Source organism: Acinetobacter marinus (assembly GCF_900096915.1).
Lineage (GTDB): Bacteria > Pseudomonadota > Gammaproteobacteria > Pseudomonadales > Moraxellaceae > Acinetobacter > Acinetobacter marinus.
The window spans coordinates 115,344-173,014 of record NZ_FMYK01000004.1 but is presented as its reverse complement, the minus strand read 5'-3'; the positions used below and the strand labels follow the sequence as shown (position 1 = coordinate 173,014).

The following is a 57,671-nucleotide window of genomic DNA, read 5'->3' as shown; positions in this document are numbered from 1 at the left end:
TCAGCAACTTATCGTTCTGAAATCGATCATGATGCAAACATTGCGGAAAATATTGCGGTCTTAGATGGACTCACTGCTAATCCTGCCCTTTTAGGCGCACTTGCTGGTGCTCCCCCAGTTATATCTAATAGAGTAGCGCTCGCTTTAGCTGCAAATGGTGAGTCTGGTAAAACAACAATTACCACGCCACAATCTGTGAACTTAGATTTGCAAACAGGAATTATGGCGAATACGGTTGCTTTCGCACAAATTCGCTGGGTGGATTGGTCAAACTTTTCTCTACAACCTGTAAAATTCGGTGCAGTTTCTGAAGCAGTAGGTCCTCTAGTGGGTAAACCAAATGGCTTTAACCTTGTAGAATATTCTGATGATCAGATCTCTGTAAATGCAGGCGTTGGTCGCAAGTTTAATGATCAATGGTCTGGTAGCTTGTCTGTAGGCTGGGACAGTGGTGCAGGTGAATTTGTATCAGTTCTTGGTCCTACCGAGGGTTACTGGAATGTCGGTCTAGGTGCACAATTTAGCCCAGCGCCAAACTATTTTGTTCAAGCTGGTGTGAAATACTTCTGGCTAGGTGATGCCAAAGGTCAAACTGGTTCACAAGCTGGTACTGAAGATTACTGGGGCGAATTTGAAGACAACAATGCCATCGCGTATGGTCTAAAACTCGGCTATCGTTTCTAAGCCTTTGATCTAGAAATAAAGCAAAAAAAATGGGCAATTCAATTGCCCATTTTTTTATTCTTAGATACTCAAATTGCCATATCAACATATTTGAATTGGTTCTAGACGAGCAAGCGATCTACACCCAAAGTTAGTTTGGAATATCACGATCCGATACCGAACGAATCGCTTGTTTTAATGCCTCATAACCACTCAGTGCAGGAAACTGTGGAAATTCTGCAATCACATTATCAGGCGCATCAAACAAGAAACCATGATCCGCTTCACCAAGCATTGTGGTATCGTTATACGAATCCCCTGCTGCGATAATTTTATAATTCAACGTATGCAATGCTTTAACAGATTGACGTTTTGGGTCAGCCTGACGCAGTTTATAATCTGTGATCATGCCTTGCTCATTCACTTCAAGTTTATGACAGAAAATCGTTGGCCAACCGAGTTGTTTCATCAGCGGATGCGCAAACTCATAAAAAGTATCTGACAAAATGATCAATTGAAAATGCGTACGCACCCATTCTACAAACTCTTTCGCCCCTTCGAATGGTCCCATCTCAGCAATCACTTCCTGAATATCATGAATACCGAGATGATGTTCTTTTAAAATATTCAAGCGCTGCGTCATTAACACATCATAGTCAGGAATATCACGTGTGGTTGCTTCTAATTCTTTAATGCCCGTTTTTTTTGCAAAGTTGATCCAAATTTCTGGTACCAAAACACCTTCAAGATCCAAACAAACGATTTCCATGTATGCTCCAAATTTACGTGGTTGAAAATTTGGCATTAGTGTAGCATTAGTCGATAAAAATAAGAGATCATTTCACAAGTTTTCTCGTATCCCCCCTTGAATACGCCTATACTAAACCTCAACAATGATTTATCTATTTTTATCATCTAAAGAGTATACCCATGAGCTTAGATCGTGAACAACTTGATATTGCACAGGTGAATAGTGACCTGAATAATGATGCTGAAAAAATCGTAGAGTGGGCGCTCAGCCTTGATAAAAAGGCGATTATCACCACCAATTTTCGCCCGTTTGAAGCGGTGATTCTGCACATGATCACGCAACGTCAACCTGATATTCAGGTGGTTTGGATGGATAATGGTTACAATACGGAAACCACCTATAAATATGTCGATGAAATCAGTAAACGACTTAATCTCAATCTCACCACCTATTTACCAAAACGCTCTCGTGCACATCGTGAAGCGATTGATGGTGAAGTGCCTGCGCTTGATGATCCAAAACATGAAGCCTTCACTGCTGAAGTAAAATTGGAACCATTTGAACGTGCATTATCAGAGCTTGCACCTCAAGTTTGGTTTACTGCGCTACGTGCGACAGACACCGCTGTGCGTGCAGAAATGGATGCGGTAAGTATCAATACTGATGGCTTGATCAAAGTTGCACCACTCCTCAAATGGACATCAAAAGACCTTTGGGAATATATGCAAAAGCATGATTTGCCTGATAATGAAGATTATTTTGACCCGACCAAAGGTGAAGAGCACCGTGAATGTGGTTTGCATCTCAGCCATTGATATTTACATAAGAGATTTACAAAAGATATTTGTAAAAATGTCTATGATGATCCGCCCTCAGACAACCTGTATTGAGACTATAAATCATCCTTTAATACAGATTTTTACTAAAAAAAGCTGAGCATCCAAAGACAAAATAGAAAAAGGTGCAATCTGCACCTTTTCTCTTTTTCAGCCATTGCTTTTACATCAATACCGTTAACTATAGTGTTGTGGCTTTTGATCGACCACATTGGCATGCCATTTATTCATTTGTTGTTCCATCACACCATAGATTGCAGCCTGTACCATCTGCTGCGCAATCATGCCTGCATTATCACCGAGTAGCTTGCGCACATCTTCATTAAACTCGATACGCACCAATGGCGACTCCTCAGAGCCTGACGCACGTAATGCAAGCGCACCATCATCCAACTGTACCAATTCAAGCACAGTTTCTTGAGTACCTAATAGCTTTTGTAATTCTTCGACTGACATACGCAACCTCCTACAATGCAATCTGATCTGCGCTTTAACAGTTATAGAACGAATTCAGCGGTGATCAACTGCTTGGTTGTAAAATATAACCACCTTCTATTAATGCGACTAAATACAATAAATTTCAAGTGCTTTATGTGAATCAGTTTAAAACTCAACCATTTCATTGCGAAAACCATCAATCAACTGGGTCAGATCACGATGCCATTCACGTAAAATTTTGGTATCAGGCAACCATGCTTGTGGGCTTTGCGTGACTTTGATGATCAGATTCGAAGAAGTTTCATCTTCTGGCTCAGGATCGGCAGGCTCAGGCGCATACTGACACATGCGATAGGCACGATTTAATTCGGCTAAAAAGCCATCTTGGCTTAGTTTTTTTAAGACTTGAATCTCAGGTGAAACCTGCCCACGATCTGCCATGTGCTGTTCGATATTTTGCAGTGTCGGACGCATTTCATTGAGCCGATAATAACGCACCAATTCCTGCAAAAAAGCCAACACTGCACCTTGCAAATGAAATACCGCAGATTCGCGTAGCGCTTGAATTTGCTGTACGTGCTCGAGTTGCTCCGCCTGCTGACATGAAAGACGTGCGAAATACAGCTTTTGATTGGTGCGATCGGCATGGAATCGAGCGACTCGGGACATGGAGATTTCCTTAATAGGTTAAGCAGGATAATTTTAATCTGAAATGTTAAGATTAAAACTTCTATTCAAAATTGCAATGACTGATTTTATGCCAAACAACGCAACGCTATTGATTCGAGCCGAGCAAGACACTGATATAAAAGCGATTGAACAGTTAACCATTGCTGCATTTCAGTCCGCTGAACACACCAGTCATACCGAACATCTGATCGTGAATGCCTTACGCCAAGCAGAACAGCTTACAGTGTCTTTGGTCGCAGAATCAGCACAACGCATCGTCGGGCATGTTGGCATTTCTCCAGTGACGCTTTCCAATAATGAAAACGACTGGTATGGCTTAGCACCTGTGAGTGTATTGCCTCAGATGCAAGGGCAAGGCATCGGCAAAGCCTTAGTCAGCACTGCGCTTGAACAGCTCAAAATGCGTGGTGCAAAAGGTTGCGTGGTATTAGGCGACCCCAATTATTATCAACAATTCGGTTTTATTGCGTACCTTGAGTTGTTACTTGCTGATGTGCCTGCGGAATACTTTCAAGCACTTTCGTTTTCAGGGGAAATTCCAACTGCCAGCGTGCAATATCATGATGCTTTTAATGTCACTGGCGACGCAATTTAAAATGATTACGATTGTTTCGGTGCATCTTCCGCAGACTTGACTCGAATGCCCATGCCTTTGACTTTTAAAGTATTTAGGCTTTTGATTGCTTTGATTGCTTCACGGGCATGTGGCATTTCGACAAAGCCAAAACCTTTGGATTTTTTGCTGTCCGCATCCATCACGATCACCGCAGACTCAATCGTACCAAATGGTGCAAACAGTTCACGTAACTCTGCTTCGGTGATTGAGCGTTCAAGGTTGCGTACTAAGATTTTCATGATGTGTTCCAAAATATAATTCTATCGAGAGCAAGATTTAAAATGCCGATCAGTTGGTAGATAGTTTAAAGGAATTCAGATAAAAAAACTTGAAAGATACTTCGAATCTGTCCCATTTCAATGCGATTAACACGCTATCTCAAGTAAATCGTTTAATCAAAATCAATGCCGATTTTTGGCTTATCCAAGCTGTCTTCTTGCTCAAATGTCCACGTTTTCTGACGTTGGCTACCACGACGATGCAAAGTTTCTCTGCACAGTTTTGGTAGTAAGTCCGAAAAGAAATAGCCAACGATTGGTCGCCCTTCGGCATCTATCGTGTCTTTGGTCCATGTGAATAAATTCTGCCGAGTCACAATCAATTCATTTTGCGCACGTGTGAGCGCCACGTATAGCACCCGACGCTCCTCCTCCACTTCATCAAATTGCCCTTGTGCACGTGCATGTGGAAACTGCCCCACTGAAGCATTCGCCACGTAGCAGACTTCTCTCTCAGTGCCTTTTGCTGAGTGAATGGTGATTAAGGTCACCACATCTTGATCTTTGGCACGTTCAACTTCGCTATGTGAAATCGGCTCAATCACATATTCCTCAATGAACGCCGACACATTCATATGTCGTTCCGCAAGCTGTTTCACCAAGTCAAAATCTCGGCTACGCCGTGACCAGTCTTTATTTTGATAATTTTTTTCCAGTTGCTCTTGCAGTGCATTTAATGCTATTTCAAGACTTTGTTTAACCAGATGCTGTATGTCCAGTAACTGCTGAAAGATCAATGCAATTTGCGCAGGCACTTTACTGAATTTTTTTAGTTTTTCCAGACAGCCTTGCAAATTGTCCTGCTGTAAAAAGTCATGGGCAAGGCGACTAGCACCGACATCACCCACACCATCCCACAGCGTGAGAAAACGCATCCACGCCAATTCATCCTTATGATTCGCCACGATACGAAGCATACTGAGCACATCTTTTACATGTGCAGATTCGAGCAGTTTCACGCCACCGATGAACTGATAAGGAATATCCGTAGCCACCAAAGCACTTTCAATCTGTCGCCCCGCAAAACTTGAACGCACCAAGATCATGTGTTGTTGCCACGCTGCGCCGTGTTGATGGCGTGTTTTTAAATCTTGCGCAATCCAATTAGCTTCTTCGAACTCATTGGCAAAAGTATGTAGCGCAGGCGCAATGCCTTCGCCACGATAAGCGATCAATTGCTTTTGATAATCCAATGGGCTGATTTTCAACATCCAATTGGACAGGTCGAGGATTTCTTGCGTTGAACGATAGTTACGTGCCAAAGTCATGACCTTTGCATCAGGCACACGTTCTTTAAAAGCATGAATATTCTGAAAATCTGCACCACGAAAGCCATAAATCGACTGTGCATCATCGCCAACACAGAACAGATGTGCTTTGCCAATAAACGGCTTGAGCAATAACCATTGCAATGGGTTAGTATCTTGCATTTCATCGACAAGCAAATACTGACAACGATGTAATACTTGATCGACCAACGCTTCGGAGTGGTTTAAGTATTTCGCCACATATTCCAAAATATCATCATAATCGAGATAGCCACGTTCACGTTTTTGCGTTTCATAGGCTTGCATGATGGTGAGAATTTTTTCTTTTTGTTCCACCATTTCAGGTAGTTGCTTGGCGAGTGCTTCACTCAATTTACTTTGCGTATTGCGAGCAAATGAATAGACATCAAGAAGTTGCGCAGCTTTAGGTAATTCATTATTTTTTTCTTTGCCACGTAGCAGACGAAACATCAGCATCTGATCATCACGATCAATCACATTGAACTGTCGAAGCTCAAAGGCTTTGGCATAACGCCGTAAAATCCCTAAACAAAAAGTATGAAAAGTCGAAGCACGCAAACCCTGCGCCTGTGCGCCAAGATATTGCTCGACACGGGTCACGATCTCACTGGCGGCACGACGGGTAAAGGTCATGATTTGAATCTGCTCGGCAGGCACGCCCTGACTAATCAAATAAGCAGCTCTAGCGACAATGGTTTTGGTCTTACCACAGCCTGCACCTGCCAAGATCAGTGCATTCTGCGCTGTGGTGGTTGCCGCTTGATATTGTTCAGGATTGAGTTCATCGAGTAGACGCTGGATCGTCATGGAGTGGTTATTTCTCAAAATGTGTAGATCAATGGCTACAGTTTAGCATTTTTAAACCTTTCGGTATTTTGAGAATTGCGCAAAGCATCGGCTTACTTTTATACGATTTTATTTTGGTAAAATCTTAATGGTATTTGGACCAACAACTTGATATTGCAAATTTGCCCTATGCAAAACTTTCTCGAAAGTTACCAAACCATTATTAAATCCCGTGTCTATGGTGATTTCTTTGTCTTGATCAACTTTTGGATCATAGGTGATATTGATATTTCCAAAATATTTTTCAAACAAACCGAGCAATCGCCCCACAGCAATGCCATTCTCAAAATCAATACTCAGCTTTTTTGATGCCTTCAATCGCTCTTGCATTTGTGCACGATATTCAGGCATGGCAAAGGTATTTGTCGCCATCAAACTGAATAGCAATACACAGGCTAATTTTTTCATCATGTTCCCCTTTTTATGATTCTTTAAAGTCAATTTTATAAACGTAGCTTACACCCGCAACATCCCTCGAAAGCCACGAGCAGCATAATACGACTCTGCACCATTATGATAGGTAAACACTTGATCATAGCGACGATCACAGAATAATGCACCACCGAGCGCACGAATTGCTTTTGGTGTATCTATCCAACTTGAAGTTTTTAAGTCAAATTCACCGAGTTGTTGTAAATCTCGATACTGCTGTTCGGTGAGTAGACTGATCCCCATTTGCTTGGCGAGATTGACCGCACTATCCGCAGATTGATGCTGTTTTCGAGCGGCTAAGGCTTCTGCGTCATAGCACAGACTGCGCCGACCTTTCGGACTTTCCGCACTACAATCAACAAAGAGAAATCCATCATTTTTTGCATCAAAACCGATGACATCAGGCTCGCCCTCTGTATCTTCCATTGATTGTAAGGCTTTGAGCTTTTTCGGGTTGGCAATCAGTTTTTCTTCGATTTTCGTCCAATCAAGGTCTGAGTGACGTTGCATATTTTGTTCGAAACGAGCTTTTAAAATGTCGATCAACTCATTGTCCTGTTTGGTCATTTTCGCTGTGCTCGTTCCTATTGTTTCGCTTTCTATAAATTCGTGCAAATTCGCCTTTTTTATGAATCAACTTTTTTCACTTAGCTTTCATCATTGAGTACAGGCACGCCAAAATCGAATTCATCAAAGTCTTTGATTTTAGATAGATACATTGGCTTGACAGGATATTTTCGAACTGTTTCTTTAAACTTTGGATCGCCCTCCCAGTCTTTATTGGTATTTTTTCGATATATCGTACGACCTGTAAGGAAGTTGATACTGACCTCGCTTTCGATATACGGTCCATGATTGCTCGACGCATCATAGCCAATGAGGCGCATGTCCTGATCTTGCAAGCGGAATAGATAATCCCAGTAGCCGTAGCGCCCATGCCCATAATGAATATTGAGCAATCCTTTTTCGATTTTGACCCAAAGCTCAGGTGGGAAATAAATGCCACCATTTTCATTTTCAGAGCTAAAGCAGTTTAGATTTTGCAAATATTTGGTGTATTGGTTGGGCTTTTGCTTCGTGCTTTGATTCAGCAAGATAATGATGCCACGACGATTGCGATCGAGTTTGCCACGATTTTCATCCGTTACCCATTTTGATGGATCAGTAGCTTTAACGATCAGCGCTGTATCAGCTTTGCCGTCTTTATTCAGATCACCTTCGACTGCTTCAAACAGCACATACGACTTGGGAATAAAGACTTTGTATTTCACTTTATCCTTCGCCAGTTTGATTTGCTCTTTGCTCGGTTGTGGCGTTTTGGCTGATACCATCGGCGACATCAGAACGGTGGCGCTGAGTGTGAGTAATGCGGTGAGTAGTTTGGTTTTCATTGTATTATCCTTTTAAAGATCATCTTATTGTTTAGCTTTGGCGATATTTATCTACGCTCCGTCAATGCAGGAATAATATAAATTTCTCCGTCGTCACCTTGAACGGTTGCCTCTAAATCTCTAGCGATTTCAATGAGTTTAGCAATCGCATTCGGACTAGGATTTTTAGTCGATAAGTTACAAGAATCTTCGCTATACCATAATGGGAATATGTCTTCATCCATCGTATTCACTAAATAATTATACTCGGAATTGAATACGTCACGTTTAACTGATGTGTTGGATTCTACATAATTTTCCCAATCTTGAAGCGTAATACATGCACCACTTTCATCATAGAAAAATTCTTTCTTGGTTATATGCAATTCATAACCTGCTATTGCAGACGCTGACATATAAGCTAGGCTCAGAATTAGAATACACTTTCTCATACCCAATTTTCCACCACCAAGCCATCGACACGTAAAAACTCCTTTTCATTATTCGTCACCATCACCCAATCATTGGCTCGCGCATGAGCAGCAAGCCATAGGTCATTTGCACCAATGATCTGACCTTTTGAAGTCAAATCATTTCGGATCTGTGCATAATGGTCTGCAACCGCTTCATCTAGCTCTACCACTTGAATCATTGCGATTAGCTCATCAATGATGCTGTGTGCTTTTGCTTTATGCACACTTTTTTCTGCACCAAAACGCAACTCTCCCAATGTAATCACGGAAATTAAAATATTTCGATTCGGAAGATGCTTTTCAAAATGCCGACGAACACGTTCAGGTTGATGTTTGATGATGTAGATACAAATGTTGGTGTCCAATAAATATTGCGTTGGCATTAAAATATTTCTCGTTCCTGTGGTGGTTCATCCACTCTTTCTTCTGCATAAAAGTCTTTCGGCATGTCTGCCAATACTTGAAACAGGCGTTCTGCGGTGACAGGTTTTTCCCGCAAAATGACTTCATCGCCACGACGGAAAATTTCCACCTCAGTACCTTCAAAACGAAATTCTTTTGGCAAACGTACCGCTTGGCTACGTCCTGTCATAAATATTTTTGCAATAGACATCTCTCGCCCTCGCTTGTTGGTACATATCTTATGATAGGTATTTTTAGATTATTTTTCAATCAATTTATGCGAATGAGATAAATAGCTATTACACCGACTCCGCTAAATTCTCCCGCTTTTTACGGCGTACCCAACGTACCACCAAAACGAGAATCAAGAAAACTAAAATCACCACCAATACAGGCGTGATCAGCGACAAAATCGACAACACAATCGCCCCGATCCATTCCCCTGTCGCAAGTACAGGATTCGCTACACCACCCGTCGTCGCAGTCGATACACCACGCACCGCCACCGTACTGGCTTGCACCACACCTGCTGTACCACCTCCAACGATGATCGCCGACGCCCAACTGGCAAACTGTGACATCTCGCCGCTACTGACCGCCATCGTCGCCAATGTGCCTGCGATGACCGCAGCAGGTGTCGCAATGGTGTCGAGCAGATTATCCACCCACGGTACATAGTACGCCCCGATTTCGCAGAGTGTGGCAAAGCCTAGCGCTACACAGACCGCAGGCATCGCCAACCACTCAAAGCCTTGAACAGGTTCAAACCAACCTGTGATCGTGGCAATACTCATCACCAACAACGGCACAAAAACTCGAAAGCCACAGGCGGCGCTCAAGCCAATCCCAATACATAAACCTAATATTGTTTCCATATCTATCCAATCGCATATGAAATTGTCTGCTTCATTTATACGCTGTTCTGATCAAAAAGAACACTTGCTCCAGCCAATCTCACCTTTGTTTCTTTTCATCATCCGATGAAAGTTTACTAAAAAAACTTGACGCCGATCTAATCAGATGAACGTCAAAAGCTACTCATCAACCACACAATATGTTAGATTAGTCACACATTCTAATCTAAGCATTTGTTTTTTATCATAGTTAGAATCACCTTATCTATGTTTTTCGGTGTTTTACAATCACGCTATGTCTTAGGAAACAAGTTGGATTAAAACAATCTGAAATCCAAAGTGGAAGGAAAATCATCAATGACCGCTCATGCAAAGCCCCATTTTCAGCCTAAAAAATCTGCCTTAACCTTTGCGTTTTCTTTACTCACTGCTGGTTTATTTCAAATCGCTCCAGCCTATGCCGAAGAAACTGATACAGAAGCAACCGAATCTAGCAAACCAACCTTCAATATTGGCGGTGCTGTTCGGGTCAACTACGGCATCGAAGATTACAACCAAGCCTCAAAAGATCGCCATGGTGATTTGGACTTAGAGCTGCTCCGATTGGATATTGATGGTAGCTATGAAGACTGGTATTTGGATGCCCGTTATAGTTTTTATCGTGGTCAAGACTTTGATACCGTCAATTTTGCCTTCATTGGTTTTAATGTCGATCCGAATAACCAAGTCGAAGTCGGGATCATCCCCGTTCCTTTTGGGGCAGAGCCGTATATTGGTAACTCTTTTTGGTTCTCAGGTGCGTACTATCTCGGCTTTGAGGATGACTCTGACGCAGGGATCAAATGGAAGCATAAAGGCGATGACTATACCTTTGATCTCGCCTATTTCCACCAATCTGAATATGCATCAAGTGATTTCAATCGCTACTCTTTTGATGTTGCCGATGAAACCGTTGGCGAAGAAGGTGGCTACTACACAGTTGGTGATGGGACAAATCTGGCAGCCAACGAAGAAGCTGGTCAGATCAATGCACGTTTTATTAAGAACTTTGATAACTTCAATGTCGGTGTATCAGGTGAATTTGGGCGGATCTACAACAATAACAACGCTGAAACTGCTGATCGATACGCTTTAGCTTTACATTCTGAAGCCAAATTTGGGCTATGGACTGTGAAAGCCGAAGGCATCCAATACGAATATGATGAGACTGAAGATATTGGCACGCAAGACGGTACGATCGCCCTCTCAGGCTTTAAATATGCGGCGGATATTGCCTCTAAAGGTCGAGTCGGTATTCTCAATATTTCTCGTGAAATCCCAATCAATAATCGCTTTATTGACTCTGCGACTTGCTACAACGACTTTACCCACATCAAAGGCACATCCAACAACGATCTTGGCAATGATGAATCCATGCAAAACGTCACAGGCTGTATGCTTGCCAAAGGCGGGATTTACACCTATATCGATGTAATCGCTGGGAAAAATATGTATTTTGTCGGCGGTAGTGGGATTGGTACACAAGGTGCGGACGACTGGGATACCCGCTTTAACCTGAATATTGGTTGGTATTTCTAAAATACAAATTGGAATATACAACGCTAAAAATGCGAAAACCACTGGTGAAAACTGGTGGTTTTTTTAGTCATTAAACCCTTCTTAACCAACTTGACCAACTTGACCAACTTGACCAACAGCGATTAAAATAACAACAACACTTCAAAAATCTCAATTGAGGTCTTCAAAATGATTATTAACCTCGCCGAAGCAAAAGCGCATTTATCTCAAATTATCGAACGTGTTTATCATGGCGAAAAAATCACAATTGCCAAAAATAATTTGCCTTTAGTTGACCTGATTCCACATCAAAAGCCCGTAAAACGTCAGCTTGGCATTGCCAAAGGTCAGATTCATTATGATGACGATTTGTTCAAAAGCACGACTGATGATGAACAAGATGCTTTTTATGATTCGCAGATAGAGCCCTAGATTTCATTTTTCATTGAGTTTCAACGTAGATTTTTGCTATGCGCATATTGATTGATACACATATTTTATTATGGGCGTTGCATGCGCCTGAAAAGCTCTCAGAAAAACAAATCCATGCTTTGGAAAACTCAGCAAATCAAATATTTGTCAGTAGCATCAGTATTGCGGAGTTAATGATTAAGTGTTCAATTGGCAAACTACAGATCGATGGTAATTTGCTTGATTTCGTTCAGCAACTCGGCTTTGAGTATTTAGATTACAACGCACAATCTGCTATGGGTTTAAAAGACTTACCTTTTATACACCGTGATCCTTTCGATCGGATGTTGATTACTCAAGCCAACTATCATCATTGTATATTGATGTCGAATGATGAGGTGATACAGCGGTATGATTGCAAAGTGTTTTAATATACCACTGATTTTAAAGACTTTGGAGTAAAGTTGTTTAATATCATTTTGAAGTTCTTATTTTTCACTCATCTTTCCTAGCACATAATTTATAAAAGCACTGCAAGATACAAGCATATATTTGGCATCACTATAACTGATTTTTGATTCATCTAATAAAGCATGCCTAATACCATCTGCATCACTTGTATACCCATATAGGCTTGATAATGCTTTTTTGAATGCAGGATGCAAAGAATGACTTTTTTCGATGCTATTTAGTGAAGCACCCAAAGTAGCATTTGAATCTCCAGATAAAGTTACACATAATGCTTCGACCGCACTTATAGACTCTTTAACAGAGTTTCGGTAATCAGGCTTTTGTCTATCTGTTAGGAAGTTTAAAGCAGCCTTTAAATGCACTTCAGTTCCTGAAAACCTCTTAGTAGTTTTCATAGCCGATTCGATTGATTCAATTTCTTGTTGATCTGTGATATCAGTTAATTGATCATCAATAAACCGATATGCAGAAAGTTCTTTTTCAAGAATATGGTTAACAAACTCAATAAAGTTTTTTTGAAATTGATCTGGGCAGTTCTGGGCAGTAAACTCTATAAAATCATAAACTTCATTCCACTTATATGCAAAAAATGTTTTTCTAACTCTCTCCATCACCAGCCGAAAATCATGAGGCATATTATCGACAGGAAATTTAAAAAGATTATGCCAATAACTTCTAAATAACCAGAATAGGTTTGAATCTTCAAATCTCCTGTAATATCCACCATCATACTTTTCCCAAATAGTTATATGCAAAGCATTCCATAAACCATGCCTTAGATCATTGTCTATCGTATTTCTTTGAATCTCAACTTTTATAGGACTTAACCCTTTTCTTTTTGAAAATAGCACTTTTCACCCCAAAATATTGTGTCTAAATTACTCATATAACTTTTTAGCATATCTCATAATATAAGAATTCAAACCATCACCACTCCGAGCTAATCGCTTCATATTTTCGACTCGATTCATCCCAGCACTTTGATAACTATATGTATAAATTCTAGTTGTACCGCTAAATTTAACCCGTATATAAGTATCTCCAATTTCGTAGCCCACCACACCTGAATCACCGTTCACATCTAAATATCTTTCCATACTTACTCCAAAAATTAAGCCATATATGAAATATGGCTTTATAGAATTATTTCAAGTATTAAAAGACTTATTTTTAACTACGCCACATTCCCTTCCAAGAAATCCTGCGCAAAGCGTTGTAACACCCCACCCGCTTCATACACAGACACTTCTTCTTCAGTATCCAATCGACAGGTCACAGGCACTTCGAGGATTTGACTTTTACCATCATCAGTCGCTCGCTCGATCACTAACGTCAAGGTCGAACGTGGCGCAATATTCCCAATCACACTATATAGCTCCGTCCCATCGAGCTTTAAGGTTTTGCGATCCGTACCTGCTTTGAACTCAAGCGGTAACACGCCCATACCGACCAAGTTGGTACGGTGAATCCGCTCAAAGCCTTCCGCCACGATCGCCTCAACGCCTGCAAGACGCACGCCTTTCGCCGCCCAGTCACGACTAGAGCCTTGACCATAGTCCGCCCCTGCGACAATTATTAGCGGTTGCTTACGATTCATATAAGTTTCGATCGCTTCCCACATGCGCATCACTTCGCCCTCAGGTTCGACACGAGCCTTAGAGCCTTGCTTGATCGTGCCATCCGAGCGTACCACCATTTCATTAAAGATTTTTGGATTCGCTAAAGTCGCACGTTGTGCCGTCAAGTGATCGCCACGATGCGTCGCATAGGAGTTAAAGTCTTCTTCTGGTACGCCCATTTTCGCCAAATATTCCCCTGCTGCCGAGTCCAGCACGATGGCATTCGATGGGGATAAATGATCGGTGGTAATGTTGTCAGGCAAGATCGCCAGCGGACGCATATTAGTCAATGTACGTGGTGCAGCGAGTGCGCCCTCCCAATATGGCGGACGGCGGATATAGGTACTTTGTGGGCGCCAGTCGTAGAGTGGGCTGTCTGACTTTTCCGATTCGCCGAGATCAAACATTGGGATATAGACTTGACGGAATTGTTCGGGTTTGACCGCTTCTTTGACCAGTGCATCAATTTCATCATCTGACGGCCAAATGTCTTTGAGATAAATCGGATTACCTTCTTTGTCATTGCCGAGCGCATCGGTTTCAATGTCAAAGCGAATCGTCCCTGCAATCGCATAGGCAACAACTAACGGCGGAGATGCGAGGAAGGCTTGTTTAGCATGTGGATGGATTCGTCCATCAAAGTTACGATTGCCCGACAGTACTGCTGTGGCATACAAGTCACGATCGACGATTTCTTGTTGAATCTTCGGATCGAGTGCGCCCGACATGCCGTTACACGTTGTACATGCATATGCCACGATACCAAAGCCTAATTTTTCTAATTCGCCAAGTACACCCGCCTCTTCCAGATACAACGCAGCAGCTTTTGACCCTGGTGCAAATGAAGATTTCACCCACGGCTTACGCGTTAAACCGAGTTCATTGGCTTTACGTGCGAGCAAACCTGCGGCAACGGTATTGCGTGGATTTGAGGTATTTGTACATGAGGTAATTGCCGCAATGATCACCGCACCATCAGGCATTAAGCCGTCTGTGCGATTCTCCACCACACCTGCAATGCCTTTTTCTTTCAGATCGCTTGTGGATACACGTGCATGTGGATTAGACGGCCCTGCGATATTCCGAGTGACTTTAGACAGGTCAAAACTGAGCACACGAGGATATTTCGCCTGCGTCATCTCTGATGCCCAAAGCCCTATTTCTTTGGCGTATTGCTCGACCAATTGCACTTGATCTGCTTCACGACCAGTCAAAGTGAGATAATCAATGGTGTTTTGGTCGATATAGAACATCGCTGCGGTTGCACCGTATTCAGGGGTCATGTTGGAAATCGTGGCACGATCACCGACCGACATGCTGTCTGCACCTTCACCGAAAAATTCAAGATATGCACCGACCACACGTTCTTTACGCAGAAATTCTGTCAGCGCTAAAACGATATCGGTTGCGGTAATGCCCGCTTGACGTTGCCCAACGAACTCCACACCAATAATGTCAGGCAGACGCATCCATGAGGCACGACCGAGCATGACATTTTCCGCTTCTAGACCACCAACACCGATAGAGATCACGCCAAGCGCATCGGTATGTGGCGTATGCGAATCCGTCCCTACACAAGTATCAGGGAATGCCAAACCATCACGATTTTGCACCACTGGCGACATTTTTTCTAAGTTGATTTGGTGCATGATGCCGTTGCCCGCAGGGATCACATCGACATTTTCAAAAGCGGTTTTCGTCCATTCAATGAAGTGAAAACGGTCTTCATTACGACGATCTTCAATGGCACGGTTTTTCTCAAAAGCATCAGGGTCGAATCCGCCATATTCTACAGCCAGCGAGTGATCGACGATCAACTGCGTTGGCACTACAGGATTGACTTTTGAGGGATCGCCACCTTGCTCGGCAATCGCATCACGCAAGCCCGCAAGATCAACCAAAGCGGTTTGTCCCAAAATATCATGACATACCACACGTGCAGGATACCAAGGAAAATCCAAATCCTGACGACCTTCGATGATTTGCGTTAAAAATGCCGTAAGCTGTTCAGGTTCAGCTCGACGAACCAACTGTTCGGCAAGCACTTTTGAAGTAAATGGGAGCGAATCGTAAGCACCTGCTTTGATGTCCTCGACCGCTTGTCGTACATCGTAATAATCAAGTGAAGTGCCTGGCAGAGTTTTGCGGTATGCAGTATTCATAGCTGGGTATCGTTCCAATGATAAAAATCCGTTAATGTGGCTCACATTGTACGCTGTCGAAAGTCCATTTCCCAAATCTTATATATTTCATTAAGTTAGTATCAAAAATAGCATTTTTGAAATATTTGGAAACAAAGATTCAGTAAAATTATTCTAAAGTTTAAAGGGTGAATTTTTTCTCAAAATCAGCGATGAGTTATCAGTTTTATTCCTTTTTATTCATATACTCGATTGCTGCTTCAACGAAAAACTTCAAGCTATCTTCTTCTCCATTTTGCAAATATTTTTCAATTTTCTGCAAAGGAAAAACGACCATGTTGGAGTTTGAATCAATTAAAACTGCCATCGTCCCGTAGCTAATTTGATCCCCTTTAATTTCTTGTGGGTAATCCATTTTTGAAAATTGATCATAACCAATCCAATTTAAATCATGGTTTTGCTCATTTCTACGCAAAACCTCACCAACATATGCACCTGTACGTAAGACTATTCTAAAATAATCCTCGTTCGGCAATTCATCATGCTTTCTAATCTCATCAAGATAAGCATTGATGTATTGCAAACTCGTAATGCTGTAATCCATATTTTTTTCATTGATAAAATCATAATCAAATATTGGAAGTGTTTTGTCCAAAAAAAAGATTTCAGATAACTCACTCATCGCCTGATTTTGATCAATTGGTGTGGCTTCGGATGCTTGACACACTACAGAAAACCAAAGCGAAAACATGAGTAAAAATTTTATTAAATATTTCATATGAGTACCTAAATAATATAGAAAATTTTTTAAACAATTGCTTAAAAACAAACTTTGATTAAATAAAGTTAAGCCTGTTATACATTAACAAATCCTTGTGGATGCAGTATCATAATTTGATTCACATTTTATTATATAAATTTCTTTAGGAATTCTCCATGTCATTGGCTACACTTGAATTTGCTCACTTCGAATACACTGGCGCAGATGCGGAAAAATTCCTGCAAGGTCAGGTTACTGTTGATGTCAGCAAGCTATCGAACGACCATTATCAAACCACAGCGATCTGTGATTTGAAAGGTCGGATTCATTTTGGGCTGTGGTTAAAACGCATCAGTGCTGAGCAGATTTTTATTGTGATTGCACAGGATTTGGCAGAGGAATTTGCCCTGCATGTGAAAAAATTCGGCGCATTTTCCAAAGCGACGTTACAGCTAAGTGATGCGATATACCCTGCGATCATCGACGGTCAAGCGACCTTTAGCACAGATGAAAGTGTAAAAACCGATGCGCAAACGTGGCAAAAAAATGCCATTGAACAGGGTCAAGCATGGATCACAAAAGACACTTCACATCTATTTCAACCGCAAGAATTACGCTTACATCAGCGTGGCGGTGTGGACTATGACAAGGGTTGTTATTTGGGTCAGGAAATCATCGCACGGTTATGGTTTAAAGCAAAACCAAAGCATTGGTTGCACCTCGTTCAAGGGCAAGGTGATACGCCACACGTTGCTGAAAATTTGAATAATGATGTTCAAATCATCAATGTGATTGCTACGGAAAATAATACGTGGCTTGCATTAGTGACAGCAAAACCAACGGCACTAGAAAGCCTCGATGTAAAAATTTTGGACTTGCCTGAAACCTTAAATGGTGATGTGGCAAGACCGCAATGAGTTGACTATTGTTCGCTAAATAAAAATCTTCTAAAATGAAAACTCATGTGTTATTGCGGCTGCTGAACCCGATCAACTCATGAGTTTTATACAATGGAAACTTCTCAACAAGATTTTGATATTTTTAAAAGAAACCGAGCATGGCGTCGAAAACTTAAATTTTCACATCGTGGTCGAGATTGTCGGCATTTATCGACACTATGGAAACCAGAGAAAAACTGGAAGCATTTGTATGGTAGAAGCGTCAAGCAATTAAGATCAAAACAATTAGGCTTTGAATATCCACGGATATCTTCTAGCCAAATGCGCCTCAATGCGCAATATGATTATCGGAATTCAATACATTGAATTTTTTATTTGTTTGTAGTCGCAACCAATGGCGTAGTCCTACTGCTGAACGAGTGATCTCTGAATACGCAGGTATTCACACTCGTTCTGCGGGTACTAGCCGTCATGCCAAGCACACTATCTCAAAGCAAGATGTATTATGGGCTGATGTGATTATGGTGATGGAGTATCATCATAAAAAGCAAATCATGATGAGTTTTCGCAAAGAACTTCACCATAAGAAAGTCATTGTTTTAGATATTCCCGATGATTATCACTATATGGATGTAGCGTTAATTGAACTCATTCATGAATCTGTTGCACCATACTTACCGTAATCATTTGTTGTACGATAAACTAAAATATCGTTGACACATGACAACAATAAATCTTATTATTTACCTCACTTTCAAGGGTTAGAAATGAAAAAACATCCCAATAAACATATTCGAGAAGCGATTGAATATGCCATCGAGCATGGATGGGATGTGGTGGATACAGGTAAATCAGCGCATGCATTTTGTCGGTTAAAATGTATTTTGGGGCATGCAGAACACCAAATGAGCATTTGGAGCACGCCCAAAGACCCTGAAACTCATGCCAAGCAAATCCTACGCAAAGTAAAACAGTGCAATGGAGATGAACAATGAATCATTATCAATTTACCATCGTGGTACGGGATGCACATGCTGAGCTTATAGACCTAGAAGATCAATTTTTCGAAGCGGGCTGTGATGATGCGTTATTGTGTCGTTACAATGATACAGTTTACCTTGAGTTTGACCGAGAAGCAGAAAGTGCCGTCATCGCCATTCGATCGGCATTAAACGATATCAAAAAACTCGGCTTTTCAGATTTAATCGTTGAAGAAAAAGGCTTTTCCACGCTCTCAGAGATGGCAGAGCGAGCCAATTTGAGCCGTCAAGTCTTATCTTTATACGCTTTAAATAAACGTGGTGATGGACATTTTCCAAAACCAATGTACGGACTCACTTCAAAATCTGCCATGTATTCTTGGCCCGAGGTAGCGACTTGGCTATTTCATCAAGGAAAGTTGGATAAAGCGCAGTATGATGTAGCCAATGCACATCTCTAAACTGAAAAATTTTGACCAAAACCCTAACTGGCAACTGACACCGAAAGCCTTTGAATTATGTGAGCGGATTTTTCAGCATATCGAAAAGTGTAACTCATAAAATTAAAACCTATTTTCGTCGTACATAATACACCACGCCCGCCCGATCATCCGAAAGGTAAAACGAATTTTCATCAATGCGATAAATATCGCTCGGGCGACCATACACTGTTTTCCCGACCAAGAAACCATCCATAAATGTTTCTAACTTTTTGCCTTTACGCATAATCACAACTTTGTAGCCATGCCCAATTTTTTCATCCGTTGAACCGTGCAATGCCACTAAAAACGCATTTTTAATGCGATCGTCGGTGTCGGGATGATCAAAATAATCAAAACCTAGCGCAGAAGAATGCGCAGGAAAATAAGCATACGGAGCGGGTACATTTTTACAACCTGACGCACGTTTAAATTTTGGATCAGGCAAAATCCGACCCTTTGATGAATAGCACGCAGCCCAGCCATAGTCTGTATCATGCTTGAGTGCATAGAATGTTTCATCTGGCTTAAATTTACCCAAATGGTCTGCCCCTTGATTGGTGGCAAATAAAAATTTGCCAATCCACCTCAAACCGATTGCATTGCGTAAACCTGTAGCATAAATCTTTTGCGCTGAACCATCAGGATTCATTTCCAAGACTGTCGCCCGAACCGCCTCTTTCTCAACGCACGCATTGCAACTTGAGCCGACAGAAACGTAAATTTTGCCATTACCGCCCACGGCAATGGTGCGTGTCAGATGCCAGCCACCATATTTATAACTCAAGCCATAATCAGGAAAAGTCGCGAGGACTTCAGCTTTGGCTGTAGGTTTTACCTCACCACGGGTAAATTTGCGCCGAGTCAGCTGATGGGTTTCTGCCAAATACAACCAGTCTTGCCCTGACTCATCGGTGTAGAACTGCACAGAATTTGGATTTCTCAAGCCCGTCATATACGGCACAATTTTTCCGAATTTTCCCGTGTCAGCCTGCCAATCATCCAAAATATAGACGATACCTTTTTTATTATCGCTCAAGTTGTGCATGTCGGTGATAAACATTCTGCCATCAGGCGCTTTACTGAAAAACCGTACTCGCTTCAAGCCTTCAGCCGCAGGAATGATCTCGAAATTCGCTGGAAGATTTAAAGCAAAACGCTTGCCATTTTTTAGATTGATTTGATGCGGTACAAGCTGTGGCTGTTGCGCAAAAATAGACATCGAACAAATAAAGCAAATCAATATGATGGAGAGTTTTTTCATCATTTTTAGCGCCCTCTCGACTGATCTTTAAATAACATCCTTGTTGATATAGTATACAATTTTATTGATAAAGACATGCTCAAATTTGAGTGCATCGTCTAACTCATCATGGCACCATCAAAAGCCATGAAATAGCTTATTCATGTCCTTACAAATATATTCTTTGAAGTGGTATGCACGAGCATGTTTTGCATCGAATTTCGCACTTAGTCCATCTTTCTCAAAGATATAGACACGATCCTCTCGACTCACCAAGTATTCACCACCTAATTTCATCAATAGTGCGTCAATCTTATCTTCATCGGCAATGCTTTGATCTTGATTGATTTTGTCATAATTGCGTTTGATGGCTTTAATAAACATGGCTCGGCTCAGGCTGTTGGTCAGATTGAAATTTGAATTTAAGCAAATACACGACTGCAAAGTAAAATCATTCTTCAGCATCGTGTGTCACTTGTGCAACATTTCTACGATAGATGTAAAAATAATTCATATTGCAATATCGAATATTAAGGCTTCACCCAACCAACTTCTTTTGCAGTATCCGTATTAATTACCACCTGACGAAAGCTCTCCGCCATTTTGCTTTTTTGTTCCGATAGTGCAATATGCCCTGCCATCAATTCCGCAATCTTTTGCGGATAGCGTGGCGATTGCTCAGGATCGCCATAGCCTTGCGGATAAATCGGTTGTCCTGTGGATAAATCATATTTATCGGTCGCACCAAAGGCATGCATCATCTCATGCGCAATCACGATTTGGTTTTGTGCATTTTGTTTATCCGAGGCAAACAGATTGACGATGCCCATCCGTCCGTTTTGTAATGCAGTCGAGTGTTTTAGCTCTCGTCGTAGCGCAGGATCATAATATTTCAGGAATAAGGTCAGGTTTGGTTTGATGCCTAAATCTTGCTGTTGTTGCCAAGTGTAGTAGCGGAATTTTAAACTCCACAGCATCACCGAGAAGACTGATTTCCCTTCAGGTAACGCAGGCGGTAACGCTTTGACTTCTTGACCGAGTTTGAAATAAAACTGTACAGGTTGCTGATATTTTTCAGCTTCACTATGTAGATAATCAACAATCGGCAAATAATCTTGTTCTTGCAGTTTAGCGATATAGTTTTGGGTATATGTGGTTTGATCGCCATTGATTGGATAGAGTGCTACAAAGATCGGTTTACGCCAATCTTGATTGTTGTCTTGCCATACGCCTTTTGCCACGACGATCAGCACGAATAAAAGAATGGCGATGCGTAAGGTTTTCCAAATGGAGGTTTGACTACGCATAGTCTAAAATCAATTGTGTCGCCTTTTGAGCCGTACTAGACGAATATAAAGATTGATAAATTTGCGTGGCGACCGCATGAGCCAAACCGACTGGCACAGCATTCCCTATCATCTTATAGGCATCATTCAAAGCATCATAAACAAACTCAAAATCATCAGGAAAACCTTGTATACGTGCACACTCTCGCACAGAAAGTCTGCGATATAAACTTTCCTGTCCGTGAACAAACTCGAATTTATCCACGCCAACCTTGACCATTTTAGGCGCTTGCGGATGCTGAGGCGCTTGTCTACCACTTGCTTGAATGGTAAAGGATGGTTCGTCCCACGTTCTTACCCGATTTCGGCTCATGTAGATCGTTGAATAACTGCCTGTAAAATACTCATGGTTTAGTATTTGACATTCTGCACCATTGGTTTTGTTTTTTTCTTTTGCACTCAGTGCATTATCTTTTAAATCAGATATTGCTTGCGCTAAGGTTAACTTCTCCTCTTTCGGCAAAGCATTTGGAAATTCAAATTGATCAATGTCTAAATCATTACGAAAGCCAACATAGAAAACTCGTTTTCTAGTTTGTGGTACACCATAATCAAAAGCATCTAGCATCTGAATAAACACCGTATAACCAGCGTCTTCAAATAATTCAATAATATTTTTCACAGCTTGGCTATGTCTTTGAGCCAACATGCCTGATACATTTTCCGCAACGAAAAATTTAGGCTGTTTTGCTTTTAGAATACGAATGTACTCAAAAAATAATTGTCCTCGCTCGTCATCAATCCCACGCAAGGAGCCTGCTTCACTCCAACTTTGACAAGGTGGTCCACCAATGATCCCATCACAATTTTGTGGGAAATCCTCATCAGCAAAAGAACGAATATCGCCTTTTAACAAAGGCGCTTTATGATTTTTTTCATAGGTTGCCCAAATACTTTTATCGTATTCATTTGCCAGAATAATCTCAAAGCCAGCCTTCTGAAAGCCTAAATCCATGCCACCAGCACCAGAAAACAAGCTGATAATCGTTGGTTTCATTTTTAGACCTCTAAATGAAAAAGCTAATGAGCTTTGCAGGTTTTAATCTCGCTGGATTATTTGGACACTTAATTTCAATATCAGTAATGCTAGCATTCGCAGTGTTTTTGATCAATGTGACAAGCTGTTCTGTGTTCTCAAATGATGACCATTTTTCTGCATTAATCACAGCCATAAAGTTAAACTTATTCGAGAAATCACGCTGATATACATAGTTGAATACTTTGTAGGGATTTTGAATACCCCACATTCCTCTTACTCGTAAATACGTGATTCCAAGCGGATCAATACGGTTAATTTTTCCCAATTCTTTGGTCGGCGTAAACTCTATACCTTCAATCGTTTCGACACCTTGTTTTATACGTGTTTTCACTGCTTGATACGTCGCTTCGTCAGCAGCGTAATCTTCACCGTATACAAAAACCAAGGACTCCAAGGTATTTTTAGCCACTGTTCCAATTGCATAGAGCATATCTTTCTCATGCCAAGATTCGGCAACTTTACAGCCTGCCGTAAGCATTGGGTGATCAATATTCAACTTCGCTTTTGGATAACTCGAATTGAGCGCAATATCTGCATTTCTACTTTCAGTTTTCTTGATTTCGATCGCATCACCACCTTTGAGCATGGCATCAGGCGGATTGCTATCATTTCCGATATATGAAAAATGTTCTTCGATGCGTTTTAAACGAGTCATTTCATCCAAGTTAAAGCCATTGATGAATAAATCTTGCACATAACGCTCTAAGGCTTCGCCCATACCATTTGCACGATTTTTGGCTACATAATTTGACTGTAAATCGGTAATTGGATGCTCAATCAGATTGAGCATTGCGTTAATTACATTTGCAGACATATTCAGCTTCTCGACCAATCACTTCCCTTCAACCCATTTGCCATCTTGATAGATCAGCGACCATTTAGTTGCTTTACCGTCTGCAGTTTCCGAAGCGATATATTGCGCTTGGTTTTTACGGCTAAATTTAATGATACTGGCATTACCTTCTGGGTCAGTATCAGGTGCTTTCAGCAAATACTTAAATTTTTCATCGAGTTGATCGGCAACCATACGGATTTCGGCGACTTTCGGCGTACGAGTTTCACGGATTTTCGGAAATTTACTTGCCGCCAAAAATAGCCCCGCCGCACCATCACGTAACACAAAGAAATCATCGTGTTTGGTCGAGCGTAAGTTTTCCATCTTGATCGGATCGGCACGTGGCGGTGCAGGTTGCCCATTTTTCAAGACTTTACGGGTATTGTCGCAGTTGGTGCAGGCAAAGTATGGTCCAAAACGCCCTGTTTTAAATTGCATTTCTGCATCGCATTTATCACATGGAATGGTCGGACCATCATAGCCTTTGACTTTGAATTCGCCAGTTTCGACTTCATAGCCTGCACAGTCAGGATTGTTCCCGCAGATATGGAGCTTGCGTCCGCCATCGAGAATATAGCTGTCCATCGCCGTTTCACAGATCGGACAACGTTTTTTGGCACGTAAGTCTTCGGTTTCGGCATTATCATCATCAGACAGTACCGCTAAGGATTCTACTGGCGCTAGATTGACCGTGCCTTTACAACGCTCTTTCGGTGGCAAGTTATAACCCGAACAACCCAAGAACACACCTGTCGTCCCAGTGCGAATCTGCATCGGACGATCACAAGTCGGACAATGCACATCAGGCACTTCCACAGGCTCATTACGACGCATACCTTGCTCACTAGCTGCGGTATTCAGACGCTGTTTAAAATCACCGTAGAAGCTATCTAACAGCTCTTTCCAATTGCGCTCACCCACCGCCACTCGGTCAAGCTGACCTTCTAAGTCTGCGGTAAAGTCATAATTCATCAAATTATTAAAACTTTCATCCAAGCGATCGGTGACGATCTCGCCCATTTTCTCAGCGAACAGACGGCGATTTTCCAGCTTCACATAACCCCGATCTTGAATGGTGGAAATAATCGCTGCATACGTCGATGGGCGACCAATGCCACGTTTTTCCAGCTCTTTGACCAATGACGCTTCGGTAAAGCGTGCAGGCGGTTTAGTAAAGTGCTGTGATGGATCGAGTTTTTGTAAGTCTAAAACTTCACCGACTTTTACCGCAGGCAATAGCACATCATCATCAGATTTATTCTGACCACGGACTTTGGTAAAACCATCAAAAACTAAGGTACGCCCTTTGGCTTTGAGTTCAACACCATTGGCATCGACCAAAAGTGTTGATGATAAATATTCCGCTGGCGTCATCTGACACGCCACGAACTGACGCCAAATCAGGTCATAAAGACGCTGTGCATCACGCTCCATCGCTGTCAAATCTGACCCAACAAACGCCACATTCGATGGACGGATCGCTTCATGGGCTTCTTGTGCGCCTGCTTTGTTGCCATAACGATTTGGCTTGGCAGGTAGATATTTTTCACCGTAACTATGCTCAATATGAGTGCGTACCATATTCACCGCATCATCACTCAAGAACGTCGAGTCGGTACGCATATAGGTGATGAAGCCCGCTTCATAAAGTCGCTGTGCCATCATCATGGTTTTTTTCACGGAAAAACCAAGACGAGTACTCGCCGCTTGTTGTAACGTCGAGGTGATATATGGTGCGCTTGGATTGACTCGAGTCGGCTTATCTTCACGATTGCTGACTTTGAATTCAGCATTTTTTAAAACCTCTAAAACCGCATCGGTTTGCTGTTTATTTTGCAGTTTTAAAGTTTTGCCATTTTGCTTCACCGCTTCGAGGCGAATATCATCTTTCTTGCGTAAGGTATCTGCAAAGATTTGCCAATATTCTTCAGGGACGAAAGCACGAATCTCACGTTCACGCTGTACCACGAGCTTGACCGCCACAGACTGTACACGCCCTGCGGATAAGCCACGCGCGACTTTTTCCCATAGTAATGGTGACACCATAAAACCGACCACACGATCGAGGAAACGACGTGCTTGCTGTGCATTGACCCGGTTGGTATCTAAGCGTGTTGGGACTTTAAAGGCTTCTTGAATCGCATTCTTGGTAATTTCGTTAAATACCACACGATGGTAGCGACTATCATCACCACCGATGACTTCTTTGAGATGCCACGCAATCGCTTCTCCTTCTCTATCCAAATCCGTTGCGAGATAGATCGCATCGGCATCTTTGGCGAGCTTTTTCAGGTCAGCGACGACGTTTTCTTTACCTGGCAACACTTCATATTGCGCAATCCAGTCATGCTCAGGATCAACGCCCATGCGCTTGACCAATGCAGATTGCGCCTTGAGTGCTTTTTCTTCTGGGGTTTGTTTTGCTCGAGTGGTTTTCTTCTCGGCAGTTTTTTTCTCATTAGATTTGCTCGCACCAGTGGGTAGATCACGCACGTGACCGACCGATGACTTGACGATAAAGTTCGAGCCTAAATATTTATTAATGGTTTTGGCTTTAGCAGGAGATTCCACAATGACCAGTGAACGTCCTTTTGCCCCACTTGTTGCAGATTTGCTCGCTGAAGTGGATTTCGCTGTGCTCGCCATAATTCGTCAATGTCCTCAATCTAATAAAGGAGTAATATAAAACTTAAACTGTCTACGCCAAATGTTAAAGCGAAACGTAAAAACTTAAAACCAAATGCAAAAAATCTTAGCTTGCCTGCGCTGCGAGCTGTTGTAGATAGCCCTTCAACGCCTCAAGCTGCTCGCCTGTATAGTCGGCAGATTCATCCCAATATGCCCCAACACAATTCGCCTGCATATCGATGGCATAAATCCCTTTTAAATCGATCGCTTGCCCATTCAATTTTGGGTCACCTTGCACGACTTCAAGGGTTTGATCCTTTACTTTCATCCGAAGTAGCGGAAATTTGCCCTCTGGCACCAAAATACTGTAGTACGCCACCATACTGGCACGAGTTTCGGAAGCCTTTGGAATCCCCGTCCACTCTGGTGCAGGAATCAGACGTGGATGCAAACTCATCTTGCGCGCACGCTCACGTAATTGTCCTAATGCTTTTTCTCTAGGGCTGACTTTTAGACCAAAAATGGACCCCAATAAAAATAAAATAATTAAGCCTACAACCACGTAAACGGTATAGTCAGTCGTCATGTTTCACCTCATATGCCGCCATAGCGTTGCACAAGCCTATATTAAAACGCAAGTTTTTTTCTACCAATTTGCGATATTCGTTGCATTTCAGCATCAAAACCAGACCGATGATTGCGCCGATAACATCTTTTCATCGTCAAAATCCACCGATCATCCAAAGACATCAGAAAAAATAATGCGCAAAAAAAATGCCCCGAATCATCAGGGCATTTTGTGTATTCTTATTTAGTACCTGTTTTTTGTAAGCTGGTTAGTTCAAGTAAAATCTTGGCTGATTCAGTGACAAAAGCCTCTTCCTCTGGAAGCGGTGGGCGTTTCGACTCTTTCATCTTGGCACGTGCTTCACTGCGTGCATCGATAGCAGCTTGATAGCTTTCCCAGTTTGGATACGGCGCAAGTCCAGTTTCTTGGCGACGACGATTTTCCGCTTGCAGGGTTTTCGCTTCAAGGGTTTGAATTTCCGCTTTACGGGTATCGATGTCTAAGGACAGCACTTTTTCATCTGCAGTGTGCTTCGCCAAGCCGACATAAGTATCGAGATATTGGAACTGTGGATCGGCAGCACGGCGCTGATCAGAGGCTTTTTGCAGTTGTTGAATATACGGCTGAATCACGCCTTCACGTTTAAAGGCTGCGGTTGGGATGGTATCCCACTGCAATGGATTCTTCGACTCTCGCTCACCAAACTGCTCGAAGTAAATATCCAAGAATTTGATGTCAGGAATCACCCCTTTATTTTGCGTACTGCCACCCGTAACACGATAGAACTTACGCTGTGTCAAGGTCGCCTGACCATAAGCAAGGCTATCGAGCTGAATCTGCGCTGTACCTTTACCTGTGGTGGTACTGCCAATAATGATGCCACGACCATAGTCCTGAATCGCCGCAGAATAGATTTCACTGGCAGATGCAGAGGCCAAGTTGACCATCACTGCAAGTGGACCACCATAAAGTTGCTCGCCACCATCGGTATCTTCAAAGATGTTGACATTACCATTGCCATCACGGATTTGCACCACTGGGCCATCTTTGATGACTTGCCCGAGCATTTTCGCCACTTCTTCCAGTGACCCGCCTGGATTATTCCGCAAATCAATGATAATCCCTGCGACCTTTTGCTTCGACAAACTCGTTAAGGCATTGGCAGTATCTTCAGAAACGCTACGATAATTTCCACCCTCACGACGGGCACGGTAGTTTAAGTAAAAAGATGGAATCTCGATGACACCGATTTTTTGCTTTTTACCTTGATAATCCACTTCGACCACACGTGAACGCAGACCAGAATCTTCTTCTTGGATCACATCACGGGTAATGGTGACTAAGCGTGCTTGGCTAGACGGTGCGCCTGCGGCAACCAATTTCAAGGTAACTTTGGTGCCTCGTTTGCCACGAATGATACCGACCAATTCTTGGCTCGACCAACCGACCACATCGACCATTGGTTCGCCTTCTTGTGCTACACCAAGAATACGATCACCTGAACGCACCTGACCTGTTTTACTGGCTGGACCACCTTCGACCAAGGTTTCGATCTTGGTATAGTCTTCATTGCCACGTTCAGGACGAATGGTCACGCCAATCCCTTCAAGCTGGAGCGTAGTCTGACGATTCAGTTCCATCGCATCCACAGGCGGATAATAATTACTATGCGGATCATAGGTCGCCAACATGGCATTCAAGGTACGCTCTAATACATCATCACTTTTCAGACGGGTAATGCGCTCAAGCTGACGCGTATAGCGTTTAGTCAAGGTTTCTACAGGGGTCAAATCCTCTGGTGGCACCAGATTTTCGCCTTGCGCCAGTTCAGGATTCTTTTTCAAAGCCAGTTGTTTTGCAGCTTCTTCTTCTTTGGTAATGGTGAGGTTAATCAGCTGAGAAACAATGACTTTTTTCCAGTAAGCTTGTTGCTCTGCCTTGGTATTAAAAAATGGTGCTTCTTCACGATCCGTATTGATGGTCGCATTTTTTTGTTTTAGATTTTGTGGTTTTTTCAGCTCTGCCAGCATGAAGTCATAATAGGCTTTGACTTTTTCACGGTATAAGGCGTGAATGGTATACGCAGGTTTTAAATTGCCTGTTTTTAAATCCATCCCAAATGTGGCTGCATACTTTGAGCGCAATTGATCGACTTCACTTTGCAGTAATATCGCATGATCTGGATCAAGACTATCGATATACATGTCAAAAATTCGGCGTGAGGTTTTCTCATCCAAACGCATCGGTAGATAATGCTGACGATCCACCAACGTCGCCATCTGACGTGCAACCAGCGCCTGCTCTTGGGTCGGCTGAATCACACCAGAAACTGCCTCAGTTTCGGTTGCCGCCATCGCTTCGGTCACAACATGGGTAAAAAATAAGCCACCAGTGGCAAGGGCTACTGCACAAGCAAGATGTTGTAGTTTCATAATGTAATTCGTATTCCTCTTGGCGAATTGCCGTCGCTGTCTTTTATAATCAGTCTGTTGCACTCAATTTACAATAGCACTGGTCAAGAAAATTGACACTGTGAATCAAAGCCATATTGCGGTTTATCTTGCAATGGATCGTGATGTTTTGCAAATCGAAAGACACACAAACTCAGCGCAACACTGCCAAATTCAATTGCGCAAGAATTCAATCTTGATTTGCAAATTTCAATGACTTAGTTTTAACATACTCACCACGGCACAAATGTAAAAAATCATTGCATTGTTTTTCCTTTTTACATAGTTTTTTTACATTGTTTTCTGATGATTTACAAAGTTTATTTTATCGCACAGCAAGGATTACTCCAGCATGACCATTGGCGCATTGATGCTTGATATTGAAGGCACCGCACTCACACAAGAAGATGTCGAACTCCTCCAAGCCCCGCAAGTGGGTGGCATGATTTTATTTGCCAGAAATATCGAGTCCCCTGCCCAAGTGCGAGCGCTCACCGATCATATGCGCCAAATCCGCCCTGAGATATTGATTGCGGTTGATCAGGAAGGCGGTCGTGTACGTCGCTTAAAAGAAGCACACGGTTTTAGTGCACTCCCTGCGATGGGTAAACTCGGTGATACATATTTAGAGCAACCTGAGCAAGCCATTCGCCTCGCTCAAACATCAGGTTGGCTGATGGCAACTGAAGTGCTGGCTGTGGGCATTGATTTTAGTTTTGCGCCTGTTTTGGATATTAATGATATTAGTGATGTGATCGGTGATCGTGCTTTTGCCCAGAATCCTCGAGCAATTATTCCGCTTGCTGAAGCCTTTATGCAAGGTATGAAATCTGCGGGTATGGCAACTACGGGGAAACATTTCCCTGGACATGGCTCTGTCAAAGCAGATTCACATATTGCTGCGGCAATTGATTCACGCCCGTTTGCCGAGATTGAAGCGCATGATATGACGACCTTTAAAGCCCTGATGCCATCATTGGATGCGATCATGCCTGCACATGTGATCTATGAAAATGTCGACCCAAATCCTGCGGGGTTCTCACCTTTTTGGATTCAAGAAATCTTGCGTGGTCAGCTTGGTTTTGATGGCGTGCTATTTTCTGATGATCTATCCATGCAAGCGGCTTGTGTTGCGGGTGGCGCAGATGCACGTATTCAGGCAGCCCTGCAAGCAGGCTGTGATATGGGACTGGTTTGTAATGACCGTCAGGCAGCGTGCGTTGCCTTAGAAGGGATTCAAAACCTTGCTCTACCAAATCAAGCTCGACTAGAACGTATGCGTGGTCAGTTGCTCGATTTTCACACTACACAAGCGCAGTCAGAACAATGGAAAATGGACAACACGATCACGCTCGGCGAAACGTGGCGCACGGCAAAAAATCAAATTGAACAATTGCTGTAAAAGCATTACATTGGCAAGGACGCCAGCAACATCGTGTATTCATCATATTATATTTATCTGAGTCACTTGGCATAAAACAACAATATTACTTGCAAATCGGATTTGCACACTGAGACAACTATGCACCAACCACCGCTTTCACAACATCGTCACATCTCTTTTACTGCGCATTACACAGGCTACATGTGGTATGACATGGGGATTTCTCATCCTGCATTCGCCACCAAAAAAGGCAAATGGCTCACCACATTGCTTCATCCGCTTGAGCTATGGTCAGAGCGCTTTATCGGTGGCAGTATTCGTAGAACGCTGACCCAGCGCCATATCTTGATCGACCAAGCATTATTAAAACTCATCGAAAGCCAGCCTGAGATACAAGTCATTGAAATCGCAGCAGGACTTTCCCCTCGTGGTTGGAGCTTTCGACGTAAATTCTCTGAACTTCGCTACATCGAAGTGGATTTACCCGATATGGCAAAAGCCAAACAAGATGCGCTCGGCAAAGCAGGACAAGCTGATGCGGAGGTGATGGCAGTCGATTTATTTACCCCTGAAATTAACCAGTTATTTGAAAAATTAGATAGAAATAAACCTGTCGTCGTTATCAGCGAAGGTTTGGTGAATTATTTTAGCAAAACCATGTTGGCACAACTTTGGGGCACGTTGGCAGATCATGGCAAAACCTTTCCAAAGTTTTATTATTTGACTGACCTTTGCCCTGAACCTGTCAATCATCGTTTTGCGCAAGTGGTATGGAAAAGTAGTCAGCTATTACGTTTTCTTTCTCGTAGTGCCTTCAGTTTTCACTTCACTTCACCACAGGAAGTGAAAGATTTCTTTAAAGATTGTGGTTATGACAAAGTTTATATTGGGCAACCAAGTCAACCCGACAAAACTGAAGTTACAGAACACTTAGGTGATTTTGTATGGTTTGTACAGGCGATGATCGATAAATCGAATACCTAGATATGAAAAAAAGCAGAAATTTTCATTTCTGCTTTTTAAATTTTCATCGTAAAAATTAATGCTTGAGCAAGGCTTCTTTTTGCGTTTGCACATAGTGCAACAAGCGATCTGCCACATCAAAGCTACCATGCTTAAACAGAATGCGCAGACGATTCTGCTTCATTTCAAAGATCAAGCACTCAATGGTGAATTCACCTTGCTCATCGTGCAGATGCAATGACATATCCCGTGAATAACGTGCAATTTCTTGGGTTTTATTCGGCTCTTGCACCTCGATCAGCACACCAAAAAAATTGACATTGATGATTTTTACATTCGCCTGAAGCGCAGAATGACGATGCGTCATAATGGTGTGTGGCTGCTGAACAATAATACGCTCCTCACCTCGACGCTCCATCAAATGCATCTGCGCACGACTCATCGGCATAATGCCGTCCAACGCTTGAATCGGCTCGCCACGCATATACGTGCTAAACAGTTGCATGGTTTCTTTGCGACGTTGTAGTTGTGGTACATGGTCTGCATTGGCGATCAAGGCAAATTCCATATTCGGGCATTGCAAGGCAAATTGTGCATTTTCAAAAGGCAGGGTAAAACTGTCATATTGCCCTGCTGCGACTAATACTTTGCAAGTTGGGATGGGTACATTTTTCAAGCGGAGCAAACGATTACAGTTGATCTCGTAGCGCAGTTGTTCTGTTGCGGTAAATTCTGCCATTTGTTGGAAAAACAAACGCTTTGCGGTTGGCGACATTCTCGTTTTATCAAATTTTGCATGATTAACCAAATATAGAATCACCGCCTGACCAAATTCCTGCATCCGCCCTTCTTGCATCAGCTTGAGCGATTCCTCCATGATCATGCGCCAGCTCGGACGGGTCTTTTGCATCACCCCCATCAGGATCATCCGATCAACAAGTTCTGGACGTTGATCAGCAAAATGTGACGCCACCACTGAGCCAAGTGACATGCCCATCACCGAGATTTTCTGAATGCCCATCGCATCCATCCACTGTCCGAGCATACACGACAAATCTGCCAGCTCCAAAGTGGCAGCAGAAGCGCCTGTATTGCGGTTATAAATTTGTTGATTCGAACCCATCGATGGCAGGTCAATCAAAATCACAGGCCCTGCTTGAAAGAGCTGTTCTACACAATATTTATACGAGTTAAAGTTCTGAAATGCCCCGCCAATAATGATGATCGGCGTGTTGTATTTGGTCTTTGGATCGGCAATGGCAAGATATTCAATCTTCCAGCCATCTAGCCAAAATTCGATCGGTGCTTGCTTAAATACATCTCGATGATATTCTTGAAAAAATGCATCGGGTATCATTTCTACTAATTGTGTGCTTGCCGTATCCTTAGCAATACTATTCATTACGCCCTCCTGACTGACGTGCTTCACAGCGCATCATCGTTTCCCTGTAATTGATGCTTTCTCAGCAAAAATTTAGGCTTGTTTTTGTTTGCATTCAACCCACATAATCTATTGATAAATATCCATATTTATTTAAACAAATAGATTGCGGTTTTATATTTCATTTCACTATAACATAGTCTCATCGGGTTTGGATTCGCTTTTCTGACGAGCGTCATGAAGATTTCTTACTTTAGCGCTTTGTATTCTGCGTCACACCTTTGTACAATGTCAGACCAGCCGAAGGAAAAAGGCGTTCTTTTTTTAAATCATTAGGTAAGTTATGAGTGATTCAGTACAGGCATATATGACCCAAGTGGGTCAGCAAGCACGTCAGGCATCACGCCAGTTGGCAAGCCTTGCGACTGATGCCAAAAACAATGCATTATCAGCAATTTATACTGCTTTAGAGGACAATCAGCAAAAGATTCTTGCTGCCAACAAAGTGGATGTCGACAACGGACAGCAAAAGCAACTCGATAGCGCTTTATTGGATCGCCTAGAACTTACCCCCGCACGCTTCAAAGCCATGCTGGTCGGGTTAAAAGACGTAATTAATTTGACCGATCCGATCGGTGTCATTACCGATTTGGCATATCGTCCATCAGGCATTCAATTGGGTAAAATGCGTGTACCGCTTGGCGTTATCGGCATGATCTATGAATCTCGCCCAAACGTCACTTTGGAAGCTGCATCGTTGGCGCTCAAGTCGGGCAATGCGATTATTCTACGTGGTGGCTCAGAAGCACTCGAGTCCAATAAAGCCATTGCCCAAGCCATTCAACATGGTTTGAAAGTTGCGGGACTACCTGAACATGCCATCCAAGTGATCGACACCCCAGATCGTGCTGCGGTTGGGCATTTGATCACCATGGCAGAATATGTCGATGTGATCGTACCTCGTGGTGGCAAAGGCTTGATTGAACGCATTAGCAATGAAGCACGCATTCCTGTGATCAAACATTTGGATGGGAATTGCCATGTGTTTGTAGAACGAGAAGCGGACTTGCACAAAGCCTTGCCGATTGCGCTCAACGCCAAAACCCATCGCTACGGCGTATGTAATGCGATGGAGACTTTGCTGGTCGATGCACCTATCGCTGAAGAATTTTTACCACGTATCGCTGAGCTCTATGCGGAAAAAAATGTCGAGCTTCGTGGCTGTGAAATTACCCGTAAAATCTTGGGTGATCATATCACTGCTGCGACCGAAGAGGATTGGTATACCGAATATCTCGGACCAATCTTGGCGATCAAAGTGATGTCAAATGTTGATGAAGCCATTGAGCATATTAACAAATACAGCTCACATCATACCGAAGCGATTGTCACTGAAAACTACAGTAAAGCCCGTAAGTTTATCGCTGAAGTCGATTCAAGCTCAGTCATGGTTAATGCATCAACACGATTTGCCGATGGTTTTGAATATGGTTTAGGCGCTGAAATTGGTATTTCCACTGACAAAATCCATGCTCGTGGCCCAGTCGGTCTAGAAGGGCTGACATCGCAAAAATGGGTGGTATTTGGTGACGGACAAATTCGTCAATAAGTCCGACTCTCCTGAATAAAACTTCAACAGCCCATTGTTCACAATGGGCTGTTTTTTTATTCTTAGATTGAGCAAAGCAAACATCACCACAAACGACTAAATACAACATCGTGCTAAATGAATATATACAATTTTTTGCAAAATTCACTTTTATTCTCAAAATTTCCTTATATGATCAAAAACATATCCGTTTTTTGTGCAATTTTTTTGCACGGGTAAATAACGATCATCAACAACAATCGATATAACAATTGGCAACAACTCAGGATGTGCTCGTGTCAAATATTCTCGTGATTAACTGCGGTTCCTCTTCTATTAAATATGCGCTGATTTTGCAAGATTATGACTATCGGCTTTATGGTTTGGCTGAAAATCTCGGCACTCCTCAAGCACGCATTTCAGGGATCACCAAAGACAAAGAAAAATTCGTGGTCGAACTGGGTTTGGCTGATCATGAACAAGCGTTATCCGTGGCGATGCAGCGCATTAGCCACTTCAAATTTGATGCGATTGGTCATCGGGTGGTACATGGTGGCACCATGACGCATGCTCGTTTGATTGACGATCAAGTGATTGAAGACATTCAAAATATCTCCAATCTTGCGCCATTACACAATCCTGCCAATCTCATCGGCATCAATGCCACCATGAAGCTGTATCCAGATTTACCACAAGTGACTGTGTTTGATACTGCCTTTCACCAAACTATGCCAAACAAAGCCTACCTATACGCCCTCCCCCGTGAGCTACATCAACAATACGGCATCCGTCGCTATGGCTTTCACGGCACCAGTCACGCTTATGTCAGTGAACGTGCGTCAACACTTGCAGGGCAGAAAAATCAAGGGGGCTGGATCGTGGCGCACTTAGGCAATGGCTGTTCGACTTGCGCCGTGTGGAATGGTCAAAGTCTTGATACCAGCATGGGCTTAACGCCTTTAGAAGGCGTAGTAATGGGCACTCGTAGCGGTGATGTCGATCCAAGTTTGCACTATTTCTTGAATATCAATCTCGGCTGGGATCTCGCTAAAATCGACCAAGTCTTGAATAAAGACAGTGGCTTGCTTGGCTTATCAGGCTTATCCAATGACATGCGCACGCTTGTCGAAGCCGCAGAACATGGCAATGCAGATGCACAAATCGCCATCGATGTATTCGTTTATCGCTTGGCGAAATCCATGGCTGCCATGAGCTGTGCCCTGCCTCAGCTGGATGGTTTGATCTTTACGGGCGGTATTGGTGAAAACTCAGGCTTTATTCGGGAAAAAGTGATCTGGGCTTTACCACATTTTGGTTTAAGTCTGAATGCCGAAAATAATGCCACACGTGCACAAGAGATTCGCATTGATGATGGTACAGGGCCACAGATTTGGGTCATCCCAACCGATGAAGAAGGTCGCATTGCCAATGAAACTCGTCATATTGCTTTGGGTGAAGCTGTAGACTAAGTCCACACATCAAAGCAAGCTACGCACACTGAATATTACACAGAAAATAAAATAGGAAATGAACATGAAAACGTTTTTAATGGTGCCGACTGCCGAAGGGGTTGGACTGACTTCTGCTTGTTTAGGGATGATTCAGGCATTTGACTGCATCGGCGTCAAAGCCAACTTTTTAAAACCGTTTGCGCAAGAAAAAAGTAAAAATGAAAGTCGCACGTCGACCATTATTTCTCGGCTCTACCAGCGCCATCAAGTCCCGCCAATTGATTATAAAAAGACCCAGCACATGGTCAGTATCGGCGAGATGGATGAGCTGTTAGAAGAAGCCGTCAGCCTACATCGTCAAATTGCCAAAGAGCATGAAGTGGTGATCGTTGAAGGTTTAGTCCCAAATCCGAATCAAAGCTACACCTCACAGCTCAATGTTGCGCTGGCACAAGCGCTGGATGCTCAGGTAATCTTGGTCAGTGGCGCAGACTTACACCACCCCGAACAAACTGCAGATAATATCGACAATCATCTCAACCCATTTGGTGGCAATGCCTCGACTCGCACCGCAGGCATTTTATTTATGCGTACCAAAGGCTTAGCACCTGATACCGCACAAATTCCACTGACCACAGATCAAAGCCTACGCTTAACCGATGAAATCAACACGTTCACCACTGAGCTACAAAAATTTTCACCCCTCCTTGGTAGTGCGAAATTACCGATTATTGGCATGATTCCATTTAGCGCAACGCTTAGCGTGCCTCGTACCTTAGATATTGCCAATGCCATCCAAGCCCAGTGGCTCAATGAAGGTGATGCCGCACAGCGCCGAGTGCAAAATACAGCGTTAATTCATCGCCGTATTGATCACGAACTAGAACGCTTTAAAGCAGGTGAATTGATTGTGACTTCTGCCGATCGCACCGATGTGGCACTGGCATGTGGGGTTGCAGCGCTGAGTGATATTCCACTGGCTGGGGTGATTTTTACCGATAGCCAAATGCAAGATGTGACCCTTCCGACCTTGTCACAAAAGGTCATCCGCACAGGTTTACCTGTGATGCGCACCGATATGGATAGCCTACAAACTTTGGCAATGATCGAACATATTGACAATGAAATCCCGATCAGCGATACCGCACGTGCCGAGCAAGTGACTCGTTTTGTCTCAAGCCACATTGATTTTGATTGGCTTAATACCACAACCACGACACAAACTCGCACACGACTTTCACCATCAGCCTTTCGTCATGAATTGGTACAGAAGTCCATCGCTGCCAAAAAGACCATTGTTTTGCCTGAAGGCGATGAGCCTCGTACCGTACAAGCTGCGGTGATCTGTCAAAACCGTGGCATTGCACAGTGTATCCTGCTGGCGAAACCTGAAGATGTCCAAGAGGTCGCAAAAGCTCGAGGATTGACTATTCCTGAAGATTTGAAAATCATTGACCCTGACAGCATCCGTGACAATTATGTCGAGCCGATGGTGGAACGCCGCAAAGGCAAACTCAATGCCCTACAAGCCAAACAACAGCTCGAAGATACTGTGGTGCTCGGCACCATGATGTTGGCACTGGGTGAAGTCGATGGCTTGGTCTCTGGAGCGATTCATACCACCGCCAATACCGTTCGCCCTGCATTCCAACTCATCAAAACTGCACCTGATTATTCGTTGGTGTCGTCGATTTTCTTTATGTTGTTGCCTGATGAAGTCTTTGTTTATGGTGACTGTGCAATTAACCCCGACCCGAATGCAGAGCAATTGGCAGAGATTGCGATCCAGTCTGCTATTTCGGCTCAAGCCTTTGGCATCGAACCACGGATTGCCATGATCAGTTATTCTACGGGTGATTCAGGTACAGGTGCAGACGTGGATAAAGTCCGTGAAGCAACTGAAATCGCCAAGCAACGCCGTCCAGACTTATTAATCGATGGTCCACTTCAATACGATGCGGCATCGGTTGAAAGTGTCGGCAAACAAAAAGCGCCAAACTCCAAAGTGGCAGGTCAAGCCAATGTGTTTATTTTTCCTGATTTGAACACAGGCAATACCACCTACAAAGCAGTACAGCGTGCTGCCAATGTGGTCAGTGTAGGGCCAATGTTGCAAGGCTTGAATAAACCTGTGAATGATCTGTCACGAGGAGCGCTGGTCGATGACATTGTATTTACTATTGCCTTAACAGCGATACAAGCAGCACAAGACGAGATTTAATCTAGGCGCTTGAACACAAATCATTCATCATGTTGATCGCTGGCTTATCAGCATGATGAATAAGTGCTGTTTTTTTGTTCAGAAAAGTTGAATTGATTTTTGCATCTATTGCCCTTATAGTGGACAGTGAATCAATTTCAGGATTTTTTAGCACTTATGAATATCGAACCATCGCCCACACCAAACAATGTTGTTGACGCTGTCTCTTCCAAATCTTCACAAATTCAAAATTGTTTACAAGTGGTGCAAGACGCATTACTTGATGTCAAAGCAAAAAATATTGTTCAATTCGATGTTTCAACCATCAGCAGTGTATCCGATGCCATCGTGATTGCCAGTGGCACATCTACACGTCATGTCAAAGCACTTGCCGACAATGTTGCCGACGAAGCGAGAAAAGCGGGTTTTCGTCCGATCGGGGTTGAGGGTGAACGTGATGCAGAGTGGATTTTGATTGATCTTGGCATTGTCGTGGTACACGTGATGTTACCGACCACACGTAAGTTTTACGATCTTGAAAGCCTATGGCGCACAGACGCTGTCACAGAGCAGTTTAGTTAATCAAACGCACTAAGTCTGGTTTTCTATACAAAAAACACCCCATACAAAAAGCGACGAATTCACCTGAATATCGTCGCTTTTTTTGTTGTGCTGAAATACAGCAAAAAATTGCATGTGCAATTGTGTACAGCCACATGTTTACAATCGCATGTTTGTCATCACAGATACTGCTTGATCATCACCATAGGATATTGCTGATCAATCTGTGCTATCGCTTGCGCCATATAACGATCTGATTTCATCGGACCAAAATAGTCACACAGCACCGCATAAAGCGTATTCAACATTTGGCTCAGTATCTTCTTTTGATAAAACGCTGGGGATAACGCTTCACCACTTTGCACATAATGCAGAAAGTCCAGTTGGTATTGCACATCAATACCTGAGTCTTGCAAATGTTCTTGCATCACTTCAAGCAATTCATTCTGCCCTTTCAAATACTGCAATAACTGTTGAAACAGTCCATTGAGTGCTTGATGATGCGATGCCTCAACGAGGTTTAACGTATCTTGAGTGACTGGCTCAGGTTGTGTTGCCGTGTGTTTGGCTTGCACCGTCTTGACTGCAAGTGTTTGACTGAGATCAATCTCAGAATACTCTAATCCTTGCTGTAAATCCTGCACAATATCATTGCGCAGATTGCGTAGGGTCGAGCTGGTGGCAATCTCAAAGACAAAATAGTTCAGCTCCTGTAGCGGTTTTTTACTGTATTGGAAGCGCCATAATTCGACCGCCTGCTCTAAATCATGTCCGTCTAAATATTTGGCTAAAATTCGTTGCACGATACTACGTGGATCATTACTCAAAGTCATAGTCCAACCCATTTTTCAGTTCCTATTTCGATGTGCTTGTTTCGGCGTACCTATTTCGATGTATCTATTTCGATGTATCTATTTCGATGTATCTATTTCGGTGCGCCGATTTCAATCTGGTGGCAAATGGTGCTCGACCATTCGCCATTTTCACCATTCAAATGTTTTCGCTGTGATCGCGATTTCAGGATTAATGACGCTTGGTGATTTCATCCAAATCCGCCAAGACATCATGCTGAAACTCTGGATAAGACAGCTCGGCATGCTCGGTATAGTCCAAACCACGTTGTTCATGTTGCTTCGATACACGTAAGCCGCCCATGACTTTATCTACCACCCAGAACATCACAAAGGCACAACCAAAGCCCCACACTGCGGCGGCGCACACACCAATCGCCTGCACACCGAGTTGTGACAGGTTAAACAAATCATTTTCCAAGAAAAATCCTGCCGCCAACGTCCCCCAAATCCCGCAACCTGTATGCACGGTGAAGGCATCAACCGCATCATCGATTTTGAATTTTTCTAAAATGGCAGGCAAGAATGTCACTACGACACCAGCAACGAGACCTGTCAAGATCGAAAATAATGGCGACATCGTGGCACAGCCTGCGGTAATCGCCACTAAACCGCCCAATGATGCATTAATGGTCATGGTCAGCAAGATGGCTTTACCTCGAAGCATCGCCAACAGCAAATACGCTACGGCACTGGCACAAGCCGCCAGATGTGTATTCAAGGCAATTTTGCCGATGCTGACATCGGCTGCAACAGTAGAGCCTGCATTAAAGCCGAACCAAGACAACCATAAAATAAAACCACCGAGCGCCACCAAAGACAGATTGTGCCCAGGGATATGATGTGGTTTACCATCACGGGCAAAGCGCCCCAAGCGAGGTCCGAGAATCATCACCCCAGCCAAAGCCACCCAACCACCGATCGAATGCACTACGGTAGAGCCTGCAAAGTCGATAAAGCCCATGGATTTCAGCCAGCCTGCGCCCTCAAACATACTGCCCCAAGCCCAACTGCCGAAAATCGGATAAATCAGCGCACTGACAAATACCGTGCAAATAATATAACCCGAAAAGTGAATGCGCTCTGCCATGGCGCCACTGGCAATGGTGGTTGCGGTTGCTGCAAACATCATTTGGAAAAACAACATCGTCCAGTGCCAGCCATCCATATTGTTCGGGGCAAAATGGCTGAGTCCGATCCAACCTGTAGGATTCACCCCAAACATCAGACCAAAGCCGATGAGCCAAAATACCAACCCACCTACACAGGCATCGATATAATTTTTCATCAACACATTGACGGTATTTTTACTGCGTACCGTGCCACTTTCGATCAAGGCAAATCCTGCCTGCATGAAGAACACCAACACACCACACAGTACCACCCAGATACTATCCAGCATGAGCTTCAAGTCCGCATTCGAAATTTCAGTCGAATTCTCAGCATGTACAAAACCGGGGAGAAATAGCAAAAGCCAAGCAATATATTTCACAATTGAACATTCCATCTTATTTAAATTCGACTTACAAAATGCAAACATAGTGCCAAAACAAGCACAACATACTGATTGTTCAGCATATTTAATTTTTAAAAGTCAAAATGAGCGACATATTTTTTATTTTCATTGTTCTATTTCACACTTTTTAATAGATTTTGAGCAGATTTATTTTCAAAATCTTCAAAGTTATAGTTGTATATTTTTATCATCATTTGAATTTTAGTTACTTTCCAGACACTAAAAAAGCCACCCTGTCGGGTGGCTTGATTTGTAACGAGGTCCTGATGCAAATTTTTAGTGCATCTTGAGATTTAACGCTTAGTGACCTGTACCATTGATTGCTTTGGTCATGTCTTCCACAACTTTCTTAGCATCACCGAAGATCATCATGGTTTTGTCGTTATAGAATAAGTCGTTATCCAAGCCAGCATAACCTGTTGCCATTGAACGCTTGATCACCATAATGGTACGTGCTTTGTGCGCCTCTAAAATCGGCATACCGTAGATCGGTGAGCTTGGATCGTCTTTTGCAGCAGGGTTGACGACGTCATTCGCACCGATCACGAGTACCACATCAGTCGCAGGAAAGTCTGAGTTAATTTCGTCCATTTCCAAGATGTCTTCATACGGTACATCAGCTTCTGCAAGCAAGACGTTCATATGACCTGGCATACGACCTGCAACAGGGTGGATCGCAAAGCGGACTTTCACACCCTCTTCTTTGAGCAAGTTTGCCAACTCTTTGACGGCGTTTTGTGCACGACCTTGCGCCATACCATAACCCGGTACGATCACTACGCTATCCGCATTCGACATCAAAAAGCCTGCATCATCTGCTGAACCTGAACGGTAGTTACGTTGTACTTGTTCGCCTGCACCTGCAACTGGTGCTGCAGCACCGCCCATCGCACCGCCAAACAAGACATTGATGATTGAACGATTCATCGCTTTACACATGATGTAAGACAGAATCGCACCTGATGAACCAACCAATGAACCTGCAACGATCAACATATTGTTTTCTAGTGTGAAACCAATACCTGCTGCTGCCCAACCAGAGAATGAGTTCAATAGTGATACCACCACTGGCATATCACCGCCACCGACTGGTGCAATCCACACCCAACCGAAGATCAATGCCAATGCCGTCATCGCCCAGAATGCAGTCATGTTGCCTGTGCTAAAGAAGTAGAAACCACACGCTAACATCGCAATAAAGATGATCGCTTGAACTGGTTTAACCCATGCACCTGAAATGGTTTTCGCCCATTTCTTTGCAGCCAATTTACCGTAAGCGAAAACTGACGCTGTAAAGGTAATCGCACCGACAAAACAGCCCACGAACAATTCAAACAAATGCACTTTGCTCATGGCATGGAAGTCGATATTGTTGGCAGTCAATGCATCTGCACCGATTTCAAGCAACTTGTTGTTGTGCAAGATCGCCGCCACAGCAATTAATACCGCAGCCAAACCAACCAATGAGTGCATCAATGCCACAGTTTCAGGCATTTGCGTCATTGGCACTGTACGTGCACGAGCAATACCGACTAAACCACCAAGAATCATTGCGCCGATAATCATCCATATCACTGGATTTTCAGCAACGAAGAATGTGGTCAATACCGCAATCGCCATTGCGATCATACCGTAGCGGTTACCTTGAATCGCAGTCTTCGGACCTGACAAACCACGCAAAGTCAAAATAAACAGGACGGCACCAATCAGGTAGAACCAATCCGCATAGTCTCGAATAAATTCCATGGGTTAGCCCTCTTTCTTCTTTTGCTTTGGTTTAAACATTTCCAGCATACGTGCAGTCACTGCGAAGCCACCAAAAATGTTAATGCTGGCAAGAAATACTGCAATCGCACCCAAGATGCTCACCACATTCACACTTTGGAATGCCACATTGCCATCTACACCAAGCGCAGGCAGACCCACGGTCTGAATCATTGCACCAACGATGATGATTGAAGACAAAGCATTGGTCACCGCCATCAACGGGGTATGTAACGCAGGGGTAACGCCCCAAACGACGTAGTAACCTACGAAGATGGCAAGGACGAAAATTGTAATCGTTTCAACCATGAGAGCTCTCCTTAACCACGTTTGAGCAGCACTTCGCCGCCGTGAGTTACCAATAATGCTTTCTGAATTTCATCTTCAAGATTGATCTTGACGTTCTTGTTTTCGTCAAACAAGGTATCAATGAAATTAAAAATATTTCGTGCATACAATGCAGATGCTTCCGTCGCAACAGTCGATGGAATATTTGGAATACCCAAAATCTTCACACCATTTTCGGTCATCACCGTTTCGCCAACCACTGAACCTTCGACATTCCCGCCAGTTTCCACTGCCATATCGAGAATCACCGAACCCGGTTTCATCTTGGCAACCGTTGCACCATGAATCAAACGTGGCGCATTACGCCCTGGTAACAATGCCGTCGTCACCACGATGTCTGCATTCGCCACGGCTTTATCCACAATTGCTGCTTGATCTTGGATGTACTGCTCACCCGGTGTCCAGCCATAGCCGTTCTTTGCCGCTTCATCCGCACGTGCTTGCTCTTCTGGTGACATTGGTACGTCTAACCATTTACCACCCAGCGATTCCACTTGTTCTTTCGCTGTTGGACGCAAATCCGTCGCTTCAACTACTGCACCTAGACGCTTCGCCGTTGCAATCGCTTGCAGACCTGCTACACCCACACCCATGATCACCACACGTGCAGGTTTCACAGTACCTGCTGCTGTCATCAACATTGGAAAGAGGCTTTGATATTCATTCGCCGCCAAAAGCACAGACTTATAACCCGCCAAGTTGGCTTGTGAAGACAATACATCCATGTTTTGCGCACGTGACAATGTCCGTGGCAAAAGCTCAAGCGCAAATGCAGAGATGTTTTGCGTTGCAAAACGATCCAGCTCTGGATTACGGTAAGGGTCAAAAGACGCAACAACGCTGGCGCCAGATTCGATTTGTGCAATCTCGTCACCTTGTGGTGCACGGATTTTCAAAATCAATTGACTGCCTTGATAAGCATTGTCGGTCATGGTTGCGCCTGCTTGTTCATAAGCACTATCAACATAAGCGGCTTTGATGCCTGCACCACGTTGAATCACGACTTGATGACCCGCAGAGGTCAACTTCTTTACTGTTTCTGGTGTCGCTGCCACACGGTATTCATCCGCAATGGTCTCGGTTGGGATTCCGATCTGCATGAGCGTTCCTCAAGCTAGTTTTGCTTAGTCAAAGTATCAACCATACGCACGGCGCACGGGATACTTCCCCCATCATTTCTGTTCGTAGCCGATTCTAATATGATTTATTTAGCCAGCACCACCCATTATTTCGATAAAAAATACCATGTATAAATAAAATAATAAGTATCCAATTTTCAAATACACGTAGAACTTTCATAGCGAAACACCTCAAACTTCAAATTAACTTGATAATTTTCAATGAATTAAAATAATTTTCCATTTCAATCCCAAACCTGATCTACAACTTTAGCCGTAAATGCAACATTTCTTTGCCAAGTGCTCAATTTTCAAAAAATCATGCACAATACCAAATAAACAATTGTTTTATATTGATATTTTTACATGAAATGGATTTTGATTTGCAATAACTTTTCAGTCATTTTTTTACACGTCTTTGTGCAATTTTCTTTTTGAACTATTTTTGATTTTGATATGAATGCCTGATTTTGCACAGTTGTGCATCAAAAAGCGCAAACTATCGGTGATGTTTCTCCAGTCAATATATGTCAAACTGCGCACATCACATTGCTATTGTATTTACTGTATTGTCATGAAAATCCAAGTTGTTGCGCCGAGCGCATGTGTAGATTCCGATCAAATTGCCTTGTCACAGCAACAGATTCAAGCCCTTGATGTCGATGTACAGCTGTCCGAGCATCTCTTTGCCAGCCACCGCTATCTCGCTGGTTCAGTGGCACAGCGTATTGCCGATCTCAAGCACGCCTCACAAGATCACAGTATAGATGCCATCTGGTGTGGGCGTGGTGGCACAGGCGCAGCACAGCTGTTACCTGAGCTGGACACCTGGCTCTTGACTAAGCCGATCATTGGTTATTCCGACAGCACTGTACTGCTCAACTATATCGCCATGCAGGGTGGTCAAGCATTACATGCGCCTGTTTTCCAAGAAATCGCCACAAAAAACTTGAATGAAGTGATGCCGATTTCTAAAGATGGACAAGAGGTGCTGGCATTACTTCATCCGATGTTTGCGCAGATGCCACAGCGTTATGCCGTTACGCCATACAATACGCTGGCTCAGCAACAGCACGCCATCTCAGGCAAGATACTTGGCGGAAATTTGACGACACTATGTAGTGTACAAGGTACGCCGTGGGCACTGACGCTTGAGCAAGACAGCATTTTACTGATTGAGGATGTCGGTGAGCCCTATTACAGCTTGGAACGTCTACTGGTACAACTGCTACAAAGTGTCGACTGCGCAAAGATTAGAGCCATCGTGATGGGCGACTTTTATCTGTGTCCACAGAAGAATGTGCCACACGAATTAATGGCGATTTTTGCCGAGCATTGTGATCGATTACAGATTCCGTTATTTCAGGCAGATTGGTTTGGTCATGGCGAGCAAAACCGTCCATTTTGGCTTGGTACCAAAGGGCAAATTCAATCAACAGAATTGATGATTTGTAAAACTTAATCACATTATTCAGCATTTCTATTTAACTGATTATTCATAAAAAATTTACAATAAAATACTTTTTTATAATTTGTTCTAAAAAATGTATTGACGATTATTTAAACAAGGTCTATGGTTGAATTTAGCTAATAAATAAAGGATGGAACTTTAATTTTTTATTAATAATTTAGGCTAACTTTTTGTCATATTTGCTAGGGATCAGAGGTTCATGAATAATCAATCCATGTACCATAGCATCAAAGAATTGGTACGCACGACACATTTTATCAACTGGAATCCAATCCAGCGTTGTATGCTAATGCTGTTTCTCGCCAGTGTGGTTCATTCGCTGTGGTTATTCTGGAAGATTTTCGTGATTTTCTCACCAGCTGTGCATGAGTTTGTTGATGTCTCCTTCGTGGTGTCGAGCCTCTACCTGAATATCGCCTTTATTTTTATATATTTTATTTTGATTTACATGTGTTTTAAGTTTTCCAAACACAGCCATTTACATACGCCGATGATCTATCTTTGCACCAGTATCTTTGGCGGATTTTTGTTGTGGGATGCGTATATTTGTGGGGTGATGAGCCCAGCCACAGCGATCGTAATGATCAGTGTCATTGCGCTTGGGCTATTGTTATTTGAAGCAAAAATTATTTATCCCATACTCGCCATGACCACTTTGAGCATTATCACTTTGGTCTATCTGACATGGCTGGGTAAAGTGGATTATGCGCCTTTATTTGATTTTCCAGGGATGCACAACTCACCCTATACCAATCACTTTTGGTGTCTGAGCATGTTGTATTTTGCCTTGCCTGTAGTGGTGATCTGCTTTGCGATGTTTAGCATTATTTTGCATCAGTGGCGTAACCGTGAAGCCTCTTTCAAGTCGATGAGTCTGATTGACCCACTCACCAAGCTGTTAAATCGGCGCAGTATCAATCAGCAACTCGCAATTATCGAACAGAAGCTGACTCGCCAAAAACAGCAATGTTACGGCATTATTATTTTAGATTTAGACCATTTTAAGCGCATTAATGATAGCTACGGGCATATGATCGGTGATGAGGTACTGATTGAAGTCGCCGAAGCGTTACAATCGAATGTGCGTCAAGCCGATATGTTGGGGCGTTATGGCGGTGAAGAATTTATTATCGTGGTCAAAAATACTGATAAAAATATCATCATGCAACTGGCACATCGTTGCCAGCGTTCCATCCAAAAACTCCAGATTTGCACAGGTAAAGCGCAACCGCTACGCATTACTGCCAGCTTCGGTGTCACCCTCGTCTGCCAAAACCAAAGTATGAAAAATGCCATCCAACAAGCTGATGATGCCATGTATCAAGCCAAACAAAATGGTCGTAATCTTATTGTGCTGTCTGACCAGATTGAAGATGCTGTAGCAGTTGCTGCCGGTTAAAGCTCCCTGTTAAACGCAATGACCGATCCTCTTGCCCATTCGGTTGGATAAATAATACTGTCGGTGGTCCGAGCATCTGCCATTCTTTGAGTATGGTTTGATGGCTGTCATCATAGTTGCTCAGATCCAGTTTAATTCGTTGCACATTGGCTAGCGCCTTTTGCACTTGTCCATCTGTCCAGACATCCCGCTCAATCGGCTGGCAAGCAATGCACCAATCTGCATAAAGATCGACAATGATCGGCTGTCCAGTGTGTTTTGCCTGCGTCAATGCCTGTTCAAACTCAGTATGATTCTTCACCACGTGCCACGTGATTTGTGTCGTATCGGATAAGCGATATAAATGTTGTGCTTGCAATACACCAAAACCCATCGTCAATACCAACATCAATCCGAGCACCAGTCTCATTTTCATGGCACTTTTGATGATTAAAAAAAGCAGATAAGCACCGAGGAGTAGCGTCAACAGGAGCATCGCAAGACTAAAGAGCTGTGCACTCATCAATGGACGCAAAAAATACAGTGCCAAGCCGAGCATCACCCACGCAAAAATATGACGTATGCGATGCATCCAAGCGCCAGGTTTTGGCAATGCCTTTTGCCCAATCAGACTGAGAATAATCAGCGGAATGCCCATCCCCAAGCCCAGACTGAACAATAGCACCGCACCGATCAGCATATTTTGCGTTTGCGAAATATAAAGCAATGTACCCGCCAATGGCGCTGTCATACACGGCCCAACCAGCAATGCGGACAACATTCCCATCACTGCGGCGCCGATGAGCGTCCCCCCCTTTTGTCGTCCTTGGATTTGGTCAAGTTGTTGCGACCACTTCTGTGGTAGTTTCAGCTCAAATACACCAAAGAGATTTAAGGCGAATAAGACAAACACACCCGCAAAAACGATCAGCACCGCAGGCTGTTGTAACCAACGCTGAAGATTACTCCCCGCACTGGCTGCCAGCACACCAAGCAGTGCATACACCGAAGCCATCGCCAAGACAAAAACCACACTGATCGCACCCGCACGCACACCAGCATGCTGACGAATCAATAAACTCGACAAAATCGGCAACATCGGCAAAGAACATGGGGTAAATGCTAACAAACAGCCCAAGCCCAAAAACAGCAATACACTCCAGACAAAATGTTGCTGATGCAAACGTGCCGACCATTGCTCATCTTCCGCAACGTCACTGGATGTGCGACTCACACCGTCTGTCACTGCTACATTCGGCTGTTTGGCATTGCTCTGTGCTGAGTTTTCTTGATCTGAGCTTGTTTGACCTAACGCTTCTGGATTGGCAGCTTGACCTGCCCCCTGACCAAGCAAACCACCTTGTTGCGAATTTTCACCAAATAACGAAGGTTGATGCGCTGTTCCCTGACCTTGCTCTAGACTAACCAGCCCTGATGCATCGGTTTGAAATGTTTGTTGGCTGATCGGATAACACAATCCTTTTTCGGCACAGCCCTGCCAACGTACTGAATAGCTTGCATTGGGTTGCGCTTTGATCTGAAAAGATACTGCATCATGATAGACCTTGGTATCGCCATAAAATTCATCATGCTTATCTTGTGCGGGAGGCAATTGGAATTGAACTTTTTGTCCCTGACGCTCAACCACAAACTGATGTTGATATAAATAATATTTTGGTGCAATCTTCCAGCTCAGCTCGATGTCTTGTTCACTGATCGAGCGCACTTGCAGAGGAAAGGCCTGCTCTGCCGCTAAGAATTTTTCCTCAGCCATTGCCTGTGTTGTCGACAAGACCGACAGACACAGCAACATCAATATGCTAAAAATTCGAAGCACCAAAACATTCATATTCATCATTTAACTCAAATGAAATCCATCTAGCTCAAAGCAAAAGAACACTGAAACATGCAGAATCAATGTTCTTTTTTCAACCTATACATCGCAACGAGATCAGTGCAAAAACACAATACCAGCCGTAGCACAGCAAGATTTAACGCAACGGATTAGAATAAATACGCAAAGCCTAAACCAGCACGATAGCGCGGATTTTGCTCGTTAAAACTGTAGCCCAGCATCGCATCAAGTTGCAGTCGATCATTGAGCATCCAAATCAAACCTGTATTGACCATCGACTCATAATGTTCACTTTCTTGCTTGCGATAAACAAACTCTGAAAAACCAGAAACATTCTTGGTAATGCCATAGCCAATATTTGGTACTGCAGACCACGCCAAATCACCATCTTGGTAATCATATTTCATGGTGATGCCTGTGGTGATATTGTCGCTATAATCATAGCTAATCGCAGAAGCGACCGAATATATCTCATCTTCTTCGGTAAATTCATCATCACCATTGGCGAGATTGACTTGTGCGAGCACTGCCCAAGACATACGGTCATCATTGGTTTCAATGGCTTTTTTCACACCAATGGTGACATCGCCAGTACCGTCAATATCATGATCATCCGCACCATCTTTGTTACGTTGCCAAACTGGACCATCCCAACCGACACGGATCTCGAGATCATCCGCCACGCCGATACGCACCAGAGCATCCGCTTGCAAAGTCAGTTGACTATTTTGCTCACCGTCAACACGCCATTCATCATAGCTTGCACTTGGCAAAGATTGCTCCCAAGCGACATGCCCTTTCGGTACAGTCGCTGTACCTAGACTTTCACCTGGACGATCAAAAGTGAAACTCTCGGCAAAGACTAGCGATGAACTCATTGCCAAAGTGGCACATGCCAATGTCTTGATGCTGAATGCTTTTATACCTGATCTATCGAATTTCAGTGTGTCGAATTTCAGAATGTCATTGTTTGCTATTTTCATACGCTGCTTCACGTGTTGATTTCCAATTCTTTTGTCATTTTAGCACCATTTTCACGCAATAAGTTCAGTGTTTGCTGTTCTTCAGGCAGCGCTTCAGCCCAATCGATCTCATCAAAGTCACAATCAAACCATAACTCACTGACGGAGCTCAAGATTGTCAAATCTTGATCATCTTTAGTGTTCGGATCGACATGCTGTGCCAGTAGTTTTTTTACAAAGGGCACACAGGCTGCACTGGTGGCATCCCATAGCGGTCCATAAAACTCCTCACTGTCCCAAAGATGGAGATTGGCCTTGGCTTCGATCAAACGATCTAAAATATCCAAATACACCTGCAAGCTATCAGCTTTTTGTTGTTCTGAGAGTGGTTGATGATCTTCATAGGCTTGGCAGATATTTTCCCACCATTTAAACAAACCATCACACAATACTGAAATCGGTGGCCCTTTTTCTGGATCAATAAAATTCGGATCAAGATCATGTGCGAGCAAGCGCTCTACCTGCACGAGATCGAGCTGTTCTATCGCCTCGATTAATTGTTGTTGTGCGCTATTCAACATGACTCGTCCTCATCTCAAAAAATAGTCAAAACACCCTCATCCACCGCACTAAATCATCACCGATGTACTTTTAATGGGCATGTTGATGGGCATAAAAAAACACTTTCCATGATAGCGGAAAGTGTTTTGATCAGATAGAAAAATTGCGTTTAATTACAATTTGTTCAGTCTAACAAGATCAAGCCAAATTTATGCTTCAGACCAATCTGGACGAGTGCCACGACCATGATCATTTTTGCCCAAAGCATGCTCGAATGAGCGTTTTAATTTTTCAATCGCACCATGAATCGCAAGGTCGATATTATCTGCTTTATGGGTGACTGCAACAGGCTTAGATCCTGCTGGACGCGCCTCAATCATACAGCGCTTATCGAGTTCACCGCCTCGATCGCCGTTAATGTCGCTGAGATGCACTTCAAAATGGGTGATTTTTTCACTGTAGCGTTGAAATTGTTGTTTTAATTCTGTGCGCACATAATCGATTAAACGATCACTACCATGGATATTCTTATCGGTACGGATTTCAATATTCATAAATATCTTCCCTCTCTCGTTGACGATTGACGATACTGAAATTTCAGCTTGCGCCAAAGATGTTGCGTTGTATGTCAGTAAAGTGTAAATAGCTGCTACGATATATTTCATAGCGTTTGCAAGGTGTTACCGCAATATTTCACGCATTCCCTAGCGTCACATCACAGTCCAATTTCTCCTTGCAAGGCAATTATTTTTTACTGCACTTCTTTAGTTATACTCCTTGCAAAACACTTGTCAACGATAAAATATGCAAATGGATATCAACAATTGATTTCAGCCAAAAATTTTCTGCAACAAAATATTCCAGTGTCATTTGAGCGATTCATCACGATGTCATATCCAGCGATTATCTTCGGCAGAAAAATTTGAAATTTTGATGTTGATTGACCTCACACACCAAAAAAAGATCAACACTTAGGTTGATCTTAGGGATGGTCTTTTGAAATGACCAATAATTACCACTCTTCATCTGCGAAGGGTCACAACCATCAAGGTTTAACGCTGTTTCAACATACTACGCAAGACATGATCACCATCGATAAAGTGATGTTTCAATGCTGCCGCTGCATGCCCCACGATGAGCAAGCCAGCAAACCACGATAAATAGATATGAATCGGTTTCACAATCGCCAAGAGTTCAGGATTGTCTTGTACGAGTCGAGGAATCTCAAAAAGATACAATACAGGTGCAGGATGCCCTGCACTCCAGCTAAACAAACAGCCTGTAATCGGCAATGCCAGCAAGATCAGATACAACATCAAATGCCCAACATGCGCCAGTTTTTGCATCAATGGCGACATGGTATCAGGGAGCTTCGGCGCAGGATGGGTATAACGCCAAAAGATGCGAATCAGCACCAGAAAAATAATCGTGGTGGCAATATTTTTATGCAAGGTAATCACATCGCCTTTAAAACTGCCATCGACGTCATAGCTCAAGAAATTGCCACTATAAAAACCAATACCCCAAGCAACGATAAAGATCAGCGCCATCACCCAATGTAGCACTTGCGCCGTTCGGGTATAATATTGTGAGTTACTTTGTGAGTTACTTGCTGTCGAATGATTGTCCATACGCTTACTCTAGCTGATTGAGTGTGCAATATGATTACACTCAAATGTGGCTCGTCGTGCAGTCTTTCCCAAAACGATCAAGACCGATGAAAGGTGCAATTATGCAAAATTACCGCACGAGCGCTAGCCCTATTTTTACAACGCTGTGATGAGAATTTAATATGATTACATTGTAAGTAGCCATAATAAGTGGCTATAAGTACATGAGGCGTAGGACGTTTTTTTAAGCAATCGTCATCGAAAATTCAGCGCTCGCACCAGCTTCGATATGCAGGCGATGTTCTCGCACATTAGCACATTCTAAACAAACAAAATCTCGCCAAGCCTGCGCATCAACATCGCCCAAGCGTTTAGTTTTTTCAATCCACGGATTCCAGACGATCGCACTTTGACAGTGATTGGTATCAATTTTAATCTGCTGACGCTCATCTTGAATCAAATAATGCCCGTCAACATCTTGATAAATTCGATCTGTTTCTTGATCAAATATAATCTGCACATGCTCTTGTACATATGTTTGATTCGTTAATTGGTCTAAAAACTTTTTACCTTGCAAACCATCAATTCGAGCATTTTCAATTGCATTCACAGGAAAATAACTGTGCCAAGCAAATTCACAGTCAAATGCCGTATCCCCTTTGTTTTCAATCGCCAACGCCATACGCAACTGCTTACCACAGCTGATACGCAATGTTAAGCAAAATGGATGTTGCCAAACTGCCTCAGTCACCGAATTATTTTCTAAGGTAAAAAGCAATTGATGTCCTTGAGCAGACTCATCGACTGATGTTAAATTCCACAGTTGCGTCCGTGCAAAACCATGCGCTGGTAATTTTGCATCAGTCGGATGTCCGCCAAACCACGGAAAGCACAGCGGAATCCCTCCACGAATGGCTTTGGTTTTACGATCACTTTTCAAGTCATCTAAGAATTGCTGCAATGATAATTCGGAACACCACAGCAACGACTTACTATCGACAGCATCTGTTTCTGCATTATTCATTTTGCGTTCAAAACTTAAAATTTGCGCACCTTGCCGAGCAATCACCGCCCGACAAAAGCCATTCTCAATTTCAATCACATCAAAATTGTGCTGATTTGCGGTGAACGTGGAATTAAAAGTTTTAAAGCGAATGGCTGACATATTTAACAAGAGATATTTGTGTGCTTGACTCAAACTAACAAAATCTTGCTGGCTGATCGACTAATTTTTTTAGGATTTTTGAAAATATTCTGTTTAGATCAACGACAACTGTACTTGCTCACTGGCATCCTCTAATGCAAACACCCCAACACCAATCAAGCGAAATTGCAACGCACGATCAACATTAAACTCTGCTAATAACTGAGCAACTGCCTGCCTACATTCATCGAGATGATGCAAGGGCTGTGCAAAGGAGCGACTGTGTTGCAAGACTTTAAAGTCGGCGGTTTTCAGTTTGATTTGTACGCCTCGGGCGCACATTTTTTTCTGCTGAAGTTGTTGCCAAACACGTTCAATCAGCGGTTGCCATTTTTCAGCAATGTCATTTAAAAAATAGTCTTTTTCAAAGGTAATTTCTTTGGAAATCTGCTGACGTTCTCGTTGATGTTGCACTTTACGGTGGTCTATACCCTGCGCATACAGAAACAACTGTCGCCCAAATTTTCCAAAATGGTGAATCAATTCTGCTTCTTCAATCGCTTGAATATCCGCAATGCTATGCCATGACAAGGCGTGCATTTTTTGTAAGGTGACTTTCCCGACCCCAGGCAGTTTTTCTAAAGCAAGTTGTTGGATGAATTGCTGAACTTGATGCGGTTTGACCACGCACAAGCCATCAGGTTTGTTCCAGTCTGATGCGATTTTCGCCAAGAATTTATTCGGTGCAACACCAGCCGATGCGGTCAGTCCAGTTTCCCGAAAAATATCCGCTCGGATATGCTCTGCGACGGCTGTCGCTGAAGCAAGCTGTTTAAAATTCTGCGTCACGTCAAGGTAGGCTTCATCTAAGGACAGCGGTTCGATCAGGTCGGTATATTGACGAAAGATTTGATGCAACTGCTGTGATACCGCCTTGTATTTGGAAAAGTCAGGCTCGATACAAACTACTTGCGGGCATTTCTTTTTTGCCAATGCCACTGACATCGCCGAACGTAAGCCAAACTGCCTAGCCTCATAGGTCGCTGTGGTCACCACCGAACGTGGATGATCATGTGCCACGATCATCGGTAAACCCCGCAAATCTGGGCGATCCCGCAACTCCACAGATGCATAGAACGCATCCATGTCGATATGAATAATTTTGCGTAACGCAGGCTCTGACATCGAAATAAGTTACCAAAATGATCTCACGGCTTTAGTTTAACCCGTGAGAGATGTAAAACAAATGCGTAGCAGATTGTGCTATTTTTTATGTGCAGATTTTTTTTAGATCATTTGCTTAGGTCATTTACTTAAATCATCTGCTTAAAAACGTGCTTCAAAGTCGGCAACTGAACCGTTAAATGTATTTAAGTCCACCACGCCATCAATCCCATTGACCCGCCCACGATGACTATATTGCCAAAATAACCACGGACGACCCGCAGCGATCTTCGGACGTTGAAAAATATCACGATACCACAGCGGATATTCTTCAAAGCCCTGTTGCAAATACATCGCATAATAGTCTTGCGTCACATAGAAAATCGGCTTCTGCTGATAATGTTGTTCTAAAGCGACTGCCATACTCCGAATTTCAGCTTGCAACTGTGCGGTGGTTAAATCATTTTCGCAATTGCCCATAAACTCTAAATCTATCACAGGTGGCAAACTGTCTGTTTGCTTTGGCACACTATCGATAAAGTTCTGCGCTTGTTCCCGTCCTGATTTGCAGTTGCGATAAAAATGATAGGCGCCAACTTTGAAACCTGCATTTTTCGCACTTTCCCAATTCCGTACAAAACGAGGATCTTTGAAATCACCGCCTTCGGTCGCTTTAATAAAAACGAATCGATATTTTGGCTGATCAGCTTGTGCATTGATCGCCTGCCAGTCAATCTCCCCTTGATGATGTGAGACATCCAAACCCTGTACGGGATAAACCGCCTGATCTGGATAATTAAAGCGTAGAAAACCCCACTGAAATGCACAATAAAAACTGGTTGCCACGGCAACCATGAGCATCAAAATCAACCACCACCATCTTCGCAATACATTCATAGAGTTTCTCATCATCCGAGCATGTCGGTAGCATAAATCAGCGTTGAAAATTTACGGTGAAGTCCATTTGAAATTCATTTGAAGTCTATTGGAAGATTAGATGAAGTCTTGGACTAACAACTGACCATGCATGCGATTATTGCTTCGGTGTATAGGGCTCGACCGTGCCATTCGACTGTAAAAACACGTCAAAATCATCAGTTACGCCACGAAATACGTTAAGATCAACTTCTTTTTCAATGCCTGAGATTTTGCCTTTTTGGGTATATTGCCAAAATAGCCAAGGACGTTGATCGAAGCGTGGCGGTGGATTGTTTAAGTCCTGAATCCATAGCACATGATCATCAAATTTACCTTTGATATAACTTTGATAATAGTTCGGTGTGGTATAGAAAATCGGTTTTTTGCCATAATGTGTTTCGAGTTGCTTCGCCATCGTGGCAATTTCCGCTTGCAACTGTTCTGCAGTGACATCAGGACAATTCCATTGAAATTCTAAATCCATCACAGGTGGTAAACTGTCCGCTTGTTTTGGTACGGCTTCGATATAGTTTTTGGCTTGTTCCATGCCTGTTTTACAATTGCGGAAAAAATGATACGCACCGACTTTTAAACCTGAATCTTTGGCATTTTGCCAGTTGTTTAAAAATCGTGGATCTTTGAAATCGCCGCCTTCAGTCGCTTTGATAAAGACAAATTGATATTTTTTATCAATTTTTTTCCAGTCAATCTCACCTTGATGATGCGACACATCAAAGCCGTGCACCGCATATTCTTCAAACTTTTGCGGATTTTCAAAATAATGAAACAGCAAACCACCACTTGCGGTCAGCATCAACAATACAATAATCATGATCAGCACGCTCCGTTTGCTGTTGTTGTTTAGCCATTGTGACAGTTTAAAGCCAATGCGTTTCGATTTTTTTCTGCGTTTTGCCATCGGATGCGTTACTCCGAAGTGGAGATGGCGGGTTGTTGTTGAAATTGTCGTAGCTGTCGAAACACCACACTTGCCAGCACCGTGATCGCACCCAAGATGATAAAGGTGTGCTGAAACGACCAAATCGTCGGCTGTCCGACACCGATTTTTTCAAACAAATGCAATAGCACGCCAACTAACGCCACACCCATACTCATACAGACATTGATCACCATCGACAGCAGACTGTTGCCATTCGCTGCCTGCGCTTTGCTCAAATCCTTTAAAGTCAAGGTATTCATGGCAGTGAACTGCATCGAGTTGACACAGCCAAAGGCAAATAAATGCAAGCATTGCGTATAGATATTGGGATGCGCATCTAACAGGGCAAAACTCATAATGCCGAGCCCAACCAAAACCGTATTGACCAACAACACCCGATAATAGCCAAAACGCTGAATCATCTTTGTGGCAAAATTTTTAATCAAAATCGAGCCAAAAACCAACGGCACCATCATCAAACCCGCATGGAGCGGACTAAAGCCCATTGCCAATTGCATCATCAATGGCAGGATAAACGGCATGCTGGCACTGCCAAGTCGAGTAAAAATATTGCCCAAAATGCCAATACGAAAACGCAGATCAACAAATAAATCCGCTCGAAATACTGCCCTGCTGTCTCGCCGTGCATGCCACGCATAAATCACGCCCGCCAATACACCCAAAGCCAAAATACTCAGTACCGCCAATAACGACCAACCACCTTGTGAAAAGCGCTCCAAACCAAAAGTCAGCGCCACCATCATCATGATCAGATAGACAAAACCAAGCGCATCAAAGCGAGGTAAATTGTCCAGTTTTGCATTGGGCATGTGGGTACAGGTAAAGATTAAACCCAAAATACCGATTGGCAGATTGATCAAAAAGATCCAATGCCATGTGGCATATTCCACCATGAATCCACCCAAGGTTGGACCAATCAATGGACCGACCAGACCTGGAATCGAAATAAAGCTCATCGCTGCAAGGAATTGATTTCTCGGTAAAATTCGTAGTAAAGCCAGTCGCCCAACGGGTAATAAAAATGCCCCGCCAATGCCCTGAAAAATCCGCCCAACAATCAATTGGGTATAATTTTGTGATAAAGCACAGCCCAGTGAGGCTAGGGTAAAAATCGCAATTGCCGCCACATAGACATTGCGAAGACCAAAACGATCCGCT

58 protein-coding genes and 1 pseudogene (2 of these 59 cut by a window edge) are annotated in these 57,671 nt (G+C 43.1%); 19 read left to right on the top strand and 40 right to left on the bottom strand.

The window, feature by feature from the left end; translation table 11 throughout:
* Positions 1-684, top strand: partial view of an OmpP1/FadL family transporter gene (locus tag BLQ60_RS09130; RefSeq protein ID WP_092619209.1) — the 3' portion only. Its footprint begins 633 nt before the window's first position; 684 of the gene's 1,317 nt are visible here — the last part of the coding sequence; its start codon lies off the left edge, out of view; the stop codon is at positions 682-684.
* A 130-nt stretch (positions 685-814) separates the two neighbouring features.
* Here BLQ60_RS09130 and thrH read toward each other — a convergent pair whose 3' ends face one another.
* Positions 815-1,432: a bifunctional phosphoserine phosphatase/homoserine phosphotransferase ThrH gene (thrH, locus tag BLQ60_RS09125; protein WP_092619206.1), complete on the bottom strand. Its 618-nt coding sequence runs from the start codon at positions 1,430-1,432 to the stop codon at positions 815-817.
* 161 nt (positions 1,433-1,593) lie between these two features.
* Between thrH and BLQ60_RS09120 the strand changes: the two genes are divergently transcribed.
* A complete protein-coding gene (locus BLQ60_RS09120) occupies positions 1,594-2,229 on the top strand; it encodes a phosphoadenosine phosphosulfate reductase domain-containing protein (RefSeq protein ID WP_092619203.1) in 636 nt (211 codons plus the stop codon).
* Between the two features lie 198 nt (positions 2,230-2,427).
* On the opposite strand, the gene BLQ60_RS09115 is transcribed toward BLQ60_RS09120, so the two are convergent.
* Positions 2,428-2,706 carry a hypothetical protein gene (locus tag BLQ60_RS09115; RefSeq protein ID WP_092619200.1) on the bottom strand — a complete coding sequence of 93 codons (279 nt, stop codon included), beginning with the start codon at positions 2,704-2,706 and terminating at the stop codon, positions 2,428-2,430.
* A gap of 147 nt (positions 2,707-2,853) precedes the next feature.
* On the bottom strand, positions 2,854-3,357 hold the full coding sequence (locus tag BLQ60_RS09110) for a DUF6586 family protein (RefSeq protein WP_092619197.1): 504 nt from the start codon (positions 3,355-3,357) through the stop codon (positions 2,854-2,856).
* An 88-nt stretch (positions 3,358-3,445) separates the two neighbouring features.
* Between BLQ60_RS09110 and BLQ60_RS09105 the strand changes: the two genes are divergently transcribed.
* The gene (locus tag BLQ60_RS09105; protein ID WP_092619574.1) at positions 3,446-3,973 is read left to right on the top strand and encodes a GNAT family N-acetyltransferase; all 528 of its coding nucleotides are present in this window, start codon (positions 3,446-3,448) and stop codon (positions 3,971-3,973) included.
* A 5-nt stretch (positions 3,974-3,978) separates the two neighbouring features.
* Here BLQ60_RS09105 and BLQ60_RS09100 read toward each other — a convergent pair whose 3' ends face one another.
* The 9 genes from BLQ60_RS09100 to BLQ60_RS09060 all read right to left on the bottom strand — a co-directional run bounded on the left by BLQ60_RS09100 (position 3,979) and on the right by BLQ60_RS09060 (position 9,959).
* Positions 3,979-4,233, bottom strand: coding sequence for an RNA recognition motif domain-containing protein (locus BLQ60_RS09100; protein WP_092619194.1), 255 nt, complete (start codon positions 4,231-4,233; stop codon positions 3,979-3,981).
* Positions 4,234-4,385: 152 nt separating this feature from the next.
* Entirely contained in the window at positions 4,386-6,368 is a 1,983-nt protein-coding gene (locus tag BLQ60_RS09095) for an ATP-dependent helicase (RefSeq protein ID WP_092619191.1), read from the bottom strand.
* Positions 6,369-6,476: 108 nt separating this feature from the next.
* Positions 6,477-6,815 carry an STN domain-containing protein gene (locus BLQ60_RS09090; RefSeq protein WP_092619188.1) on the bottom strand — a complete coding sequence of 113 codons (339 nt, stop codon included), beginning with the start codon at positions 6,813-6,815 and terminating at the stop codon, positions 6,477-6,479.
* Between the two features lie 48 nt (positions 6,816-6,863).
* Positions 6,864-7,427, bottom strand: coding sequence for a DUF4256 domain-containing protein (locus tag BLQ60_RS09085; RefSeq protein WP_378235219.1), 564 nt, complete (start codon positions 7,425-7,427; stop codon positions 6,864-6,866).
* 59 nt (positions 7,428-7,486) lie between these two features.
* Entirely contained in the window at positions 7,487-8,230 is a 744-nt protein-coding gene (locus tag BLQ60_RS09080) for a hypothetical protein (RefSeq protein ID WP_092619182.1), read from the bottom strand.
* A 47-nt stretch (positions 8,231-8,277) separates the two neighbouring features.
* Positions 8,278-8,625 (bottom strand): hypothetical protein, encoded by a 348-nt coding sequence (locus BLQ60_RS09075; RefSeq protein ID WP_244516012.1) that lies wholly within the window; start codon positions 8,623-8,625, stop codon positions 8,278-8,280.
* 32 nt (positions 8,626-8,657) lie between these two features.
* The gene (vapC, locus tag BLQ60_RS09070; RefSeq protein WP_092619176.1) at positions 8,658-9,065 is read right to left on the bottom strand and encodes a type II toxin-antitoxin system tRNA(fMet)-specific endonuclease VapC; all 408 of its coding nucleotides are present in this window, start codon (positions 9,063-9,065) and stop codon (positions 8,658-8,660) included.
* The gene (locus tag BLQ60_RS09065) at positions 9,065-9,295 is read right to left on the bottom strand and encodes an antitoxin (protein ID WP_092619173.1); all 231 of its coding nucleotides are present in this window, start codon (positions 9,293-9,295) and stop codon (positions 9,065-9,067) included. The genes vapC and BLQ60_RS09065 overlap by 1 nt, the downstream gene beginning before the upstream one ends.
* 88 nt (positions 9,296-9,383) lie before the next feature.
* A complete protein-coding gene (locus tag BLQ60_RS09060; RefSeq protein ID WP_092619171.1) occupies positions 9,384-9,959 on the bottom strand; it encodes a DUF4126 domain-containing protein in 576 nt (191 codons plus the stop codon).
* Between the two features lie 336 nt (positions 9,960-10,295).
* Between BLQ60_RS09060 and BLQ60_RS09055 the strand changes: the two genes are divergently transcribed.
* The 3 genes from BLQ60_RS09055 to BLQ60_RS09045 all read left to right on the top strand — a co-directional run bounded on the left by BLQ60_RS09055 (position 10,296) and on the right by BLQ60_RS09045 (position 12,337).
* Positions 10,296-11,516 (top strand): hypothetical protein, encoded by a 1,221-nt coding sequence (locus tag BLQ60_RS09055; protein WP_092619168.1) that lies wholly within the window; start codon positions 10,296-10,298, stop codon positions 11,514-11,516.
* 168 nt (positions 11,517-11,684) lie between these two features.
* Positions 11,685-11,927, top strand: coding sequence for a type II toxin-antitoxin system Phd/YefM family antitoxin (locus tag BLQ60_RS09050; RefSeq protein WP_092619165.1), 243 nt, complete (start codon positions 11,685-11,687; stop codon positions 11,925-11,927).
* A gap of 38 nt (positions 11,928-11,965) precedes the next feature.
* A complete protein-coding gene (locus tag BLQ60_RS09045; protein ID WP_092619162.1) occupies positions 11,966-12,337 on the top strand; it encodes a type II toxin-antitoxin system VapC family toxin in 372 nt (123 codons plus the stop codon).
* A gap of 57 nt (positions 12,338-12,394) precedes the next feature.
* Here the strand turns inward: BLQ60_RS09045 and BLQ60_RS09040 are convergent, their stop codons facing one another.
* The 4 genes from BLQ60_RS09040 to BLQ60_RS09025 all read right to left on the bottom strand — a co-directional run bounded on the left by BLQ60_RS09040 (position 12,395) and on the right by BLQ60_RS09025 (position 16,915).
* Positions 12,395-13,228, bottom strand: a complete 834-nt coding sequence (locus tag BLQ60_RS09040; protein ID WP_092619159.1) for an AbiJ-NTD4 domain-containing protein — start codon at positions 13,226-13,228, stop codon at positions 12,395-12,397.
* 27 nt (positions 13,229-13,255) lie between these two features.
* Positions 13,256-13,474, bottom strand: a complete 219-nt coding sequence (locus BLQ60_RS09035; protein ID WP_092619156.1) for a hypothetical protein — start codon at positions 13,472-13,474, stop codon at positions 13,256-13,258.
* A gap of 77 nt (positions 13,475-13,551) precedes the next feature.
* Positions 13,552-16,158 carry a Fe/S-dependent 2-methylisocitrate dehydratase AcnD gene (gene acnD, locus BLQ60_RS09030; protein ID WP_092619153.1) on the bottom strand — a complete coding sequence of 869 codons (2,607 nt, stop codon included), beginning with the start codon at positions 16,156-16,158 and terminating at the stop codon, positions 13,552-13,554.
* A 205-nt stretch (positions 16,159-16,363) separates the two neighbouring features.
* Complete coding sequence (locus tag BLQ60_RS09025; RefSeq protein ID WP_143005207.1) at positions 16,364-16,915, bottom strand: hypothetical protein; 552 nt, start codon at positions 16,913-16,915, stop codon at positions 16,364-16,366.
* Between the two features lie 164 nt (positions 16,916-17,079).
* On the opposite strand from BLQ60_RS09025, the gene ygfZ reads away from it, so the two are divergent.
* The 5 genes and pseudogenes from ygfZ to BLQ60_RS14275 form a co-directional block, all read left to right on the top strand.
* Entirely contained in the window at positions 17,080-17,814 is a 735-nt protein-coding gene (gene ygfZ / locus BLQ60_RS09020; RefSeq protein ID WP_244516017.1) for a CAF17-like 4Fe-4S cluster assembly/insertion protein YgfZ, read from the top strand.
* A 344-nt stretch (positions 17,815-18,158) separates the two neighbouring features.
* Entirely contained in the window at positions 18,159-18,479 is a 321-nt protein-coding gene (locus BLQ60_RS09010) for a low molecular weight protein tyrosine phosphatase family protein (RefSeq protein ID WP_092619141.1), read from the top strand.
* Between the two features lie 84 nt (positions 18,480-18,563).
* Entirely contained in the window at positions 18,564-18,791 is a 228-nt protein-coding gene (locus BLQ60_RS09005; protein ID WP_092619138.1) for a hypothetical protein, read from the top strand.
* Entirely contained in the window at positions 18,788-19,237 is a 450-nt protein-coding gene (locus BLQ60_RS09000; protein WP_092619135.1) for a transcriptional regulator, read from the top strand. Before BLQ60_RS09005 ends, BLQ60_RS09000 begins: the two co-directional genes overlap by 4 nt.
* 1 nt (position 19,238) lies before the next feature.
* Positions 19,239-19,337, top strand: a pseudogene (locus BLQ60_RS14275) (hypothetical protein); the annotation flags it as partial.
* A 9-nt stretch (positions 19,338-19,346) separates the two neighbouring features.
* Here BLQ60_RS14275 and BLQ60_RS08995 read toward each other — a convergent pair.
* From BLQ60_RS08995 to BLQ60_RS08955, 8 genes are all read right to left on the bottom strand, one after another.
* Positions 19,347-20,522: a PQQ-dependent sugar dehydrogenase gene (locus tag BLQ60_RS08995; RefSeq protein WP_092619133.1), complete on the bottom strand. Its 1,176-nt coding sequence runs from the start codon at positions 20,520-20,522 to the stop codon at positions 19,347-19,349.
* A gap of 114 nt (positions 20,523-20,636) precedes the next feature.
* Complete coding sequence (locus BLQ60_RS08990) at positions 20,637-20,882, bottom strand: hypothetical protein (protein ID WP_092619130.1); 246 nt, start codon at positions 20,880-20,882, stop codon at positions 20,637-20,639.
* Between the two features lie 146 nt (positions 20,883-21,028).
* Positions 21,029-21,787 (bottom strand): hypothetical protein, encoded by a 759-nt coding sequence (locus BLQ60_RS08985; protein ID WP_092619571.1) that lies wholly within the window; start codon positions 21,785-21,787, stop codon positions 21,029-21,031.
* A 10-nt stretch (positions 21,788-21,797) separates the two neighbouring features.
* The gene (locus tag BLQ60_RS08980; RefSeq protein ID WP_092619127.1) at positions 21,798-22,841 is read right to left on the bottom strand and encodes a DNA cytosine methyltransferase; all 1,044 of its coding nucleotides are present in this window, start codon (positions 22,839-22,841) and stop codon (positions 21,798-21,800) included.
* Between the two features lie 10 nt (positions 22,842-22,851).
* Complete coding sequence (locus tag BLQ60_RS08975; protein ID WP_092619124.1) at positions 22,852-23,697, bottom strand: NgoPII family restriction endonuclease; 846 nt, start codon at positions 23,695-23,697, stop codon at positions 22,852-22,854.
* Between the two features lie 18 nt (positions 23,698-23,715).
* Positions 23,716-26,364 (bottom strand): type I DNA topoisomerase, encoded by a 2,649-nt coding sequence (gene topA, locus BLQ60_RS08970; RefSeq protein WP_092619121.1) that lies wholly within the window; start codon positions 26,362-26,364, stop codon positions 23,716-23,718.
* Positions 26,365-26,470: 106 nt separating this feature from the next.
* Positions 26,471-26,932, bottom strand: a complete 462-nt coding sequence (locus BLQ60_RS08965) for a hypothetical protein (protein WP_092619117.1) — start codon at positions 26,930-26,932, stop codon at positions 26,471-26,473.
* A 221-nt stretch (positions 26,933-27,153) separates the two neighbouring features.
* Positions 27,154-29,346: a carboxy terminal-processing peptidase gene (locus BLQ60_RS08955; RefSeq protein ID WP_092619109.1), complete on the bottom strand. Its 2,193-nt coding sequence runs from the start codon at positions 29,344-29,346 to the stop codon at positions 27,154-27,156.
* A 370-nt stretch (positions 29,347-29,716) separates the two neighbouring features.
* On the opposite strand from BLQ60_RS08955, the gene nagZ reads away from it, so the two are divergent.
* Both nagZ and BLQ60_RS08945 read left to right on the top strand, forming a co-directional pair.
* A complete protein-coding gene (gene nagZ / locus BLQ60_RS08950; protein ID WP_092619106.1) occupies positions 29,717-30,766 on the top strand; it encodes a beta-N-acetylhexosaminidase in 1,050 nt (349 codons plus the stop codon).
* A 120-nt stretch (positions 30,767-30,886) separates the two neighbouring features.
* Positions 30,887-31,732: a class I SAM-dependent methyltransferase gene (locus tag BLQ60_RS08945; RefSeq protein WP_092619103.1), complete on the top strand. Its 846-nt coding sequence runs from the start codon at positions 30,887-30,889 to the stop codon at positions 31,730-31,732.
* 55 nt (positions 31,733-31,787) lie between these two features.
* On the opposite strand, the gene BLQ60_RS08940 is transcribed toward BLQ60_RS08945, so the two are convergent.
* Complete coding sequence (locus BLQ60_RS08940) at positions 31,788-33,113, bottom strand: alpha/beta fold hydrolase (protein WP_092619100.1); 1,326 nt, start codon at positions 33,111-33,113, stop codon at positions 31,788-31,790.
* Between the two features lie 322 nt (positions 33,114-33,435).
* Between BLQ60_RS08940 and BLQ60_RS08935 the strand changes: the two genes are divergently transcribed.
* From BLQ60_RS08935 to rsfS, 4 genes are all read left to right on the top strand, one after another.
* Positions 33,436-34,701, top strand: coding sequence for a glutamate-5-semialdehyde dehydrogenase (locus BLQ60_RS08935; RefSeq protein ID WP_092619097.1), 1,266 nt, complete (start codon positions 33,436-33,438; stop codon positions 34,699-34,701).
* A gap of 269 nt (positions 34,702-34,970) precedes the next feature.
* On the top strand, positions 34,971-36,149 hold the full coding sequence (locus tag BLQ60_RS08930; protein ID WP_092619094.1) for an acetate/propionate family kinase: 1,179 nt from the start codon (positions 34,971-34,973) through the stop codon (positions 36,147-36,149).
* A gap of 64 nt (positions 36,150-36,213) precedes the next feature.
* Positions 36,214-38,352, top strand: coding sequence for a phosphate acetyltransferase (pta, locus tag BLQ60_RS08925; protein ID WP_092619091.1), 2,139 nt, complete (start codon positions 36,214-36,216; stop codon positions 38,350-38,352).
* A gap of 156 nt (positions 38,353-38,508) precedes the next feature.
* Positions 38,509-38,913, top strand: coding sequence for a ribosome silencing factor (gene rsfS, locus BLQ60_RS08920; protein WP_092619087.1), 405 nt, complete (start codon positions 38,509-38,511; stop codon positions 38,911-38,913).
* Between the two features lie 158 nt (positions 38,914-39,071).
* Here rsfS and BLQ60_RS08915 read toward each other — a convergent pair whose 3' ends face one another.
* The 5 genes from BLQ60_RS08915 to BLQ60_RS08895 all read right to left on the bottom strand — a co-directional run bounded on the left by BLQ60_RS08915 (position 39,072) and on the right by BLQ60_RS08895 (position 44,471).
* A complete protein-coding gene (locus BLQ60_RS08915) occupies positions 39,072-39,737 on the bottom strand; it encodes a hypothetical protein (protein ID WP_092619084.1) in 666 nt (221 codons plus the stop codon).
* A gap of 178 nt (positions 39,738-39,915) precedes the next feature.
* Positions 39,916-41,235, bottom strand: a complete 1,320-nt coding sequence (locus BLQ60_RS08910) for an ammonium transporter (RefSeq protein WP_378235216.1) — start codon at positions 41,233-41,235, stop codon at positions 39,916-39,918.
* Positions 41,236-41,559: 324 nt separating this feature from the next.
* Positions 41,560-43,005, bottom strand: a complete 1,446-nt coding sequence (locus tag BLQ60_RS08905) for an NAD(P)(+) transhydrogenase (Re/Si-specific) subunit beta (protein ID WP_092619081.1) — start codon at positions 43,003-43,005, stop codon at positions 41,560-41,562.
* Positions 43,006-43,008: 3 nt separating this feature from the next.
* Complete coding sequence (locus BLQ60_RS08900; RefSeq protein ID WP_092619078.1) at positions 43,009-43,332, bottom strand: proton-translocating transhydrogenase family protein; 324 nt, start codon at positions 43,330-43,332, stop codon at positions 43,009-43,011.
* A gap of 11 nt (positions 43,333-43,343) precedes the next feature.
* On the bottom strand, positions 43,344-44,471 hold the full coding sequence (locus tag BLQ60_RS08895; RefSeq protein ID WP_092619075.1) for a Re/Si-specific NAD(P)(+) transhydrogenase subunit alpha: 1,128 nt from the start codon (positions 44,469-44,471) through the stop codon (positions 43,344-43,346).
* A gap of 592 nt (positions 44,472-45,063) precedes the next feature.
* On the opposite strand from BLQ60_RS08895, the gene BLQ60_RS08890 reads away from it, so the two are divergent.
* Together BLQ60_RS08890 and BLQ60_RS08885 are read left to right on the top strand one after the other, a co-directional pair.
* Entirely contained in the window at positions 45,064-45,951 is an 888-nt protein-coding gene (locus tag BLQ60_RS08890; protein WP_092619565.1) for an LD-carboxypeptidase, read from the top strand.
* Between the two features lie 208 nt (positions 45,952-46,159).
* Positions 46,160-47,359 (top strand): GGDEF domain-containing protein, encoded by a 1,200-nt coding sequence (locus tag BLQ60_RS08885; RefSeq protein WP_092619072.1) that lies wholly within the window; start codon positions 46,160-46,162, stop codon positions 47,357-47,359.
* Here BLQ60_RS08885 and dsbD read toward each other — a convergent pair.
* The 10 genes from dsbD to mdtD form a co-directional block, all read right to left on the bottom strand.
* Positions 47,307-49,196, bottom strand: coding sequence for a protein-disulfide reductase DsbD (gene dsbD / locus BLQ60_RS08880; protein WP_244516011.1), 1,890 nt, complete (start codon positions 49,194-49,196; stop codon positions 47,307-47,309). The two genes, BLQ60_RS08885 and dsbD, sit on opposite strands and share 53 nt — an antisense overlap.
* A 146-nt stretch (positions 49,197-49,342) precedes the next feature.
* Positions 49,343-50,176 carry a transporter gene (locus BLQ60_RS08875; protein ID WP_244516010.1) on the bottom strand — a complete coding sequence of 278 codons (834 nt, stop codon included), beginning with the start codon at positions 50,174-50,176 and terminating at the stop codon, positions 49,343-49,345.
* An 8-nt stretch (positions 50,177-50,184) separates the two neighbouring features.
* Complete coding sequence (locus BLQ60_RS08870; protein ID WP_092619066.1) at positions 50,185-50,736, bottom strand: ankyrin repeat domain-containing protein; 552 nt, start codon at positions 50,734-50,736, stop codon at positions 50,185-50,187.
* Positions 50,737-50,925: 189 nt separating this feature from the next.
* Positions 50,926-51,270, bottom strand: a complete 345-nt coding sequence (locus tag BLQ60_RS08865; protein ID WP_092619063.1) for an HPF/RaiA family ribosome-associated protein — start codon at positions 51,268-51,270, stop codon at positions 50,926-50,928.
* Positions 51,271-51,768: 498 nt separating this feature from the next.
* The gene (locus BLQ60_RS08860) at positions 51,769-52,347 is read right to left on the bottom strand and encodes a cytochrome b (RefSeq protein ID WP_092619060.1); all 579 of its coding nucleotides are present in this window, start codon (positions 52,345-52,347) and stop codon (positions 51,769-51,771) included.
* Positions 52,348-52,570: 223 nt separating this feature from the next.
* Positions 52,571-53,491 (bottom strand): D-hexose-6-phosphate mutarotase, encoded by a 921-nt coding sequence (locus BLQ60_RS08855; RefSeq protein ID WP_092619057.1) that lies wholly within the window; start codon positions 53,489-53,491, stop codon positions 52,571-52,573.
* Between the two features lie 93 nt (positions 53,492-53,584).
* On the bottom strand, positions 53,585-54,655 hold the full coding sequence (gene dinB / locus BLQ60_RS08850; protein ID WP_092619054.1) for a DNA polymerase IV: 1,071 nt from the start codon (positions 54,653-54,655) through the stop codon (positions 53,585-53,587).
* A 141-nt stretch (positions 54,656-54,796) separates the two neighbouring features.
* The gene (locus tag BLQ60_RS08845; protein WP_171259087.1) at positions 54,797-55,531 is read right to left on the bottom strand and encodes a glycoside hydrolase family 25 protein; all 735 of its coding nucleotides are present in this window, start codon (positions 55,529-55,531) and stop codon (positions 54,797-54,799) included.
* Positions 55,532-55,667: 136 nt separating this feature from the next.
* Positions 55,668-56,471, bottom strand: coding sequence for a glycoside hydrolase family 25 protein (locus tag BLQ60_RS08840; RefSeq protein ID WP_092619048.1), 804 nt, complete (start codon positions 56,469-56,471; stop codon positions 55,668-55,670).
* Between the two features lie 8 nt (positions 56,472-56,479).
* Positions 56,480-57,671 carry the 3' portion of a multidrug transporter subunit MdtD gene (gene mdtD / locus BLQ60_RS08835; RefSeq protein WP_092619045.1) on the bottom strand. Its footprint extends 239 nt past the window's final position, so the window shows 1,192 of its 1,431 coding nt (coding positions 240-1,431); the start codon falls outside the window, past its right edge — the gene reads right to left on this strand; the stop codon is at positions 56,480-56,482.

Excerpts from the sequence above, each read along its gene's own strand:
- BLQ60_RS09025 (WP_143005207.1), bottom strand. The coding sequence starts at position 16,915 with ATGAAATATTTAATAAAATTTTTACTCATGTTTTCGCTTTGGTTTTCT.
- BLQ60_RS08940 (WP_092619100.1), bottom strand. The coding sequence starts at position 33,113 with ATGAATAGTATTGCTAAGGATACGGCAAGCACACAATTAGTAGAAATG.
- BLQ60_RS09110 (WP_092619197.1), bottom strand. The coding sequence starts at position 3,357 with ATGTCCCGAGTCGCTCGATTCCATGCCGATCGCACCAATCAAAAGCTG.
- BLQ60_RS08845 (WP_171259087.1), bottom strand. The coding sequence starts at position 55,531 with ATGAATGTATTGCGAAGATGGTGGTGGTTGATTTTGATGCTCATGGTT.
- BLQ60_RS09035 (WP_092619156.1), bottom strand. The coding sequence starts at position 13,474 with ATGGAAAGATATTTAGATGTGAACGGTGATTCAGGTGTGGTGGGCTAC.
- BLQ60_RS09115 (WP_092619200.1), bottom strand. The coding sequence starts at position 2,706 with ATGTCAGTCGAAGAATTACAAAAGCTATTAGGTACTCAAGAAACTGTG.
- rsfS (WP_092619087.1), top strand. The coding sequence starts at position 38,509 with ATGAATATCGAACCATCGCCCACACCAAACAATGTTGTTGACGCTGTC.
- BLQ60_RS08890 (WP_092619565.1), top strand. The coding sequence starts at position 45,064 with ATGAAAATCCAAGTTGTTGCGCCGAGCGCATGTGTAGATTCCGATCAA.
- BLQ60_RS08870 (WP_092619066.1), bottom strand. The coding sequence starts at position 50,736 with ATGTTGAATAGCGCACAACAACAATTAATCGAGGCGATAGAACAGCTC.
- BLQ60_RS08975 (WP_092619124.1), bottom strand. The coding sequence starts at position 23,697 with ATGTCTGCAAATGTAATTAACGCAATGCTCAATCTGATTGAGCATCCA.
- BLQ60_RS09095 (WP_092619191.1), bottom strand. The coding sequence starts at position 6,368 with ATGACGATCCAGCGTCTACTCGATGAACTCAATCCTGAACAATATCAA.
- BLQ60_RS08945 (WP_092619103.1), top strand. The coding sequence starts at position 30,887 with ATGCACCAACCACCGCTTTCACAACATCGTCACATCTCTTTTACTGCG.
- nagZ (WP_092619106.1), top strand. The coding sequence starts at position 29,717 with ATGACCATTGGCGCATTGATGCTTGATATTGAAGGCACCGCACTCACA.
- BLQ60_RS08905 (WP_092619081.1), bottom strand. The coding sequence starts at position 43,005 with ATGGAATTTATTCGAGACTATGCGGATTGGTTCTACCTGATTGGTGCC.
- BLQ60_RS08995 (WP_092619133.1), bottom strand. The coding sequence starts at position 20,522 with ATGATGAAAAAACTCTCCATCATATTGATTTGCTTTATTTGTTCGATG.
- BLQ60_RS08875 (WP_244516010.1), bottom strand. The coding sequence starts at position 50,176 with ATGAAAATAGCAAACAATGACATTCTGAAATTCGACACACTGAAATTC.
- acnD (WP_092619153.1), bottom strand. The coding sequence starts at position 16,158 with ATGAATACTGCATACCGCAAAACTCTGCCAGGCACTTCACTTGATTAT.
- BLQ60_RS09060 (WP_092619171.1), bottom strand. The coding sequence starts at position 9,959 with ATGGAAACAATATTAGGTTTATGTATTGGGATTGGCTTGAGCGCCGCC.
- BLQ60_RS09005 (WP_092619138.1), top strand. The coding sequence starts at position 18,564 with ATGAAAAAACATCCCAATAAACATATTCGAGAAGCGATTGAATATGCC.
- BLQ60_RS08860 (WP_092619060.1), bottom strand. The coding sequence starts at position 52,347 with ATGGACAATCATTCGACAGCAAGTAACTCACAAAGTAACTCACAATAT.
- vapC (WP_092619176.1), bottom strand. The coding sequence starts at position 9,065 with ATGCCAACGCAATATTTATTGGACACCAACATTTGTATCTACATCATC.
- BLQ60_RS09045 (WP_092619162.1), top strand. The coding sequence starts at position 11,966 with ATGCGCATATTGATTGATACACATATTTTATTATGGGCGTTGCATGCG.
- BLQ60_RS08840 (WP_092619048.1), bottom strand. The coding sequence starts at position 56,471 with ATGGCAAAACGCAGAAAAAAATCGAAACGCATTGGCTTTAAACTGTCA.
- BLQ60_RS09100 (WP_092619194.1), bottom strand. The coding sequence starts at position 4,233 with ATGAAAATCTTAGTACGCAACCTTGAACGCTCAATCACCGAAGCAGAG.
- BLQ60_RS08955 (WP_092619109.1), bottom strand. The coding sequence starts at position 29,346 with ATGAAACTACAACATCTTGCTTGTGCAGTAGCCCTTGCCACTGGTGGC.
- BLQ60_RS09000 (WP_092619135.1), top strand. The coding sequence starts at position 18,788 with ATGAATCATTATCAATTTACCATCGTGGTACGGGATGCACATGCTGAG.
- BLQ60_RS08915 (WP_092619084.1), bottom strand. The coding sequence starts at position 39,737 with ATGGGTTGGACTATGACTTTGAGTAATGATCCACGTAGTATCGTGCAA.
- BLQ60_RS08895 (WP_092619075.1), bottom strand. The coding sequence starts at position 44,471 with ATGCAGATCGGAATCCCAACCGAGACCATTGCGGATGAATACCGTGTG.
- BLQ60_RS09075 (WP_244516012.1), bottom strand. The coding sequence starts at position 8,625 with ATGTCAGCGTCTGCAATAGCAGGTTATGAATTGCATATAACCAAGAAA.
- BLQ60_RS08980 (WP_092619127.1), bottom strand. The coding sequence starts at position 22,841 with ATGAAACCAACGATTATCAGCTTGTTTTCTGGTGCTGGTGGCATGGAT.
- BLQ60_RS08990 (WP_092619130.1), bottom strand. The coding sequence starts at position 20,882 with ATGTTTATTAAAGCCATCAAACGCAATTATGACAAAATCAATCAAGAT.
- BLQ60_RS09120 (WP_092619203.1), top strand. The coding sequence starts at position 1,594 with ATGAGCTTAGATCGTGAACAACTTGATATTGCACAGGTGAATAGTGAC.
- pta (WP_092619091.1), top strand. The coding sequence starts at position 36,214 with ATGAAAACGTTTTTAATGGTGCCGACTGCCGAAGGGGTTGGACTGACT.
- BLQ60_RS08900 (WP_092619078.1), bottom strand. The coding sequence starts at position 43,332 with ATGGTTGAAACGATTACAATTTTCGTCCTTGCCATCTTCGTAGGTTAC.
- BLQ60_RS09050 (WP_092619165.1), top strand. The coding sequence starts at position 11,685 with ATGATTATTAACCTCGCCGAAGCAAAAGCGCATTTATCTCAAATTATC.
- BLQ60_RS09080 (WP_092619182.1), bottom strand. The coding sequence starts at position 8,230 with ATGAAAACCAAACTACTCACCGCATTACTCACACTCAGCGCCACCGTT.
- BLQ60_RS09105 (WP_092619574.1), top strand. The coding sequence starts at position 3,446 with ATGCCAAACAACGCAACGCTATTGATTCGAGCCGAGCAAGACACTGAT.
- BLQ60_RS09055 (WP_092619168.1), top strand. The coding sequence starts at position 10,296 with ATGACCGCTCATGCAAAGCCCCATTTTCAGCCTAAAAAATCTGCCTTA.
- BLQ60_RS08885 (WP_092619072.1), top strand. The coding sequence starts at position 46,160 with ATGAATAATCAATCCATGTACCATAGCATCAAAGAATTGGTACGCACG.
- BLQ60_RS08965 (WP_092619117.1), bottom strand. The coding sequence starts at position 26,932 with ATGACGACTGACTATACCGTTTACGTGGTTGTAGGCTTAATTATTTTA.
- dinB (WP_092619054.1), bottom strand. The coding sequence starts at position 54,655 with ATGTCAGAGCCTGCGTTACGCAAAATTATTCATATCGACATGGATGCG.
- BLQ60_RS09090 (WP_092619188.1), bottom strand. The coding sequence starts at position 6,815 with ATGAAAAAATTAGCCTGTGTATTGCTATTCAGTTTGATGGCGACAAAT.
- BLQ60_RS08855 (WP_092619057.1), bottom strand. The coding sequence starts at position 53,491 with ATGTCAGCCATTCGCTTTAAAACTTTTAATTCCACGTTCACCGCAAAT.
- topA (WP_092619121.1), bottom strand. The coding sequence starts at position 26,364 with ATGGCGAGCACAGCGAAATCCACTTCAGCGAGCAAATCTGCAACAAGT.
- thrH (WP_092619206.1), bottom strand. The coding sequence starts at position 1,432 with ATGGAAATCGTTTGTTTGGATCTTGAAGGTGTTTTGGTACCAGAAATT.
- BLQ60_RS09065 (WP_092619173.1), bottom strand. The coding sequence starts at position 9,295 with ATGTCTATTGCAAAAATATTTATGACAGGACGTAGCCAAGCGGTACGT.
- BLQ60_RS08865 (WP_092619063.1), bottom strand. The coding sequence starts at position 51,270 with ATGAATATTGAAATCCGTACCGATAAGAATATCCATGGTAGTGATCGT.
- BLQ60_RS08935 (WP_092619097.1), top strand. The coding sequence starts at position 33,436 with ATGAGTGATTCAGTACAGGCATATATGACCCAAGTGGGTCAGCAAGCA.
- dsbD (WP_244516011.1), bottom strand. The coding sequence starts at position 49,196 with ATGATGAATATGAATGTTTTGGTGCTTCGAATTTTTAGCATATTGATG.